The sequence below is a fragment of the Altericroceibacterium xinjiangense genome, assembly GCF_003958635.1.
Classification (GTDB): Bacteria; Pseudomonadota; Alphaproteobacteria; order Sphingomonadales; family Sphingomonadaceae; genus Altericroceibacterium_A; species Altericroceibacterium_A xinjiangense.
In genome coordinates, this window is the sequence record NZ_RSEK01000004.1 from 111,237 (window position 1) to 166,282 (window position 55,046).

Here is a 55,046-nt window from a genome sequence, read left to right on the forward strand (position 1 = left end):
ACCATTCCGGGATGGAGCACGGGGCGATGCAGGGGATGGAGCTGGAAATCCCCGAAGGGCCGCCCCCGCCCGAAGCGTTCCAGGGTCCCCTTTATGCCGCAGACGCCCGGTGGGGCGCGGACATCATGGATTCCGAGCGTATCCAGGTGATGCGCGACGTGAGCGGGATGGCCTTCTTCTGGTTTCGGGGAGACCGCATCGAATATCTCGCGCGCGAAGGCGCCGACGGGTACTTGTGGGACATCCAGGGCTTCTACGGCGGGGACTACGACAAGTTCTGGTTCAAGAGCGAAGGCGAGGGAAGTTTCGGCGAAAGCCCGGAATCGGCCGACGTGCAGGCGCTCTGGAGTCATGCGATCGGCCCGTGGTTCGATTTCCAGGCGGGGATCAAGCAGGATCTCTTCGGCCCCGAGCGGACCCATGCAGTCGTCGGCGTGCAGGGGCTTGCGCCCTATCTGTTCGAAGTCGACGCGGCCGCTTTCCTTTCGACAAAAGGCGATCTCACCGCGCAGATCGAGGCCGAGCTGGACCAGCGGATCACCCAGCGGCTGATCCTGCAACCGCGCGCCGAAGTCGTGCTCGCGGCGCAGGACGTGCCGGAGCTTGGCATCGGCGCAGGCGTTGACCGGATCGAGACGGGCGTGCGCCTGCGCTACGAAATCAAGCGGGAGTTCGCGCCCTACATCGGCGTGGCGCAGGAGTGGAGGACGGGCAAGAGTGCCGACTTCGCGCGCGCCGAAGGGGAGGATCCCAGCGTCACCAGCTTCATCGCAGGTATTCGTTTCTGGTTCTAGAGCGGTAGGGAAGCGGGTGAAACCGCCGTCCGCGCGAGGATCGCGGCAAGAGCGTGGACTGGAGCGTTCGATCGGACGCAAACCGACCGAGAACCGCTTCAGGCTGCAACAGTGTTCTAGATGGAGAATGTGAATGAAGTCGTTGTCTTACAGTCTGCTCGCTCTGGTTGGCAGCGCCTCGCTCCTCGCGGCCGGGCCCGCTTTCGCTCACGCCAAGCTGATCCAGTCGAACCCGTCGAACAACGCGGTCGTGTCCGCTGCGCCCAGGACGCTGGTGCTCAGCTTCAACGAAAAGCTCGTGCCGGCCTTCTCGAAAGTGGAACTGACCATGCCCGAACATGGGATGAAGGTGCCGGTGACCAGCAAGGTTTCGGCCGACGGCAAGACCATTGTCGCGGTGCCGGCCAGCAGCTTGCACAAAGGCGCCTACAAGATGGTCTGGAGCGCAGCGGGTGCAGACGGGCACAAGATGACGGGCGAAGTCAGCTTCAAGATCGGCTGACGTGACAGACCCCGCAATAATCGTTGCGAGGTTTGCCCAGTATCTCGGGGCGGTGATCCTGCTGGGGGCGCCGCTCTTTTTTCTATACGCAAGGGCCGAGGCGGGATCCGTTCGCCTCGAAGCATCGCGCCGGCGGCTGCTTCTTGCAGCCGCTGCCCTGCTTGCCCTTTCGTCCTTGATGGCCATCGTTCTGCAGTCCGCCCTGTTCACGGGCTCCCTTGCAGAGGGGCTGAAGATGGAGAACCTCGGCGCGGTGGCGACCGGGATGGCACTTGGCAAGGCGGCCCTCGTCCGAGCCGGAGCGGCGGGCGCAGCCTTCGTGCTGCTTCTGCTCCTGTCGCCCGGTCCGCTGAGCTGGATCGGTACCGCCGCCCTCGGCCTTGTCGCCACCGTTGGCCTTGCCTGGATGGGGCACGGCGCGGCCGGGGAGGGGCCCACTGGCTGGATTCAGCTGACGGCGGACATCCTCCACCTGATTGCAGCGGCTGTATGGATTGGCGCTCTCCTCGGCCTGTTGAAGCTGCTCGTGGTTCGGCCTCAAACGGAAGCAGCGGCCGACACGGCGCGCAGCGCGCTGGAAAGGTTTTCCGGCATCGGGTCTGCGATCGTCGCGGTGCTGCTGCTTACAGGCGTGATCAACGGGTGGGTGCTCATCGGGCCTGACCGACTGGATTCGCTGTGGACATCACCGTACGGTCGGTTGCTCCTCCTCAAGGTTCTGTTGTTCGGCGGAATGCTGGTTCTTGCGGCCAGCAACCGGTTTCGCCTGACTCCCGGACTCGGCAAGGCGCTGCACAGCGGCGAGGAGACCGGGGCCGCGCTGGGTGCGCTCCGCCGCAGCATTGCTCTGGAGTTGGCTCTCGGCATCGCCATCCTGGCGCTCGTCGCGTGGCTTGGGGTGCTGGCCCCTCCGGCATCCGCCTAGGCGGGAGCCCGGAGCCATCGACCGCAGGGCGAATCCGGAGCGCCGTGCAGGCACCGCATCAGGAATTTTCGCTGGCGGGGCGTGGGGCGGCAGATCGCATGGTCCGCCGGAAGCGCGTTCCGCCCAAAGCCGGTTCATCGCGGAACGGGCGCGGGGAAAAGTTGCCATCGTCCCGCCCCCGATGCGTCAACCGGGTTCGTCAGAAGAACTCCGGCGGATCATGAAACCCGACTGTCAGGAGTTTCATGGTGGGCGCGGCAAGGATTGAACTTGCGACCCCACCCGTGTGAAGGGTGTGCTCTACCACTGAGCTACGCGCCCGCGCGTCCAGGGGACGGCAGGGCGCCGCCTTTGCCACGCCCCGCCGCCGATGACAAGCACCTAGTCGAACAGCATCCGCAGGAATAACCGCTCCAGCGCCATCCCGCCTGCGCCGTCGGATCGTGCGGTGCTATGCGACTGAGGGCATTCGAGGCAGCGCGCCTGCGCCCCGCGCACCCGCAGCAGCCCGGAAAGGTCCTCGGCAATGCGGGTGGACAGCTGCTGCTGGCTCTGCGCGAACTGGCCGAACAAGTCGCGCGGCCCTTCGGGGGCGCGGGTGTCTTCGCCCAGCGCGCTCGCCAGCCACTGCTCATATGGATCGACTTCCTGCCCCAGGAACTTCGGATGCCACTGGCCTGCGGGCAAGTCGGCCCGGGCCGCCGCCCATTCAAGTGCGGCGTCGAGATCGCCGAACTGGTCGACAAGGCCAAGCTGACGCGCGCTGCCGCCATCCCAGACCCGTCCTTGCGCAAGCTGATCCACTTGCGCCTTGCTCATCCCGCGGGACTGCGCGACCAGCGTCAGGAACCGGTCATAGGCAAACTCGACGCTTTTCTGCAGCACTGCCTCGGTTTCGGGCGTGAACCCCGCGAACAAGTCCGGCTGACCGGAAAGCGGCGTGGTTCGCACCCCGTCCGACTGCACGTTCCATTCGGCGAGCGCGTTCTCGAACGTCGGGACGACCCCGAACACACCGATCGAGCCGGTGATCGTCTCCGGTTCCGCGAAGATCCGGTCTGCGGGCGTGGCCACCCAGTATCCGCCACTCGCCGCGACATTGCCCATCGAGACGGCGATCGGAATGCCCTTTTCCTTGTGGCGCAGGATCGCGCGGCGAATCGCCTCGCCGCCCGTCACCGTGCCGCCGGGCGAATCGACCCGCACCACCAGAGCCTTCAGATTGTCTTCGAGCGCATCGTCCAGCGCCTGCGCAATGCGTTCCGCCCCGGCTTCGCCCGGTCCGGCGTGCCCGTCGCTGATGGGTCCGGCGATGGTGATCACGCCGATCTCGCCGCCGATGTCCTCCGGCCCGACTTCCTCGAGCCAGGGATCGAACTCGGTCCGGGCAAAGGAGCCGGGGGACTTGTCCCACTCGTCTTCCCCGGCAAACTGCGCCACCCGCTTGCCCCATTCGACATGGTCGCCGATCTTGTCGGCCAGCCCGGCGGAAATCGCCGCCTGGGCAAGGTTGCCGCCGTTCTGGTCGATCCAGGTCGCGATATCGGTCGTCACCCGGTCAAGATCGGCTTGCGGGCGCGCCTGTTTCACGTTGGCGAGCCATTCCTGCCACAAGGAGCCGTAAAGCTGCGTGGCGTTCTCCCGCGCCTCGGGCGACATGTCGGTGCGGATATAGGGTTCGACCGCGCTCTTGTAGGTGCCGACGCGGAACACGTGCGCGTTGATGTTCAGCCGCTCAAGCAAGGCGCCGTAATAAAGGCGATGTCCGCCGGGACCGGAAATCGCCACGCCGCCCATGGGATCGACCCACACTTCCGAGGAATGGGCCGCCAGCATCATCGCATCGTCGGTATAGCCGACCGCATAGGCGATGACTGGCTTGCCGGCCGCGCGGAACCGGTCGAGCGCTTCGGCGATGCTGGCCATGTGGACCTGCCCCCCGCCGAGGAACTGCGTCATGTCGAGCGCGATCACCTTGATCCGCTCGTCCCGCGCGCCTTCGTCGATCGCCCGCACCAGATCGCGCGCGACGTATTCCTTCGTCGGTACGGCGGATGTCAGCAACGGCACGGGAGAGGAAATCAGCGCCGCCAGCGGATCGGCGGGGGCTTTTTCCTCCACCACGCTGCCGTCCAGATCAAGCAGCAGGGCCCCATCGCGCACCGCGGCCGCGTTGGGCCGCGCGCTCAGCAGCATGAACAGCGCAGAGAAGAACAGCAGCAGCAAAATAAGGGTGAGCGCGTCCTTGATGCCGACCAGCAGCCGCCAGACCTTGCCTGCGAAACTCATCCGAAAAGCCTTTGAAACCATGTCATAAAATAGACAATCCCGTCCATGTTGGGATGTAGGGCGAGCAAGGGCGATGTGCCAGTCGCAAACCCATCGGCGGTCGATATTGTCCGACCGGCGTAATGCCGGAAAGGCTCATGCATGATCGCCCCTTACCCCCGTGCTGTCCGATTGCGCTTCCGTTCGATCACGCACCCCATTGCGGAGGCGCGCGCCCGGCCTTAGGGACCTTGCTTCAGTGATGCCGCCGATCCAACCTCCAGCCGCGGGCCGCTATCCGGCCGGCGGGCTCGCCTTCCCGCATCGCGATCTGCTTGGCATTGGCCAGTTGCAGACGCACGAGATCCTTTATCTGCTGGATGAGGCGGAACAATGGGTCCGGCTCAACCGCATGCCGTCCAAGCACACCGATGTGCTGTCCGGGTTGACGATCATCAACGCCTTCTTCGAAAATTCGACTCGCACCCTCCTGTCGTTTGAAATCGCCGGGAAACGGCTGGGCGCCGACGTGGTCAACATGCACGCTGCGCAATCCAGCGTGAAGAAAGGGGAAACCCTGATCGACACGGCGATGACGCTGAACGCGATGCGCGCCGATGCGATCGTGATTCGCCATTCGTCCAGCGGAGCGGTCGCGCTGATCGCGGGGCGCGTCGATTGCCCGGTGCTCAACGCCGGGGACGGCCAGCACGAACACCCCACCCAGGCGCTGCTCGACGCTCTGGCCTTGCGGCACAAGCTGCGGGAAGGCGGGCGGGAGGAATTCAACGGCCTGCGCGTCACGATCTGCGGGGATATCCTGCACAGCCGGGTTGCCCGATCCAACATCCTGTCCCTGCAGGCGCTGGGCGCGGTGGTGCGGGTCTGCGCGCCGCCCGCGCTGATGCCCATGGGAATAGAGGCGATGGGGGTGGAGCCGTTCCATTCGTTCGACGCCGCGCTGGACGGGGCCGAGGTGGTCATGATGCTGCGCTTGCAGAATGAACGGATGCAGGGCCAGTTCGTCCCTTCCCCCCGCGAATTCCGCCACCTCTACGGCCTCACGCCGCAGCGGCTCGCGCTGGCGGAACCGGACGCGATCGTGATGCACCCGGGACCGATGAACCGCGGAGTCGAGATCGACAGCGAAGTAGCCGATCTTGCGGGCCGCTCGATCATTACCGACCAGGTGGAAATGGGTGTCGCCATCCGCATGGCCTGCCTCGACGTGCTGACTCGCCGCGCGCGGGGCGTGCCCGGGTGGGCGCCGGTGAACCGGGCGCAGTGGGTATGAAACAGCCGCGCCCCCTCGCGATCGTCGGCGGCCGGCTGGTGACGCCGGACGGCGTGCGTCCCGGCACGCTTCGGTGCGAAGACGGCCGTATCGCCGCGCTTGGCGATGTCGCCCCGCAGGATGGGGATGACGTGGTGGATGCCGGCGGGGCGCTGGTCGCCCCGGGGCTGGTCGATTGCGGCGTGTTCGCGATCGACAAGGCCGCGTTTCATTTCGGCGGGATCACCCGGGCGGCGCTGATGCCGGACCAGAGCCCGCCGCTCGATCACCCGGCGCGCGTGCGTTTCGCCGCACAAAGCGGCAAGCCCGACATGTGGGTCCACCCGCTGGCGGCTGCGACGGTGGCGCTGGAAGGCGGCCACCTGGCCGAAATCGCGCTGATGTGCGATGCCGGGGCCAAAGGCATCGCCACCGGGCGAACGTGGATTGCCGACAGCGGGATCATGCTGCGCCTGCTGCAATACGCCGCGATGCTCGATCTGGTAGTCGTGTCCCACGCGGAAGATTCCGGGCTGGCCGGAAGCGCCGTCGCCACTGCCGGCGAAATGGCGACTCGCCTCGGGCTGCCGAGCGCCCCGGCCGAAGCCGAAGCGCTGGCCATCGCCCGCGACGTCGCGCTGGCGGAAATGACCGGCGCGCGCCTCCACGTCCGGCAAGTGACGACTCGCGCCGGGCTGAACCTCGTGCGGGCGGCAAAGCAACGCGGCGTTTCGGTAACGGCGGGCGTCACGCCGGCCCACTTCATGCTGTCCGATCTCGCGCTGGCGGAATTCCGCACGTTTTCGCGGCTCTCCCCGCCCTTGCGCTCCGAAAGCGACCGGCAGGCCGTGATCGAAGGCATCGGGGACGGAACCATCGATGTCATCGCCTCGGGCCACGATCCGCGCTGGCCGGAAGACAAGCGCCTGCCATTCGCGGATGCGGAGCCGGGCATGGCGGGGGCCGAGACCCTGCTGGCGATGACGCTGACCCTGGTGCGGGACGGGGTAATCGACACGGCCCGCGCGTTCGATCTGCTCGCTCGCAATCCGGCCCGCCTGCTGGGCGTCGATGCGGGGGAATTTCGGGAAGGGGCGGAAGCGGACCTCGCGCTGATCGACCCGGAACGGCCGTGGGTGATCGATTCGGCGAAGATGGACACCAGCGCCGGGAATACCCCGTTCGACCGCCAGCCGACGCAAGGCCGCGTGCTCGCCTTGTGGAAGGGCGGAGTGCAGGTGGGCACCAAGCCCCGGCGATGACCGCGCCGTCCCGGACTGGCAGCGCGGTCGAGGCCACGCCCGATCAGCCGGTTTCCGGGGCCGAGCGGCTGGTTTCGCTCGATTTCATCCGCGGAATCGCGGTGCTCGGGATCCTGTTCGCCAATATCACCGCATACGGCCACCCGCTGACCGCCTATTTCTGGCCTCCTGCGCTGCCCCAGCCGCTGAGCATGGGCGACCGGGCAATCTGGCTGTTCCAGTTCGTGGTGATCGACGGCAAGCTGCGCGGGCTGTTCACTCTCCTGTTCGGTGCCGGGCTTTACTTGTTCATGGAACGGACCTGGGCGCGGGGCGGCGACGCGTGGCTGCAGGCGCGACGGCTGTCGGTGCTGCTGGTGTTCGGCCTTGCCCATTATTTCCTGATCTGGCGCGGCGACATCCTGACGCTTTACGCCTTTTGCGGGCTGGCCGTGCTGCCGCTGCTCAAGATGACGGCCGAACGGCAGCTTTCGCTCGGCCTCACGCTGGCAGTGGTCGGCGCGCTGATGAACACCGCGATGATGTCGGGCGATTACCTTGCCGCCAACGGGGCGGACGCCGCCCGGCGCGCGCAAGCCGCGCAAGTCCCCGCACTGGTGCTCAAGGTGGCTGAGCGGGAGACGCGCTTGTACCGCGACGGCAGCTATCCCGACATCGTCGCCCACGCCATCGAAGAGGAAGGCGACCGGCTGCTGCAGGAACTGATCGTGGTCGGGATCACCGAAACCTTCGGCGTGATCCTGGTGGGCATCGGCTTGTACCGCTTCGGCTTGTTCGGCTCAGCGGCGCGAAATCCGGTCCTGCGGCGCTGGGCCTGGGGCGGATGGCTGGGCGGAATGGCGGTGACCCTGCTGATCGGGCTGTGGCCGCTGCGCGAAGGCTTCCCGCTGTTCACCACCAGCTTCGCGTTCAACGGGCTTTCGTCGTTGCCGCATATCGTGACTGTCCTCGGCCTCGTGGTCCTGCTGGCGGGGTGGGCGCCCACGGCTGCGCAGGGCTGGCTGGGACAAAGGCTGGCCGCGGCCGGGCGCATGGCGTTCAGCAATTACCTCGGCACGTCGATCCTGATGATGTTCGTGTTCCACGGTTGGGCGCTGGGTCTGTTCGGACAACTAGGCCGAATCGGTCTGCTGGGGATCGTGCTGGCAGCCTGGGCGCTGATGCTCGGCTGGTCGCAGCCGTGGCTGGCGCGGTTTCGCTATGGCCCGCTGGAATGGGTCTGGCGCTGCCTGACCTACGGCGAACGGTTTCCTTTTCGCCGTTGAGTCACTTGCTACTGCAACCCATTCGCATTATTAAGGGCGGGTGCAAGGGAGCAGCGATTCATGTACATCTGCATCTGCAACGCGATCCGGGAAAACGAACTGCGCACCGCCGCGCGGCGCTGTCCGCGCGATGTGGACGGGGTCTACGCCTCGCTCGGCAAGCGCCCGCAGTGCGGGCAGTGCCTTGATGACGCGGCCGAAATCCTGATCGAGGAACGCGAGATGGCGCAGGAAACCGCCTACGCCGCCTGACAAAGGCCGATCGGGGCCCGACTTCGGCTCGCCCCACTCTCCTGATTTGCATTCGCAAAACCGCAGAATTCTGCCAGTTTTGTCACAAATAGCGCCCCGCATCGCTTGCGCTTGCCCGCGGCGGAAGGCATGGACGGCTCATCTTTTTCTCACAAGCGGAGCTCGACCATGAAGGGTAACCCCGAGGTCATCGAATACCTCAACAAGGCGCTCACGAACGAGCTGACCGCGATCAACCAGTACTGGCTGCACTACCGCACGCTCGATCACTGGGGCGTCAAGAAGCTGGCCGAGTACGAACGGCACGAATCCATCGACGAGATGAAGCACGCCGACATCCTGGCCGAACGGATCCTGTTCTTCGACGCGCTGCCGAACTTCCAGGCGATTCATCGGCTGAAGGTTGGGGAGACGGTGGAGGAAATCCTCAAGGCCGATCTTGCGCTGGAGATGGAAGCGATTCCCCTGCTGCGCGATGCCATCGCCCACTGCGAAACGGTGCGCGACTACGTCAGCCGCGAAATTTTCGAGCGCATCCTCGAAAGCGAGGAAGAGCATGTCGACTTCATCGAAACCCAGCTCGACCTGATTGAGCGGATGGGGCTGCCGAACTACATCCAGCTGAATTCGAAAGCGCCGGGGGAAGACAGCTAACCCGCTTTCGAAGCAGGCGGGTGCCTGCTTCCTCGCAAAACCCGCGACAAAACCACGGGCCTGGAGCGGCCGATCCGACGCCGTCGGATCGCAGCGCCGCTCCAGCGCTTGTCCGGCGCGCACCGCCGGGCTAACCGCCGTGCATGTCCGCTCCGATCACCGCTCGCTTCGCCCCGTCCCCCACGGGGCTGCTCCACGTCGGCAACATCCGCACCGCGCTGCACAACTGGATGCTGGCCAAGCGGCACGGCGGCCGGTTCCTGCTGCGGATCGACGACACCGACAAGGAACGCAGCCGGGAAGAATATGTCGAGGCGGCTCGTCTCGATCTCGCCTGGCTGGGGCTCGAACCGGACGGGGAAGAACGGCAGTCCCTCCGCCTGCCGGTTTATGAAGCGGCGTTCGATCGCCTGCGCGCCGCCGGGCGAGTCTATCCGGCGTACGAAACCGCGCAGGAGCTGGAGCTCAAGCGCAAGATCCAGCTGGGACGCGGCCTGCCGCCGATCTATGACCGCGCCGCGCTCCACCTGACCGATGCGGAACGTGCGGAAAAGGAAGCGCAAGGCATTGCCCCGCACTGGCGCTTCCGGCTCGATCACGATCAGCCGATCGAATGGATCGACGGCATTCGCGGGCCGCAGCACTTCGACCCGGCGCAGTTGTCCGATCCGGTGGTCCGCCGCGCCGATGGATCGTGGCTGTACATGCTGCCCAGCGCAGTGGACGATATCGACATGGGGGTGACGGACGTGCTGCGCGGGGAAGACCACGTGTCCAACACCGCGCTGCAGATCCAGATGTTCACCGCAATGGGCGCCGCGCCGCCGCGCTTCGCCCACGAAGCACTGCTGGTCGGTACCGAGGGCAAGCTGTCGAAGCGCCTCGGTTCCCTGAGCGTGGGGGCGCTGCGCGAACAGGGGATCGAACCGCAGGCGCTCGTCGCCCTGCTGGCAAGGCTCGGCACCTCGCAGCCGGTCGAGCCGATCGCCAACCCTGCCGCGCTGGTCGAAAGCTTCGATCTTGCGACCTTCGGCCGCGCCCCGGCCCGGTTCGACGAAGCGGACCTTGACCGGCTGAACGCCGCGATCCTCCACCAGCTGCCCTACGCCGATGTCGTCGGCCGGGTGCCGGAAGGCATGGACGAAGCGGCATGGGAAGCGATCCGCCCCAACCTCACGCGCTTGTCCGACGCCGCCGAGTGGTGGCGCGTGGTTACCGGCCCAGTCGACCAGCCGGAATTCGACGCGGAAACGAAAGCCTTTCTCGCCCAGGCCGCCACCCTTCTGAGCTGGAGCGAGGACCCGTGGCATTCGCTGACCGGGACGCTGAAGCAGGCGTCCGGCCGCAAGGGCAAGGCGCTGTTCCTGCCGCTGCGGCAGGCGCTGATCGGGCGCGATTCCGGCCCCGACATGGCCGCCCTGCTGCCCCTGATCGGCGAACGCGAAGCGCGGGCGCGGCTGGAACGCGCCGCCGGGTAGGGGGCGGCAGCGCGAACACCCCGCGCGAAGCCAGCCAGACGGAGACTCCCGCGCATGCGGCGGAACGTGTCTGCGCGCCCGCCGTTGGCACCTCATCGGACGGGAACGCCAACAGGCTAGGTCCGCCCATCCGTCGGGCCCCAGCACTCCCGACCGTCCAGGGGATGCGCCATGAAATCTGCCAACTCCGGCACCAAGCCCGCCTCCCGGCAGGGCAGGGCCGCCAAAGTCATCGCCAGCATCGAAGACGCCGAACACCTGGATGGTCCGGCCTTTGCCCTGGCCAATGCAGTGGCGCTGCCCCAGCGGATCGGAGGCACGCCCGGCCAGCGCGTGCAGAACGCACTCCACGGCACCTGGTTCGGCCACCCCATCCACCCCTCGCTGGTCGCGATCCCGATCGGCACCTGGACCCTGGCCGTCGTGCTCGACACCCTCGCCAGCGTGGGCGCGATAAAGGGAACGGCCATCGACAGGACGTCCGACATTCTGGTCAAGGCCGGAGCCGTCGGTGCGGTCGGCGCCGCTCTTACAGGCTTGTCGGACTGGCATCAGACCCATGGCCGTTCCCGCCGCGTCGGCCTGGTCCACGCCGCCGTGAACAGCACCGCCCTCGGCATTCAGGTTGCTTCCATCGTCCTCAGGAGCGGAGGACACCGGATCGCGGGCCGGCTCGCCAGCGCCGCAAGCTGGGGATTCATGTTCGCCGGCTCCTACCTCGGCGGCCATCTGGTCTACCGCTTGCGCCAAGGCGTCGATCAGGCCGACCGCAGCGTCGTCCCGCGCGGGTACCACCCGGTCCTGCCGGAAACCGACTTGCAGGAAGACCAGCCGTGCCGGGTCGAAGTCTGGGATGAGGTCGAGCGCGCCCAGATTCCCGTCGTCCTCGTGCGCCACCGCGGCCGCATCAGCGCCATGGGCGCGCGCTGTTCCCACATGGGCGGGCCGCTGGATGAAGGCTGGGTCCTGAACGGCGGCCTGATCTGCCCGTGGCACGGCTCCCGCTACGATCTTGAGAGCGGGCAGCCGCTGGATGGGCCGTCCACGTGCCCGCAGCCCCGCTACCACGTGCGCGTGCAGGACGGGATGGTGGAGATCCAGCGGGAACAGGACCCCGGCTCCACCGCCGTGACGCCGCAGGAGGCGGACGCCGCCCGGCGCGCCGAAGCAATTCCCGACAAGACCGCTTCTGCCCCGCAAGGACGCAAGGCGGACGAAGTCCTGTTCGAACATCACCAGCTCCTGCGCGGCTTGTTCCGCCGCATAGAGGCCATGCCGGCGGACGACCCCGAACGGCGCGACATCCTACGCACGCTCGCGTCCGAACTGGAGATCCACGAACATATCGAGGACCGGATCTTCTACCCCGCCGTGCAACCGGTCAGCGAGGATGTGTCGATCGCTTATGCGGAGCACCAGGCGCTGGCCGACCTGCTCGCCGCCACCCTGAAGCTGTCCACCGCCAGCCCCGCTTTCGAGGAGCACATCCGGGCCCTGCACACCGCCGTCGATCACCATGCCTCGTCGGAGGAAACCTCCATGTTCCTGGAAGCCCAGCGGCTCGGCGACCGCCGCTTGCGGGAACTTGGCCACGAACTGGAAACGACGATGGAGGAGGAGCGAACCTCCCGCTTCCAGAGCGCGTTCCGCCACCTGAAGATCAGCCTGCTGGAATCGGTCGGAAAGGCCGGATAACCCTTCGGCCCGGCGGTAGTGTTACCGCTCGCCCGCTACCTTTTTCAGGTCGGCCGCCAGATGCGCCTGCCGGAGACGGCGGCGCCGGAGCAGCCGCTTGAAATCGGGCAGGTGGTCGAAGTTCTGCAACTGGACGTGGTAGTAGTTGACGTACTCCAGCACCGCGAGCGCGGAAAAACCCAAAGCGGCCAATGCAGCGGAAGACGGGTCCAGAAAGCACAGGAAAACCGCCCAGACCAGGGATGCGATGGCCAACGCCAGCAGCGGGCGCTTCAGCCTTCTGGCGATCCGCAAGGCATGGCGCATCGGCTCCGGATTTCCGCGAACGCGGCACAGCGCCGCGTGCCAGTACAGGGCCCCCACCGCGAGCAGACAGCACGAGGCCGTAACCGCCAGCACGACCCCCGCGATCTCCCGCCCCCCGTCCGGCTCCACCATCCAGGCGGCCAGCAGCGGGAAGGAGACCGCGCAAGCGGCTTCCATTTTCCAGTAGGAGCGGAGACGGCGTTCAACCGGGCCAGCCTGCACAACCCAAACTCCCGTTTCGCGACACCCCAAGCTGGCATGATCACCCCGCGCCCGCAATGGGCCGGATTCAGACCCTCGCCTTCGAGGTCGCAAATGGGTGGAGCGGAAAGGAACGCGCTCCACCGCACTCACTTAGCCCGGCGACGCGGCGGATCCGGCAAGCAGCCCCCCGTCGATGTTGATCTCGGTGCCGGTGACATAGGTCGCTTCATCCGATGCAAGCATGACCGCAATCGCCGCAACCTCCTCCGGCATCCCGAACCGCTTCAGCGGGGTGTCGGCCACCAGCGCCTGCATCCGGACCTCCCGATCGGCCCCCGTGCCCAGCATCGGCTCCCAGATCGATGTCAGAATGGCGGCCGGGTGGATCGAGTTGCAGCGAATCTTCCACCCTTGCTGCGCGCAGTAGAGCGCAACCGTCTTGCTGTGGTTGCGGATCGCCGCCTTGGAGGAAGCATAGGCACCCGCGAGGGGAATGCCGACCAGTCCGGATCGCGACGAGATGTTGATGATCGAGCCTGTGCCGCTCTCCTTCATCGCCCGGATGGCGTAGCGACAGCCGAGGAAGGTCCCGTCAAGGTTGACCCGGTGGACTTCCCGCCAATCCGCAAGGCTGGCGTGTTCCGGATCGTGGGGCACCATGCTCTGCTCGAACCCCGTTACGCCCGCGTTGTTGACCACCACGTCCGCGGTCGGAACGCTATCGCTCAGCCGCATCCAATCGGCTTCTTTCCGCACGTCGAGCTTTTCGAAGCGGCACCCGATCGCGTCGGCGGCTGCCGCCCCCGCGCCTGCGTCCAGATCGGTGACGACCACGGTGGCGCCTTCTTCATGGAAGCGCGCGGCGATGGCGCGGCCGATGCCGCGGGCCGCGCCGGTGACGACGCACGTCTTGTTATTCAATCGCTGCATGATGTTCTCGAAACAGAGTCCTGTCGGCGGATCGCTCCGCTGGCGAGTGTCGTGCCGCCTTAGCGGTAACGCTGGATCATTTCGAAAACTCCGGGAACCCCTGCTTGTTTAGGCGAAGGCCGCAGGTTGAGCAACGCTGCACCGCCATGACCAGTAGAACTGGGTCCTCGTCATCTACCTGTCGGCAAGTACGGCTTCCCAGCAGCAGATCTCGGCTGCTTTATAAGCTGAGGAACTTCGTCCTTTCTGCAATTGCGTTGGGCGCAGCCTGCCAGAATTTTCGCCCGACTTCCCCGCGCGCGAATCACCACACCTACAATGCTTGTGATGGCGCCCTCGTTTCGCTGGGCGCACCGCCGGCGTTGGCCGCCGGGCTGCGTTTCTTGTGGAGACCACGATGAACTTGTCGCGCTACACTATCCGCACCAAACTTCTGTCGTGTCTCGGCTTGTTCGCTGTCGCCTTCCTGGCGCTCGTTGCCACCCTCAACATCACCGCGCACGCGAATGGAACGGCCTATCAGACGCTTCTGGTCGACCGGGTGCAGCCGCTCCGCGATCTCAAGACCGTGGCGGACGCCTACGCCGTCAGCATCGTCGATGCCGCGCACAAGGCGCGCAACGGTAACTTCACGATGGAGGAAGCGGCGCAGGCCGTGGCCGAAGGCAAGCAGCTGATTGCCCAGCGGTGGGGTGCCTACCGCGAAACCTCCATCACCGGACGTGAAGAGGAACTCGCCCGCACCGCCGAGGCGCGCATGGACAAAGCCGATGCCGAAGTGGAAGTGCTGCAGGACATCCTGCGCCGCGGCGACCGGGACGCTCTCGACCAGTTCGTCGTCCAGCGCCTTTATCCGGCGATCGATCCGATTTCCGAAACGATGAGCCTGCTCGTGGAAGAGCAGATCACGATTGCCGAGCAAGTCACCGGCGATGCCAGCGCCAGCAACAGCCTTGCCGGAACGATCGCCATTCTGATCGGGCTGGCGGTGCTCGCCGTGTGGGTCTTCGCGCTCAACGTTTCGCGCAAGAGCATCATCCAGCCCATCGCGTCGCTTGCGGATACGATGGAAGCTCTGGCGGCCCGGAAAGACGCTTCGATCCCCTACACCGAGCAAAGCGACGAAATCGGCCGGATGGCCCGCTCCTGCGACGTGTTCCGGAAGGCGGCCGTGGACCGGGCGCTGGCCGAAGAGGAAAACGCGCGCACCCAGCAGCACGTCACAAGCGCGCTGCGCTCTGCGATAGCCGCCATCTCCGCGGGCGATCTGACGCAGGATCTCAAGGAAGATTTCCCCGCGGAATACGAGGAAGTCCGTCACGATTTCAACGAAGCGCTCACCAACCTTCGCGCGCTGATCGGCACGGTCATGGCCAGCGCCGCGACGATCCGCACCGGTTCCGACGAAATCGCCCACGCGTCCGAGGATCTGGCGCGCCGGACCGAGGCGAATGCGGCGAGCCTGGAGGAAACCTCCGCCGCCATCGCGCAAATGGACGAGCGGCTCGGCGCAAGCGCGAAGGCAGCGGGACGGACCGTCGAACGCGCCGATGGAGCGATCGCCACCGTCAGCGGCGGACGCACGATCGCCGACGAAGCCGTGCTGGCGATGACTCGCGTTTCCGAGAGTGCAAAAGGCATCGACGACGTGATCGAGGGCCTCGACAAGATCGCCTTCCAGACGCGCGTGCTGGCCATGAACGCGGCGGTCGAGGCAGGGCGCGCAGGCGAAGCGGGCCGCGGCTTCGCGGTCGTCGCCGACCTCGTCTCCGCCCTTGCGATACGGGCCGAGGAAGAAGCCGGCCGGGCTCGCGACCAGCTGACGGCGACGCAGGCGGAGGTCGGAACCGCTGTCGAGAGGGTACAGAAGGTCGACGCGGCGCTGGCCGACATCGCCAGCGACGTGGGCGAGGTGCACGCGCTGCTTGGCCAGATGGCTGCCGACAATCAGGCGCAGGCTACCGCCATCACGCAGATTTCCGCCGCGGTCGGCAGCATGGATCGGTCCACGCAGCAGAACGCCGCCATGGTCGAGGAGACGTCGGCCGCCGCGCGCAACTTGTCGGGCGAGGTGGAGGCGCTGAGCGACCATGCCTCGCAATTCAAGGTCGGCGATGCCGATCGCTTCGGGAACGCAAAAGGTATCCGGCTTGCACCGGTGTCCTCGGCCAAACCGGCGCTGGTCGGCAGGTCGGCAGCGTAATTCGCCGCGGTCCTAGGCGGAAGGAGCGCTGAACGCGCGGCAGGCTCGGCTGGCAGCGGCGGATCGTGGATTGCCCCTTCGGGAGTGCCGGGGTGGGCAATGCCCACCCCGCGCGTCTCACAAACCGTCGAGACCCTTGCTGACCAGGATGTTCACCGCCACGCGGCGGTTCTGTGCCTTGCCCTCGGGGGTGCTGTTGTCCGCCAGCGGGTCGGCTTCGGCCATCCCGGTGGGAGTCAGCATGCGATAGGGCTTCCAGCCGCAAGCCTGCTGGAGATGATTGACCACGCGGCCGGCCCGCTTCTCGCTCAGCTCCTGGTTGTACTCCAGGCTTCCGGTGGAATCGGTGTACCCGACGACCAGCAGCAGCGCGTTATCCATCGCCTCGGCCTGGCTTGCAGCGGTGCAGAGTTCGTTTCGTGCCTGCGGGGACAGCACCGCCTTGCCAACGTCGAAGTTCACGTTCGTGGTGCTCTTCACGTTGTACTTGTCGATATCGCCCATGCGGCCGCGCAGCGCCTCTGTGGCCGCGGCGTTCTGATCGATGGCGGCACCGTGTTCGGCAAAGCGCTGGTCGGTGCCGTTGTGGATCATCGAGGCGGTCTTGAGATCCTTGTTCTTGAGCTCGATCTCGCTCGCCACCAGGCCGCCGCTCCACTGCATCGTCTCGACGTCGACCGGCAGGCCGTTGAGCAGCGAAGTCGCCGCAAGCCTGCTGCTGTTGAGGCCCAGGAACCCTCCGCTGGCCTTGATCTTCGTGTCATCGGTGATCGTGATGATCGAGCGGGTGCCGTCGGCGCTCGTGACCTGCATCCTGCTTCCGCTGCGCGCGGAGATGATGCCTTCGATTTCCGGCCCTTCGGTCATCTCGGCCGGGTCGGGCGCGGTCGGTCCATAGACGGTCGTCAGGATTTCGCCTTCGGACCCGTTCTGCGCCTGGGCAGCCACGCTGCCCGATGCCGGCACCGCCAGCATGGCAAGCAGGAACAGGGTGCCCGGTTTCTTGGAAACGATACTCATTGCGCTACTCCCTTAAATTGCGCCAGCCGACCCTGTGTTCGCGGCCTTCGGCCGCCCCCTGTGTGCGTGTCGGCTGTCGGGACTTTCTTCGTCCCGCCTTGTGAAAAACCTGCGGCAGGTACTCTGCACCTGCACGCAACGCTGGGTGTTCACGCCGCCCTTGCTGCCACGTGAACACCGGGAGCAGGACCATCGCCTGTGCCGATGGCTGGAGCGCCTTGTGCGATGAGCCGATGCAGGTTTCGCCGCGAGACCGTGCCGCCTACGTTGGAAGACTCGGCGGGAGGGAAGGGGAAGAGTGCCTCGCCGGGCAGCCTGTATTTCGAACGGCGCGGAGCAGCCGGCAAGGTCGGACCTCTGTCTCCATTTGGGAAACGATCGCACAGCCACGGCTTCACGCGTGCCTTCGGCGAGGTCCTATTGACTGTGGCTCGCCGGGAGGGGCGCGAAAAACGGACATCGCCGTTTCCTACACCCCCACCCGTCTGTCACGCCGACGCGGTTCTTTCCCATCGTCGTGCATCCGCCGCACAGGAAGGCCCCGCGCAGGCCTCTCACGAGCGCAACAATCTGTCCCGGCAGGGAAAGAACATTTTATTTTCTCGCGGGCGCCCGCGGTGTCGCTCTCGTCTGTGAAACCCGCAGGAATCTGCCGCAAAGCACCCCGAAAAACGGGTGACACCCGGTTGTAGGACGTGTCAGGTGTGTCAACCTGACGGCTGGCGCCTACGACTTGGCGTGCTGCTCCAGCTCGTTGCCGGACAGGGTCACCACGTGCAGCAGGTTGGTCGCGCCGGGCGCGCCGAACGGAACGCCTGCCACCATCACCAGCTTGCTCCCCGGACCGCCATAGCCGTGGCGCAGCGCCATGCGCTTGCCCTTCGCGATCATCTCCTCGAAGCTGCCGATGTCGCGGGTCGGCACCGGGTGCGCGCCCCACAACAGCGCCACGCGCCGGGCGGTGCTGATCGTCGGGGTCAGGACCATCACGGGCACGGCAGGCCGTTCCCGCGTCACCCGCCGCGCGGTCGATCCGCTGGAGGTGAAGACCACGATCGCCTCGATCGGGACCGTGTCGGCAATCGTCATGCAGGAATGGGCCAGCGCATCGGCGGTGGTCGCATCGGGCTTGGTGCCCACCAGCCGCACGCGCATGCGGTACGCCTCGTCCCGCTCGATCTGGCGGGCGATGCGGGCCATCATGTCCACCGCTTCTTCCGGCCACTGACCGGCGGCGGTCTCGGCCGAAAGCATCACCGCGTCGCACCCGTCGTACACCGCGTTGGCGACGTCGGACACTTCGGCCCGGGTCGGGGCAGGGCTCTCGATCATCGATTCGAGCATCTGCGTCGCCACGATCACCGGCTTGCCGGCCAGCCGCGCCGCGTTGACGATCTTCTTCTGCAGCGGCGGCACTTCTTCCGGGTTCAGCTCGACGCCCAGATCGCCGCGGGCAACCATCACCCCGTCGGACAAGTCGATGATCTCATCCAGCCGGTTGACGGCCTGCGGTTTCTCGATCTTGGCGCACAGCGCCCCGCGCCCGCCCATCAGGCGCCGTGCCTCGATCAGGTCTTCCGGACGCTGGACGAAGGACAAGCCGATCCAGTCGGCCCCGTGCTGGATCGCGAAGGCGAGATCCCGCCGGTCCTTCTCGGTCAGGGCCGGGATCGGCACTTCGGTATCGGGCACGTTCACGCCCTTGCGGTCGGAGATCACGCCGCCGACTTCGGCGATGGTCTCGATCCTTTCGGAAGTGGCCTTGCGCACCCGAAGGCGGATCTTGCCGTCGTTGATCAGCAGGAGCCGGCCTTTTTCCAGCACCTCGAACAATTCGGGATGCGGCAGCTCCACTCGCTCGCCGTTGCCCGGGGTGGGATCGCGGTCGAAGGCGAAAGGCTGTCCGTGGGCGATCACGGCCTTGCCCTCGGCGAAGGAGCCGACGCGCAGCTTCGGGCCCTGCAAGTCGGCCAGAATCGCGATCGGCCGGTTGAACTCCTTCTCCAGCGCCCGAATCGCGTGGATCGAGCCCAGATGATCGGCGTGTTCCCCATGGCTCAGGTTGAGCCGGAACGCGTCGGCCCCCGCCTTCAGCAGGCGGCGGAGCATTTCGGGATCCCGGCTTGCCGGACCCAGGGTGGCGAGAATCTTGACCTTGCGGCCGCGCGGTTGAAGTTTTGCCATGGCGGCAGGCCTATGGCAGAGCGGGGCGACAGGCAAGATCACAGGGAAAGGAACCTATATGTCCGACCAGACCGATCCGCTCGACCAGCTGCCCGACGACGTCGCCGCCGCGGCGTTTCGCCGCCTCGTCCGCCACTTGCGCCACCGGCACGATGCGCAGAACATCGACCTGATGGGACTTTCCGGGTTCTGCCGCAATTGCCTCGCCGACTGGATCCGGGAAGGCGGCTACTCCGGCGACAAGGCCGAAGCGCGCGAGCTGATCCACGGAATGCCGATGGATGAATGGAAGGCCAGGCACCAGAGCGAGGCGACGGCCGAACAGCTCGCGCTGATGGAAGCGAGCGTCAAGCGGAACCAGGGTATCTAGGGAAAAATCCTGCCCTCGCTTCACCCGACTCGTTCGGGGCGCTATCAGCCCGCCCGAATCTGAAAAACCCCGAACCTGAACCCCCGAACCTAAACCGGAGTGAATGACGATGGCCGAAGCCACCGATGACCGCCTGCGCCTTCTGATCGAGCGGGTCGAGCGCCTTGAAGAAGAGAAGAAGGGCATCGCCGACGATATCCGCGATGTCTACGCCGAGGCGAAGGCGGTCGGCTACGACGTCAAGATCATGCGCCAGATTGTACGCCTGCGGAAGATGAAGCCCGACGACCGGCGCGAAATGGAAACCATTCTCGACACGTACAAGGCAGCGCTCGGCCTCGGCTGACGCCTGCGACCGCTGGCAGGGCAGCGCTCGGCCTCGGCTGAGGCACGCTTTCGCCGGAATGAGCAGCACGGGCGGCAGAACGCGGAACGCCCGTGCCTTCCGGTCCATTGGAACTCGCAAACCCTGTTCACGCGAGGATCCCTGCCATGCCCGATGCCACCCGCACGCCCGATGTCGATGCCGCCCACATAGAGCCGATCCACCAGGACGGCCTGCCGGGGCACGAATCGCAGCTTGAGCCGAAGCCCGACTGGCAGCCCCGCTATCCCGGGTCCGGCCGCTTGAAGGGCAAGGTCGCCCTGATCACCGGCGGTGACAGCGGCATTGGCCGCGCCACCGCCGTGCTGTTCGCCCGCGAAGGCGCCAAGGTCGCGATCGCCTATCTTTGCGAACACGACGACGCGAAGAAGACGGAACGGATCTGCCGGGAAGAAGGGGCCGAAACGCTCGCCATCCCTGGCGATCTCGGCGATCCGGACCACGCAAGGGAGGTGGTCCGGCAGGTGATCGACGAGTGGGGGCAACTGGACGTGCTGGTCAACAACGCGGGTGAGCAGCACGCGGCCAGGGACGTGACGGACATTGCCCCGGAACAGCTGCAGCGCACCTTCCAGACCAACATCTTCGCGATGTTCTACCTCGTCCAGGCCGCTCGCCCGCACCTGAAGAAGGGTGCGGCGATCATCAACACCACCAGCATCACGATGTATCAGGGCTCGCCCGAATTGCTCGACTACAGCGCGACCAAGGGCGCGATCACGGCGTTCACACGGTCGCTCAACGACAACCTGATCGGGGACGGGATTCGCGTAAATGCAGTCGCGCCGGGACCGATCTGGACGCCGCTGAACCCGATGGGCGGCGCTCCGAAGGAAAAGATTGCGAAGTTCGGGGAAAGCACCCCAATGGGCCGGCCGGGCCAGCCGAACGAAGTTGCCCCGTGCTACCTCTTTCTTGCCTGCGAGGATTCGTCCTATATGTCGGGCCAGGTGCTGCATCCGAATGGAGGAACGGTCGTCGGTGGCTAGTCCATGGGGAAAACCGGAAGCGGGGATGATCGTCTCCACCACTTCGTCGATCGAGGGACGCCCGGCGCGCGAATATCTCGGCGTCGTCACCGGGGAGGTGATCGTTGGGGCGAACGTGTTTCGGGACTTGTTCGCCTCGATCACGGATCTCGTCGGCGGCCGCTCCGGCAAGTACGAGGAAGTTCTCGCCCGGGCGCGCAAGGAAGCCCTGGCAGAAATGCAGGAACAGGCACGGCAGCTTGGCGGCAACGCCGTGATCGGCGTGGATATCGACTACGAAGTGCTGGGCAGCAACGGATCCATGCTGATGGTCAGCGTGTCCGGAACGGCCGTGGTGATCTAGCCGGAGCCATCCAGCCGGGGTCATCTAGCGGGTCGGGCTGGATTGCCCCTGGCGCCGTGCTTCGCTAGAGGCGCGAGGGTAAGGGATTTCCGCTTCCGGAATCCACTGAAAAGCACCACTTTCTGGGGTTGAAATGGCCGGCCATTCCAAATTCAAGAATATCATGCATCGCAAGGGCGCGCAGGACAAGAAGCGCTCGGCGATGTTCTCCAAGCTGTCTCGTGAGATCACTGTCGCCGCGAAGATGGGTACGCCCGATCCGGACATGAACCCGCGCCTGCGGCTCGCCGTGAACGCGGCCAAGGCGCAGTCGATGCCGAAGGACAACATCCAGCGCGCGATCGACAAGGCGAGCGGCGGGGACGCCGAGGATTACGAGGAAATCCGCTACGAAGGCTACGGCCCCGGCGGCGTGGCCCTGATCGTCGAGGCGCTGACCGACAACCGCAACCGCACCGCGACCAATGTGCGCACGGCGTTTTCCAAGAACGGCGGCAATCTCGGCGCGAGCGGCGCGGTGAGCCACGGGTTCGAGCGCAAGGGACTGATCGAATACCCGGCCAGCGCCGGCAGCGAGGAGAAAGTCCTCGAAGCCGCGATCGAGGCCGGGGCCGACGACGTCGAGTCGACTTCGGACGGACACACGATCTGGACGGAGATGGACAGCTTGCACGAAGTCGCTTCAGCGCTGGAAAAGGCGCTGGGCGAAGCGGAAAGCGTCAAGCTCGCGTGGAAGCCCAACCTCACGGTCGACGTTGCGGAAGGCGATGTGGAAACGCTGTTCAAGCTGATCGACGCGCTTGACGATGACGATGACGTCCAGACCGTCTGGGGCAATTACGAAGTGTCGGATGCGGTGATGGAGAAGCTGGGGTGAGGAACTGGAAAGGATGGGCGGCGGCCGGGCTGGCGCTCATCCTGCTCTGGTGGCTGCTTTCTGGCGGATTCTTCATCCATGGCCGCTGAGTGCTGATCCTCGGGCTTGATCCTTCGCTGACCTGTACCGGATGGGGCGTGGTCCGCAGCGAAGGGCCGCGCCTCTCGCATGTGGCGAATGGGCAGATCAAAACGGACGGCAAGGCTCCGCTGCCTGACCGGCTGCACCATCTGCACGATGCGATCTTCGCGGTAATCCAGGCGTACCAGCCGGACAGGGCCGCGGTCGAGGAAGTGTTCGTCAACAAGAACCCGCAATCGACCTTGAAGCTCGCCCATGCCCGTGGCGCGGTCCTGGCCGCGTGCGGGCGGGCAAGCGTGCCGGTGGCCGAACATGCCACCCGGCTGGTGAAAAAGGCTGTTGTCGGCACCGGCGCTGCCGAAAAGCAGCAGGTTCAGGCCATGCTGAAGGTGCTGCTTCCAATGGCCAAGGTCGACGGAGCCGATGCCGCCGACGCACTCGCCGTCGCGATTGCCGATGCGCATCTCGGCTTCCTGCGCTGATGTTCCTCGCCGTGTTCCGCAACCGGAAGCGCGCAGACATCGACCAATGCGCCTATGAGGTCGAGGCTGCGCGGATGGAGGAACTCGCGCGTGACCAGCCGGGCTACCTCTCCTTCAAGAGCTACACCGCCGACGATGGCGAGGTGATCGCCGTGTCGGAGTGGGAGGATGAAGACGCCGCACTCGCGTGGCGCCGCATTGCCGAACACCGGGCCGCCCAGCAGCGCGGACGGGATGCCTACTACGAATCCTACACTGTCTTCGCCTGCAAGGACCCTCGCATCCATCGCTTTGAGCGGGGGAAGGAATAGCCGCTTTCGCTAGTCGCGCGCGTCTTCGCAGGCTTCCGCCGCGTCGAGGATCGGAATGGCGATTTGCGCGACCGGCCCGACCGATCCCTCCATCGTGTATCCGCTCTTATCGGCTCGAAGGTGGATCGTGTAGGAAGAATGGGTGACGTGCGGGCGGGGTGCTGGCAAGTCCCCGTCGGTGCCCACTGTGGCCAGGTCTATCGTGGCATCGAGAGACTGTCCTTCCAGCGCCTAAATGGCTTCTTCCATCTGCGGGCATTCGGTGGAATCGACCCGCACGATGACCGCGTTCTCGGCCAGCATGGCTTGCGGGGATGGTGCCGCGGCAAACATGCTTTCCAGGTCCGCTCCCCACCACTCCGTGTCAGGACCAAGGCCGATTGCGCGAAAATGACGGGTGAGCGCGGGGGCATCGAAATGGGTCCGCGTCCACTCCGCGACCGGATTGGGCGGACGTCCGCCCGACGCGGGCGACGGCACATGGGCATAGCGAAGGACGTGACGGCAGCTCCCGGGAACAGGCGTGTATCCGTTCGGCGTGGAGGGCTTGCAGTAACCCCGAAGATCCCCTGTCAGGAAGTGGCCGAAGTCGCTGTGCCGGGTGAAGCGCATCAGCAGGTCGAAGCGCTTCAAGCCTTCGAGTTGGTCCGGTTGCCGGAGCAGGGCCTCAGTCACCGGCCCTTTCTGCCGTTCAACCCAGTATCGCCAGAGCTGGTAGGGCGTGCGCATGTCGTACCCGTCCACCGGCTGGCTCAATTCAGCAGGTGGTATCGCCGGAGGCGGTAGGGTAGCCAAGGCGGCTGCCGACCATGATACCACGATGACGGCGGCAAAGGCGGCCCGCTTTCTGGAAGATCCGAGTGCCATCCCTGCAAGTCTGCCCCAGTTCCCGGTAGTCGGCAAGCGGCCAGGCCTACGCCCCTGCCGGACGCACCGCCGCAGGAGAGCGGGTTGACGATGAGCATCATTCCGCACGGTATTTCCAACTGTGACCGAGTCCGGAGGGTCCTAAACTGAAAAAGGAGAACTTTCAGGTCAGAGAGGCAGCTTTCAGGCAGCGCTGCCGGATTGAGGAATGTCACGGAATGGGTGGGAAGCGGACAGGCAGCTTCCGGAAGGGCAGGTCTCGATAGCTGCCGTCCCAAAACGATTGTATTCGGGAAACTGCGGGGTTCGTGCCAGCGCTGCCGAAAATCTTAGCTTCATCAGCGCTGCGCCGGGAGTTCATGCAGCCTTGTGGATCTATTCCGGTGCACCGCGCATCGTCTACGCTTCCCTGCGAACGGAAATCTGAAGCGGACCAGCTGCCTCGGCAGGACGCATCATCCTTGACAGTATGTTACAACGTATCATTAATGGCCTGGATTGAGGAGAGCGAAGACGTTGACCCTGACTTACATCAAGCGGGACAGCGCACGTTTATCGCCGGGTTTCATCACGGGTCTGCCGAGTGCAACCCGCATCGCAAACCCGATTGGTCCTGCATCCGCCCGGCTTGAAAGGTGAGGCCTGTGTCCAACAGCAACCAGATGTTCCTTGAGATGTTCTCTGATCGCGAGCGCATCGCGCACTACGCCAACGGCCCTCGGCGCTTCACACCCGGGATCGACGCGGTGCACCGCATGACCGGGATCCTGCTGGCCGAGCATGCGCCCGCCGATGCCCATGTTCTGGTGCTTGGTGCCGGTGGCGGGCTCGAGCTGAAGGCCTTGGCTCACGCGCAGGCCGGGTGGCATTTTACGGGCATCGATCCGGCCGGCCCGATGCTCGACCTGGCGCGCACGATAATGGGCAAGGATGCCGATCGTGCTGACCTGATCGAGGGCTATATCGACGCTGCGCCCGCTGGTCCATTTGACGCGGCGACCTGCCTCCTCACGCTTCATTTTCTCGATCGCGATGAACGCTTGCGCACATTGAGCGAGATGCATCGGCGCATGAAGTCGGGTGCCCCGCTGGTCGTGGTACATTCGAGCTTTCCGCAGGACGAGCCATCCCGCGCGCGCTGGCTCTCACGCTATGCCGCGTACGCTGTCGCGTCCGGAGCCGATCCGGCCCAGACCGAACAGGCACGCGCTGCTGTGGCGGCAAGCTTGGCGCTGCTCACGCCGGAGGAAGACGAGGCTTGCTTGCGCAATGCCGGCTTCCACGGCGTGGAGCTATTCTATGCTGCCTTCACTTGGCGAGGCTGGGTGGCCTGCGCTTAACGCATCGGCTTGGGCAAATTACGCCGGTCGCTTTTCTCCTGGATCTCGGAAGTCGCGAATGTCCCAGCTTCCTGCGACAGCCAAATAGCGCCAATGGGCAATTAGCGGCTCGTCCGCTGGCGAACGAATGACGGAGAGATCTACCGCCCGCAGGAGAAGGTTCAACGAGACACTTTTAAGCGAGACCGCCTCATCGATGCCTGCGGAGAGGTCGCCGTCCCGCCAGCAGATGGGACGCAAGCCGGGAGGCAGCTTTAGTGACGATAACGCGAAAAGTTGTCATTCGGCGCTTCTACGGCACACCGAAATGCACTTGGGTGCCCCTTATCAAGAAGAAGTGTAGCAAACTCAATGACTAAGATCGCGCTCTATGGGATTTCACAGTGTGACACGGTTCGCAAGGCGCGGCAGTGGCTCGACCAGCGGGGTGTCGCGTACATGTTCCACGACTACAAGAAGGAAGGCGCCGACCCGGTAAGGCTGCGTGCGTGGGTGGAGGCAGAAAGCTGGGAGGCGATCCTCAACCGACGTGGTACGACGTACAGGAAGCTGCCGGAAAGCCTGAAGGCGGACCTCGACGCGGAGAAGGCGATCCTGCTGATGGAAGCGCATCCCTCGGCGATCAAGCGCCCAGTGGTTGAGTATCCCGAAGGCCTGCTGGTCGGCTTCAACCCGGACGAGTGGAAAGCCGCGCTGGATTAATCGCGCTTCACCGTAACGATGTAGTTCAGCGACAGATCGCCCGTCAGGCGCAGGCCGTGGACCGGCGAAAAGCCGATCCCGCGAGGCGCGCCCATCGTCAGTCCCGCGGCGGAAAGCAGCTGGCGCAGTTCTTCCGGTGTGACGAAATCGTCCCAGTCGTGGGTTCCATGCGGAACCGCCCCTATTGCCTCGGCTGCGCCCACCAGCAGCAAGCGGGAGGCGGCGGTGCGATTCGGCGTCGACAGCACCATCAGTCCGTCCGGGGCCAACCGCAGGGCCAGTTCGTGGACGAAAGCGCCCTTGTCCGCCACGTGCTCGATCACTTCCATCGCGGTGACAAGGTCGAACCGGCCAGCGTCCATCGTCCCAAGCTCGCCGGCGCGATAGGCGATATCCAGCCCCATGCCTTGCGCGTGCAGGGCGGCTGCCTCGATGTTCGCCGGGGCGGCATCCACGCCGGTGACTTCCGCGCCGAGTCGGGCGAGCGGCTCGCACAAGAGGCCGGCGCCGCAGCCGACATCCAGCGCACGCTTCCCGGCGAGCGGCTTCATGGTGCGGATATCCTGCGCCCAATGCGCGTCGATCGCATGGCGAATGAATTCCAGCCGAACCGGGTTCAGGCGGTGGAGCATGGCCGATCGGCCCTTGGGATCCCACCAGTCGCTCGCGAGCTTGCCGAAATGTGCGGCTTCTTCCGGGCGGATGGTTACAGATGTGACGGTTGCATCGGGCATGCCCCATCCCTAACAGCGCGCGGGACCTGATTCCAGCAGCGGAGCACGCCTTGGCCCGTATCGTAATGAAATTCGGCGGCACATCGATGGCCGGGACCGAGCGTATTCGCCGGGTGGCCAATCTTGTCCGCAAGCAGCAGGCTCGCGGCCACGAAGTCGCCGTGGTCGTCAGCGCCATGGCGGGCGAAACCGATCGCCTGGTCAACTTCTGCCGCGAGGCCAACCCGCTCTACGACCCTGCGGAATACGACGTCGTGGTGGCGAGCGGGGAGCAGGTCACCAGCGGGCTGCTGGCGCTCACTCTTCAGGCGATGGGCTGCAAGGCTCGCAGCTGGCTTGGCTGGCAGCTTCCGATTCGTACCGCAGAGGCCCATTCCAAGGCGCGAGTCGAGACGATCGACGCCGAGGCGCTGATCGCTGCGATGCAGGGTGGAGAGGTTGCCGTTCTTCCCGGATTCCAGGGCCTGAGCGCCGAGGGCCGGGTGACCACGCTCGGTCGCGGAGGGTCGGATACGTCGGCAGTTGCTGTTGCGGCGGCGGTCCATGCGGATCGGTGCGACATCTACACCGATGTCGACGGCGTCTACACGACCGACCCGCGGATCGTCGCGCGCGCGCGCAAGCTGAAGTACGTGACGTACGAGGAAATGCTCGAACTCGCGTCGGTTGGGGCGAAGGTTCTGCAAACCCGCTCGGTCAGCCTGGCGATGAAGGAACACGTCAGGGTGCAGGTGCTGTCATCGTTCCTGGGGGACGATGCCCCCCCGGCCGACGACCTGCCCGGAACGATGATCGTCTCCGATGAGGAGATGGACAAGATAACAGAGGATCAGGATATGGAACGCCAGCTGGTCACCGGCATTGCGCACGACAAGAACGAGGCGCGGATCGTGCTTACCCGCGTACCAGACAGGCCGGGCGCGGTCAGCCACATCTTCTCGCCGCTTGCCGATGCCTCGATCAATGTCGACATGATCATCCAGAACGTGGGGCGCGACAAGGGAGAGACCGACGTCACCTTCACCGTGCCGCAGGCGGACCTCGCTCGTGCGCAGGCGCTGCTGGAAGCCAAGCGGGGCGAAATCGGGTTCAACCGGATCATCACCGACGCCAAGGTCGCCAAAATCAGCGTCGTCGGCGTCGGGATGAAGAGCCATGCAGGCGTTGCCGCCACGATGTTCAAGGCGATGGCCGACCGTGGGATCAACGTCCAGGCGATCTCGACATCCGAGATCAAGGTATCCGTGCTGATCGACGAGGATGAGACCGAACTGGCCGTTCGGGTGCTGCACACCGCCTACGGGCTTGATGCGGAAGACGAAGCCGCCTGAGGCGAGGGGGCCTGGAATAGGGGCGGCTGCGGGCCTTCCTCTCAACAAAGCGTGAAACAACAGGGCGGACCGGTGGAAACCGGCCCGCCCTGTTTCATGTGTAGGAGACAGAGCCTGAATTAAGCCCGGCCCGGTGATCGCGAAGAATCGCGATCACCATGACCAATTGCGCCGGCAAGACCCAGAACCCGGCCACGAGCCCGTAGATGCTCGGGATGTAATGAGGGAATATCTGCTGTGCCGCCATCGTGCAGACCGCGATCGTCACGAACCCGGCGTACCAGATGGGCCAGTAGGAATTGGACCGCGCCACTATCCAGAGTGCTGTCCCCAACACGCAAGCATCGATCAAAAGCCCGCAAACCGCGAAAGCCGGCCTGTCGAGGGTAAAGGTCGCGACAAGCGTCAGAAGCGCTGATGCCAGCATGACGTGGACGAATACACGCGCGTCGCGATCCCCATACACCAAGACGAGGGCATACGTGGCCAGCATGAAAAGCCAGAAGATTGCAGCTGAAAGCACGTAGTCACCCCCCGACCAGTTAACCCGCGTGAACCCGCGTTTGCTTCTTGGTCATGTTCTCGACCCCGGCGGGGCAGCCGTAGGACACCGTCTTCAGGTTGCTCTGCGACTGGATGCGGGACAGTTCGCGCAGGGCAGCGATCATGTCGGAGCGCGTGGCGACAAGACCGTTCATGCCGCTGGCCAGCTTTTCCAGCAGGCCCTGCGTCGCGCCCATCGGCAAGCGCGCTTCCATCGCCGCCTCCATGATGTTTGAGCACATGCGCGACTGCAGCGTGACTGCGGTATCCAGCGCCTTGACGGATGCTTGGGTGTCGCCTGCAATCACCGCGCCGATCGTTTCCTTGATCTCATGCATCATGTGACTTCCTCCGTTCAGCGGGCTGTTGAGCTACAAGCCCGCCTGATGAAGCCTGTATGCGATTCTTTTGGTGTGTAGGAAAGCGAAAAAACACCATAACGGTTAATTAACCAAAATGGACTGGTGATGGCGGTTACCGATCTGCCGTTCGCGAGTCGTGCCCATCCCCGCTCTGGCTCGGCCATTGCTTAGGGCGCGACAAGCTGGATGATCCCGGCAATCGTCAGGGCCAGCATGGCCATGACCATCACGCCGAGAATCGCGATCTGAAAGACCTGCACGTAACGGTGTGTAACGGGCGTCCGGTTGAGCTTTCCGCCCAGGGGGGGGCAGTGCCCAGTTTCGGCGTTCCGGAACCGACTCGTCCTTCTGGGGTTGGACTCGAACGGACCTAGCCGCTTCGGCGCGGGAGGTCGCCCCGAGCCGCTCCATCGCCGCGGCGATGTGGTTGTCGACCGTCGACGGGCTGAGGCCAAGCGCCCGGCCAATCTCCTTGGACGTGTGGTTCTGCGCGACAAGTTCAAGGCATTGCCGCTGGCGCTCGCTCAGTTTCGCGGCGCGGGTATCTGCGTCAGAGCCAATGGTCATGATGGATCGAGATTGTCCGATTCGACAGCAGCTTAGCCCGCTCACCAGGCCATCTCCAGTTTCCTAGGTAGTTACCTAGCCGTGTCAATGGTACGCACCAGGCGATAGACTAGGGCCTCATCCCCAGTGTCATTCCGGCGCCGGACCAGCCAGTCCTGTTTTTGCGAACAAGGCGGATTGGCCCTAGCTCCGGAGGGTTCGCGGCGGCGGGGGCGTCGCTGCGAACTGCTATCAGTCGGGTTTCACGACCCCACCCGCCGTAACCCATCGCAAGAAGTCGACGTAGTGACACGCATCGTTTAGCCCGGACGGGCGGCCGCCAAGGGGCGGTCGCCCTTCGCGGCCCCAACGGGAGCAGCCGTTACCTCTTTAATCGTATTATCAGCTGCTCCGCAGCATCGCGGGCCAGAACAGAGGCTCGCGCAGAATTGCTCGTTCGATCCAGACCGCGGCTGGCAGGGCTCGGTTCGGCCGCCAGTGCCGGCGTCTCCACTTGCTCAAGGCGGCCCGCTGTCGCGCGCCCGAGTGGCTACTCAAGCGGGAGCCGACTGGCCGGCGATCAGCCGAAACAGGCTGTCCAGCCGCCCTGCTCGTCCTCCACAGTACTTAGCACTGCCGTTTTCCGGTGAGAGAGCGTGGGAGGAGTGCCGGCCCTCCGTATCTGCGGCGTCCGGTGTCTAGTTGCGTCCGAGGCCCTCTCACCAGTGGAACCTCTCCCTCGGCCTCACCGCCACCCGGTTCGTGCCGACTCGCGAGCCGAATGATGTAAACCGATATGGTACATGAAGAGGTGCACCGGTGCGCATCAATGGTGCCAATGTGGTGATATCGGCTCAACCGACCGTTCCAGAAGGGGTGACGGTTTCCTCCATCGCACCTGGGGATCGAACTTCTCGGAGCGACAACTGTCCTGCGGAGCATCCTCCAGCGCTTTGGCACGACATCTCGTTGTAAGTCACCCGTGTCGAGCAACTCAAGCGTCCGATCTGGGGCATAATGGACCGTGCGGATGTCCTGCCGGTTGGCCATGACGCCAGGAAAGGCCATGGACCCAAGGCTACTGCGGATATTCTCGGGCTGGTTTCGCCCGGCTTGCGCCGTTCCACTCAATCCGCGCCTTGCCGCTCCGCTCGGGCTTTCCTAAAGCCCCGGCGCCGTAGGCGTTCCGCAACAGAAAGAAACTCATGTCAAAATACCCCAAGACCAAGGGCCTGATGGGCCGCGGCAGCGAATTCCTTGGCAGCGAATACGCGATCCTGGGCGGCGCGATGAGCTGGGTTTCGGAACGCAATCTCGTTTCGGCGATCAGCAACGCGGGTGGATTTGGCGTGATCGCCTGCGGTGCAATGACGCCCGATCTGCTCGACGCGGAGATCGCCGGCACCAAGGCGCTGACGGACAAGCCCTTTGGCGTCAACCTCATCACCATGCACCCGCAGCTGGTGGATCTGATCGCCGTATGCGGGAAACACGGCGTCGGCCATGTCGTACTGGCGGGAGGAATTCCTCCCAAGGGCAGCGTGGAAGCGATCAAGGCCTTCGGTGCCAAGGTCATCGTGTTCGCCCCGACCCTGGCACTGGCGAAGAAGCTGCTTCGCTCGGGCGGGGATGCGCTGGTGATCGAGGGGATGGAAGCGGGTGGTCACATCGGTCCCGTTTCCACCAGCGTGCTTGCGCAGGAGTTTTTGCCGGTTCTGTCCGAAGACCACCTGGTGTTCGTCGCCGGCGGGATTGGCCGGGGCGAGGCCATGGCCGGCTACCTGGAGATGGGCGCGGTCGGAGTGCAGCTTGGCACTCGGTTCGTCTGCGCGAGCGAGAGCATCGCTCATCCCAATTTCAAGAAAGCGTTCTTCCGGGCCGGCGCCCGGGATGCGGTGGCAAGCGTTCAGGTCGATGCCCGCCTGCCGGTAATCCCGGTTCGCGCCCTGAAGAACAAGGGCACCGAAGCCTTCACCGCCAAGCAACGCGAGGTTGCGCAACTGCTCGACGAGGGGGCCGTGGAAATGGCTGAGGCGCAGCTGCAGATCGAACACTACTGGGCCGGCGCCCTGCGCCGCGCCGCGATCGACGGCGATATCGAGAACGGATCCCTGATGGCTGGCCAGTCGGTCGGCATGGTGACGAAGGAAGAGCCGATAGCCGAGATCGTCGATCATCTGATGGCGGAAAGCGAAGCCGCGCTGGGACGGCGGTAACCCGCCTCCGCACGATCCGATCGCACGCGTCCCAAGCGCCTCCGAAATCGGGGCAGCGGGACCGTGCCCGTGAGGTCGGCCCGCTGCCCTGCCGCCGGCCTGGGCCTATGCCGCCAGGCTGAGCATGATCTGCAGGGTTTGCTCGGGCTGGTCACCCATCACGAAGTGACTCGCCTTCGACTCGTGGTATTCCCAGGCGGAATGATTGCGCACCTGATCGCGGAAACGCGCGAACGGGGTGGGCTGCCAGTCGGTAGCGAAGACATAGACGTGGCGATTGATCTTCGCTTCTTCCCCGGTGAACCGGACCGCCTCGGTAAGCGTCAGCAGCGGATGGCGCCCGATCTCACCCGCCACTGGCTGAAAATCGACTGAGCCGATCGGGGCAACAAGCCCGGGGGTGAACTTCTGGCTGTCGATGTACCAGGCGTGCTCGAAGTCGCCGGTCACGTCCCACAGGGACTGGCCATCGCCGGGCAGGAACGCATCGATGTAGACGATCGTGTCGATCCGGGCTCCCAGACGAGTGGCAACGCCGGTGATCACCATTCCGCCGTAGGAATGGCCGGCAAGGATGAAGCGGTCGTACCCGGCTTCTTCGATCTGCCGACAAACATCGTCGACGTGATCGGTCAGCGTGATTCCCGGGGCGAGTTCTCCCGATCGCGTGCCCAATCCGGTCAATTCCGGCACCAGCACGACGTGACCCGCTTCGCGCAGATCGGCCGCAAGACGATCGTAGCTTCGTCCGCCGCCCCAGGCGCCGTGGACCAGAACATAGTTCGCCATTCCATCTCTCCTGTTTTTGTTGGTTCCTAAAGCAAATGGCCCATGAACCCGCCTTGGGTCCATGGGCCATTTCGCGTTGCTGTCCGGGACCTGCGTGGCAGGCCCCGGTGCTATCCGGCTTTAGCGACCGGTGCGCCAGCCCGACTGATAGGTGTTGCGCACGACCTGGGCATAGGGGACCGGCGAGACGACCGCCCGAACCTCGATCTGCTTGTGCGGCTCGACCGTGGTCTTTTCGGTGCCGCCGTCCGGCTCACCCCAGACTACGCGGAGTTCGGTGCCTTCGGGGATCTCGTGGTCAACGGTGGCAAGGCTCAGCGCCTTCTTCTCGTTGTACGAATAACCGGTGAACAGCGACAGGCCGACCGTGGTGCCGCCAGCGTCCACGACCTTGTCGTAGTTGCTGTTGGCGTAGTTGGCGAGCGGCAGGTCGAAGAACTTGTACTGCTCACCTTCCGGATCGAACAGCGAGCCCATGATCTTCTTCATGTCGTCCGCGTTCCACTCGAGCGTCACCTTCTTGCGCTGCTCTTCCGGGTTGATCTCCTTCAGCGCGTCGGCGCCGATGAAGTCATGGTCGAACTTCACGAAGGGACCGTAGCCGAGCTCCCACGGGTTGAGGTAGTAATCCTCGATCGTGTCGCCGACGAACGAGCCGCCGATCGCGCCGGTCGCTTCGTAGCTGTCCGCACCGAGCCACTTGCGGTAATCTTCCAGCTTGTCGCCGGTGTAGATCGCCGGCAGCGGGGAAGGGATCCAGCCGGATTCAAGCGTGTTGGACGGATAAGCGCGCGAACCGACCGGGACCAGGCCGAACTCTTCGCCTGCCTTCAGGATCTCGTCGCGGATGTAGTCCTGCTCTTCGTACGGACCCCAGATCTCGAGACCCGGCGAACCGGCCATGCCGTGGCGCAGGGTGCGCACGGTCTTGTTGCCGATCTTCATGGTGCCCATGTTGAAGAAGCGCATCTTGTCGAGCTTCTCGCCGTTGAGCTTTTCGATCACGTCCCACGCGCGCGGGCCCTGGATCTGGAAGCGCCAGCTGATGCGCTCCACCGGCTTGCCCATCGGGCGGCTGGGCGAACGCGGATCGTTGACGATCTCGACGTCGTACTTGCCCTTTTCCGCCTGGAAGCGGAGCCAGTTGGCGGCCGGCGCGCGGCCGACGTAAACGAATTCCTGCTCTTCCTGCCAGAAGATGATGCCGTCGCCGATCACGTGGCCATACGGGGTGGTCGGGACGTACTGCTTCGCCTTGCCGACTTCCCAGCCCTTGGGCGAGTTGATCATCGTGTCGGTCAGGAGCTTGAGCGCATCCTTGCCGCGGATGTAGAGGTCGAACATGTGGTGCGACTGATCGAACAGGACGGCGCTGTGCTGCCAGGCCCACTGTTCGGAACGCCAGTTGGAGAATTCCGGCGCGACGACCGGGTACACGTAGGCCCCGATCTGCGAGTTGCGAAGCATCTTGACGATGTCAGGATGCTGCTCGAGCTTTTGTTCAAGATTCTGTGCAGCCATGAAGCATTCCTCTCGGTTGTGAAAGAATCATATACGCGAAAAAAATTTGGTATGTGAGACATACAATATCGCGGGCTAGCCGCAAGGGCTAAGGCGCAACGGGTAAGGAGTGGAGCTATGCAAGTCGAGTCCCTGGACCACGTGAACATCATCACCGATCGGCTGGATGAGACAGCCCGGTTCTATTCCACGCTGCTCGGCCTCGAACGCCGCGACGCACCGCCGCCCCTGACCCCGCAGAACGCCACCTGGATGTTCGATTCCCACGGCCGGGCGATTATTCACATCAACTCGCTGGATTGCCCGCGCGCCTATGATCGGGACATCACGCCGGGCGCGCTGACCGGCGCGCTGCACCATGTCGCGCTGAAGTGCGAAGGGTACGAGGACACGATCGCCAGGCTCGACGAGATGGGCGCCGACTACCAGACCAATCTGGTGGAGGCGATCAACCTGCGGCAGATATTCACTGCCGATCCCAACAACGTGCTGCTGGAACTGAACTTCTTCGCGGGGTGAAAACCGCTACGGGGAGTGCCCGCCGCCGCCTGCGCGGGCACTCCCCGGTGCAAACAGCGGCTGGACCGGGCTCTCAGAGCGCGAGAAGCTGCCCTGAAGAGGCATCGTAGCGCACGGCAGTCGCTTGCCCGTTTTCATCGATCGAAACCAGCGGAGCGCTGTGAACCTGGGCGTGCCCCGAACGGATGTTGGCCTCGATGGTCCGGATGGCGGACGGCAGGTCCGTGAAGTCCGCTCCATCGACGGCGGAGAGGCCATACTTCCACCATTCAAGCGCCAGCAGGGCCTCCACGATATCGGGCGCGAAGCGATACCGGATGATCTTTGCAGGAGTGCCGCCGACGATGGCATAAGGCGGCACATCGCGCGTGACCACTGCCCGGGCGGCTATCACTGCACCATCCCCGATGGTCACCCCCCGGCGGATGAATGCGCCTTCGCCGATCCAGACATCGCTTCCGATGCGGATCTTGTCGATGCGGCCGGCCATGGATGAGGTGAGCGCCCGTGCCGCCTTGTGCATCATCGCGCGATTTGCCTGGTGGAACTCCGAGTTTTCCCCCGAGCGGCTTCCGGGGATGGCCGAGCCGGTGAACAAGGGTGCGGCCGAAAGAAAGTCGGTCGGGTGCTCGACTTGTCCGCTTACCACGTTGCTGGCGATCGCACAGAACCGGCCAATGGAAGCGACGTGCCGGATCAGTGTCTCGCGACCGCCGAGATAGGAGAAGGCGCCGATGAAATCGATGTCGTAGACGCCCTTTCTGACGCTGACGTTCGCTTCCACCAGCATGGCCTTGGGACTGGCGAAACCGATTCCGGCCTCAGGATCGATATCGACCTGATGCGCGCGGCAACTCGCAATCGTATCGGGAGAAAGGGTATAGCGCACCATCGGCCTTGTTCCGTCTGCCTCTGCGCCTCATTATAGAACTCGCTCCTGCACCGGGCGAACGCCCGCGCGGGAAACGTCGGGTTCCCGCAGGGAAGTGGGTCTGCTTGTCCTCAAACAGGGGCGCTAGACCGGGGCGGTGCCCGCCGTCGTGGTGCGGTACATCTCGCGCCGGAAGCCGTCGTAGTCGTTCGGACCCAGGTGCAGGGTCGCGCGGTTGTCCCACATCGCGACCATGCCGGCTTCCCAGCGGAGCCGGAACGTGAAGGCGTGCTGGGTGATATGGCGGCGGAGGAAGTCGATGATCGGCCAGCTTTCCTCCTGCGTCATTCCCCCGATCCCGATGGCGTAGACTTCATCGAGGTAAAGCGCTTCCTCCTCCGTTTCCGGATGCCTGCGCACCAGCGGATGAAGGCGGCCTTCCAGCGCCTCGTCCTTCTGCTGGTCGCTGGAAAACGGCAGCGCCTTTCCGGCCAGCTTCGCTTGCGTCGCGTAGTTCGCCGCCGCCGACATGTGCACCTTCAGCGGACGCAGCATGTCCTGGTAAACCGGACTGAGGAAGCGGAACGCCAGCGCAGTGTTCGCCCACACCGTGTCCCCGCCGTAGGGCGGGATGTCCACCGCGCGCAGCATGGTCACGGAAGGCGGCTCCGCCAGAAACGGGGAGTCGGTGTGCCAGCCGCTGCCGAACACCGCCTTGGACGTGTGATTCGCTTCCTTGATGATGGGATGCACGTTGCGGTGCCCGCCCGTCCCTTGGGTGTAGGCATCGATCGCGAAGGGGCCAAGCCGGGCGGCGAACGCCTCGTGCTCCGCATGGGTCAGGTTCTGGTGCCGCAGGAACAGCACCTTGTGCCGCCACAAGGCATCCTGGAACTCGGCAAAGGCCTCATCCGACAAGTCGGGCAGGCGCACCCCGGCGACTTCCGCACCCAGCGCGGCCGCTGCGGGCTGCACCTCGATATGCCGGTAGTCCCGAGCGGAATTGTCGAATGTGCCGGACGGGCTGACTCGCGCTTCCATCAGCATCAGCGTTCTCCTTCAAAGGCGACTATACACACAGCCGCTCCGGGAGGAACACGCTGCCCGGCAGAAGGCGGACGTACTCGCCTCACCTTCTGCCGGTCACGCTCTTCGCCCGTCAGGCGGAAACCACCTCGATCACCGTCTTGGCGAAGCTCTCCGGTCCCCACGCATGGGCATAGGCGTCCTTCGCTTGTTCGAAGCCGAAGCGCTTGCCGATCAGCGGCTCGATGCCGTTGGCGTCGATCGCTGCATTGAGCCGATCCGCCATCGCGGCCGAGCCGACGAAGATTCCGCGCATGATCCCCCCGGTCATCATCAGCCCGCGCGGGTTCGGCCCGCCTTCCGGGGCGAGCACGCCGATCAGCGCGACTTCGCCCGAAGTGCGCAGTGCGGCCATCGATTGTTCCGCCGTGCCCGCACCGCCGACTTCAACCACCTTGTCCACTCCGCCGAGGTGCTGGGCAATGAACGGGCCCCATTCGGCCGTGGTCTTGTAGTTGACCGTGTGCGCAGCGCCGAGCGCCTTGATCCGTTCCAGCTTTTCATCGGAAGACGATGTCGCGATCACCTCGCATCCGCTGGCGCGGGCGATCTGGAGCGCCAGCATCGACACCCCGCCGGACCCGAGCACCAGCACCCGTTCCCCGGCCTTTACCGGGCGCGGCCCTTCGTGCAGCGCGTTCCAGGCGGTAACTCCGGCACACGGCAGGCAGGCAGCCTGCGCGTAATCGAGCGACTTCGCCATGTGGACCACGCCCGTTTCCGGCAGGACGACGAATTCGGCCAGCATTCCGGGGGAAGTGCCGTCGCCCAGCGCCGGCCCCATCTTCATCGGCCCGTCCTGCCATTGGAGGAAGAACGATCCCTGCACCCGGTCACCCGCGGCGAACCGCGTGACGCCGGGGCCCACGGCCACGACTTGCCCGGCGCCATCCGACAGCGGGATCGCCGATGCCTTGAGCGCGCCGCCGAAGTACTTGCCCGCGGCCACCGCGAAATCGCGGTAATTGATCGAACAGGCGTGGACCCGGATCAGCACTTCGCCTGGGCCGGGCTGCGGATCGGGCAGCTCCTTCAGCTCCAGCCGGTCAAACCCGTCGGAACCGGGGGGCAGCATCCATGCACGCATCGTTGTCTCTCCAAAAATCAGGTCAAAAAACTTAGGTGAGGTCCGTGAACGGATTGTACGCCACTTCCCACAAGTGGCCGTCGGGATCGGCGAAGTAGCCGGAATAACCGCCCCAGAACACGTCTTCCGGCGGTTTTACCGGACGCGCTCCGGCGGCAAGCGCTTCGGCGAAAGCCGCGTCGACGCCTTCCTTCGACGGTTCGTTGTGCGCCAGCGTAATACCGGAAAATCCGCTGCCGACCGGATCGATCCCGGCATCTTTCGCCAACTCCTCACGCGGGAACAGGGAAAGCCAGGCTCCTTCCAGCCGGAAGAACGCCACACCGGCATCTGGATCGTAATTCTCGGCCGGGAATCCCAGTCCATCCCGGTAAAACGCGACCGAACGGGCAAGGTCGGCCACGCCCAGAGTCACGAGGCCGATCTTCGGTTTCATCGCATGTGCCTCAGCTGTGCTCGCGGCCGTCGCCGCTCCAGGTCCGCAGACCCGGCTGGGTGCGGTCCTCGCCGGCAAGGGCTTGCTGCACCGCCGGGCGATCGCTGACCGCCTCACGCCAGCGGACGAGGTTGGGGAAGCGTTCATCCACCGAAAGGTTCGGGAACATCCGGTTCACCGACAAGCCGCAGTGGGCGTAGAAGTTGATGTCCGCCAGCGTGTAGGTCTCGCCCGCAAGATACGCCGTCTGTCCAAGCTGCGCCTCGATCTTGTTCAGCGCGTACTCGATCTTCTCCATCGCGTGGTCGAGATCCTTCTGCGCGAAGCCGGAACGCGCGGTCATCCACTTCTTGCGCTGGTCGGGCAGGGGGACGTGGCTCATCAATTCCTCGAACTTCCCGTCCTCGATGCTGCCGGCGATCACCCGGATCAGCCGGTGCCAGCCGTGCATGGAGACGTAGTTCATCACGTGCTCGTCAACGAATTTGTTCCAGTACCGCATCCGGGCGGCGCCAGCGGGATCGCGCGGGCGCAGCGGGCCGGAAGTGGGCTGAGCATCGGGGAAGACGTCTTCCAGGTATTCGTTGATCACCGTGGTGTGAGTGATGATCGTCCCGTCGTGGTCCAGCACGGGAACCTGCCCTTCCGGGTTGATTGCGACGAACCAGTCCTGGTGCTGTTCGAACTTGTGCAGGTCGACATAGACGGATTTGTAGTCCAGCCCCTTTTCCTTCAGGGGCAGCATCGACTTCAGCGAGTTCGCCATTGGTTCGGCGTGGTAGTATTTCAGGGCCATTTTCGCTCTCCCAAGCGGTGTTCTATCAGACTTCCAGCGTCTCCAGGACGCCGCCGTCCACCGCCCAATCCTGTCCGGTGACATGGCTCGCTGCATCGGACAGCAGGAAGGCGGCGACTTCTGCCAGTTCCTCAGGCGTTCCCATGTGCCGCATCGGGATGCGCTGCTCGATCTTGCCTTGCTGATCGGGCGGAATGCGATCGAGCGCTTCGGTCCGGATGAAACCGGGGATGATGCAGTTCGCCCGGATGCCCTGCGGCGCCATTTCGACCGCGATCGCACGAGTCAGCCCGAGCACGCCGTGCTTGGATGCGACATAGGCCGGGTTCATCGCCATGCCCCGCTTGCTGGCCATCGAGCCGGTGACGAGGATCGCGCCTTTCTTCGCCTCGATCATCGAGGGCAGGACCTTCTGGATCGCCCAGAACACAGATGTCAGGTTTACCCGGATCGTCTGCTCGAACACGTCGGCGGGAAATTCCACCGCCGGAGTGAAGCCGCCGGTCAGGCCTGCGTTGGCAAACAGGCCGGTGACGGGGCCGAACCGGGACGCAGCCTGATCCAGTGCATGCTCAAGCTCCGCCTTGTCGCCGACGTCGGCGACGAATCCCGCAGCCCTGTCCCCGATTTCACCCGCGACTTCGTCCAGTCTGTCCTTGCGGCGGGCGAGCAGCGAGATGTTCGCGCCGCGGCTGGCGAGGAGCTTTGCGGTGACAAGCCCGATCCCGCTGGAGGCCCCAGTGACGGCGATGTGTTGCCCGGTGAAATCCATCAGCTCTCCCTTTTCGTGACGAAATCCCGCCATGGCTTCACGGTCGGGTGGTCGGCAGCGTGCGGCGACCAGACGCGTTCCAGCAGCATTCGTGCCTGCGGCTCCGCCATATCGCAAGCCTGCGTGTGATAGCGGTAGAAGAAGGCCGAGACGCGAAAGTTCATGATGCAGTGGACATGCAGCGGCTCATCGTCCGCTTTCAGCGCCGCGACAAACGCGCGGTAGTGCTCCTCCCGCGGCGCATCATGCAGGACCGGAATATGCGTGTAGCGGATGCCGTAGGCGGCGAGTTTTCCGCCTTCATCGTCCAGCGCTTCGGGGTGGTTGGCGAGCGCGAGATTGATTACATGCCGCACCCCGGTGGCGGCAAGGCGCGCCAGGTCCTTGTCCTCCAGCCGGCCGGAGGTCGTGATCCGCGGGGACAGGCGCAGCCAGTTGCGGATGTCCTCGGGATCGGGCGGCACGTCGTCAGCTCAGTCCCAGCACCCGCGCCGCGTTGTCCTTCATGATCAGCGGCATGACTTCGTCCTTGAAGCCGACATCCTTGGCCGCGGCGATCCACTTGTCCGGGTGGATCAGCGGGAAGTCGCTGCCGAACAGCATCTTGTGCTTCAGCTGCGTGTTCGCATAGCGGATGATCTGCGGCTGGAAGTACTTCGGGCTCCAGCCGGACAAGTCCATGAAGACGTTGTCCTTGTGCAGCGCCATCGACAAGCTCTCGTCCACCCACGGCCAGCTGGGGTGAGCCAGGATGATCTTCATGTCGGGAAAATCCACCGCGACGTCGTCGATCAGCATCGGCTGGCCGTACTTCAGCCGCATGCCGCCGCCGCCGCGCATTCCCGTGCCCATGCCGGAATGGCCTGTGTGGAAGATCGCCGGCAGCTTGTACTCGTTGATGACCTCGTAGATCGGGTAGGCCATCTTGTCCGCAGGGTGGGCGTTCTGGGCAATGCCGTGGAACTTGAAGCCGCGGACGCCGTGGTTCTCGATCAGGTCGCGCGCCTCGCGCGCGCCATACTTGCCCTTGTGCGGATCGATGCTGGCAAACGCGAGGCAGATATCGTCGTTCTTCTGCGCGAAATCCGCGATTTCGTAGTTGGAGACGCGCTTGGCGCCCATGCCGCTTTCGGCATCGACCGTGAACAGGCACAGCGCGATGTTCGTCTCGCGGTAAAGCTCGATGATCTCGGGGATCTTGGGCCGTTCGCGCGGGGCCTTGAAGTAGGCGCTGGCGGCATCGAAGTACTGGCCCATGACCGGGTCTTCCGGATCGTGGCACGAGACTTCCGCGTGGACGTGGACGTCGATGGCACGGATCTTGTTCAGGTCGATGGGCATGGGCGCTCCGATAGATAGGCAGTGGCCCCTCCCGCATGCGGGAGGGGCCACTGGTCAGCCGCTTACAGCTGGATGATGACCGTCTTGGTTTCCTGATAGGCGTCAAGGCCGTGCAGACCCTGTTCGCGCCCGAGGCCGGATTCCTTGAAGCCGCCGAACGGCAGCGCCACGTCGATCATCGCGTGGCAGTTGCCCCACACGGTCCCGGCCTTCAGCTTGGCGGCAAGCTTGTGCATCGCCGCCACGTCGCGCGTCCAGATGCCGGCGGCAAGGCCGAAGCACGTGTCGTTCGCCGACTTGGCGACTTCGTCCAGATCGTCAAAGCGCTGGGCCACCACGACCGGGCCGAAGATTTCCTCGCGCACGACGCTCATCTGCGGGTTCACGTCGGCGAGGATCGTCGGGCTGACGTAATAGCCGCCATCGCTGGTCGGCGCGTCGCCGCCCATTACCACGCTGGCGCCGTCGCGCTTGCCCGCTTCGATGTAGCCCATGACGCGGTCATGCTGTTCCTTGGAAACGAGCGGCCCCATGTGGCCTTCCGGGTCCAGGCTGGCGCGCGGAGCCCAGAAGCTCGCGGTCTTGCTCATGCCTTCCAGCACGTCGTCGAAAACGTCCCTGTGGGCGTAGAGGCGCGATCCAGCGACACAGACCTGGCCCGAGTTGAAGAAGATCCCGCTCGCGACGCCGGGGGCAACTTCCTCTACATTCACGTCCGGCATCACCACGACCGGGCTCTTGCCGCCCAGTTCCAGCGTAACGCGCTTCATCGTATCGGTGGCGTTCTTGTTGATGATCTTGCCGATCTCGGTCGATCCGGTGAAGGCGATCTTGTCGACGTCCGGGTGCTTGACCATCCGGTCCCCGGCGGTGTGGCCGTTGCCGGTGATGATGTTGACGACGCCGGCCGGAACCCCGGCCTCGGCAATCAGGTCAGCCAGCTTCAGCGTGGTCAGGCTGGTCTGTTCCGCCGGCTTCAGCACGGTGGTGCATCCAGCTGCAATCGCGGGCGCGATCTTGAGGCAGGCCATCAGCAGCGGGAAGTTCCACGGCACGATCTGCGCGCAGACGCCGACCGGCTCCTTGGAGGTGTAGCCGAAGATCGAGCCTGTCGGCCGGGTGTAGGGATGCAGCGTCTGGCCGCCCGTCTTGCCGGCCCAACCCGCCATGAAGCGCAAGTGGCTGATCGCGCCGGGGATGTCGGCAACCATCGCCATGCCCTTGGGCTTGCCGTTGTCGATCGCTTCCAGTTCGGCCAGCAAGTCGGCGTTCTGTTCGACCAGGTCGGCAATGCGGAGGATGATCCGCTCCCGCTCCATGGGGGCCAGGCCGTACCAGCGGTTGTCGTCAAACGCAGCGCGCGCGGCGGCAACGGCGCGGTCCACGTCCTTGTCCGACGCATCGACGATCTGGCCGATGACCTTGCCGTTCGACGGGTCTTCGACGTCGATCGTCTGTCCGTGGGAGCTGTCTACCCACTCGTTGTTGATGAACAGCTGCGGCTTGCGCGCGAGGAAATCCTTCGCGGCCTGCGAATATTCCCGCTGGGTGCGGTCGATGGTGGTCATTTCATTCATGCCTAAGGCTCCTTTCCCGAGCGAATCCCTGTTTTGCCCCTGATTAGCAGATTGCGCCGGACGAACCACGGCGCCCGTTGATCGAGGCATCACTAACGATCGTTACAAACACCGTCCGCCGCTGTCGACTCCCATGCGAGGGAGCGCCCTTTACGGAAGACTGTCGTCAGCCAAGCCCTCTTTCCAGTTGTACCAGTTGTACCGATCAGCCCCAGCGGTTGATTTCCGGCCCCGGGGCGAACGCCTGCAGCGGATCGTCGGTTCGTGCCTGATCCAGTGCTGCGCGGACACTCGGGCGCGCCTCCGTGCGGGCGAGCCAGGCGCTGAGACCTTCCTTTGCGGCGAAGGAAGCAGCTTCGGTTTCCGCCAGCGGCCGCAACCACGCGAACGTCACCAGGTCGGCGATGGAAAATCCGCCGAACAGCCACGTGCGCCCATCGGCCAGCTGGTCCTCCACGCGCTCGCAGAACTGCGCCACCTTGCTCTTGCTATCGGCGAACTGGGCGGAATCGACGCGGTTCTCCCGCAGGTCCCGCCACCGCTCCCGCAGGTCGGCGCTCTCGATCTGGGCCGCGATCCTCTCGAACTCTGCCGCCTCCATTGCCGCCAGCCGGTCCTGTGCGTGAGTGAAGGTGCCTAGGCACGCCGACGCCGGGGCAAGCCGCTCGCTCGTCTGCCGACACCACATCGTCATCTGCCAGTGAACGTAAGGATCGGACGGCTGCAGCCCCGCGCCGCCCGCTTGCTCATCGAAGTACTGGGCCAGGAACACGGCGTCCGTGATCGCCTCGCCCTCGATCAGCAGCACCGGGCCTTCGCCCTCGACCGAGTGATCGAGCGCGAGCGGTTCCGAAACGTCCGGGATCGCGTAGCGCTCGCCGGCGAGCAGGTCGATCGATCGGGTCTCCAGCTGCAACCCGCTCTCGAACAAGGCGGCAAGGGCGATCAGCGAAGGCCCGGTCGGCTCCCCATGGTAGAGGATCGGAAGGGAAGGTCCGGGCATCAGTCGATCTCCTCGATCACCAGCCGGTAGCGCTTGGCCAGGTCGCCGCGGCCCATCGTCCACGTCTGCTGCACCGCAGGGCGGTGATAGACCCGCTTCAGCCACCGCATGATGTTCGGCGTCTTGTCCTTGCTGGCAAGGTCGGGGTGGGACACGGGCAAGGAATAGGTGGAGTTGAAGATGTTGATGTCGCCAAGCGAGTACGAGTCCGACCCGACGTAAGGGCGCTTGCCCAGTTCCTCCTCCAGCAAGTCGATCCCCAGCGCGACGCGGCGGCGGCTTTCGCCCAGTTCCTCTTCCGAAAATTCGCCAAACATGGCCTTGCGCCAGGCGCGGCGCCGCTCCGGCAAGGGGATGCGCGCGATCAGCGCCTCCAGTTCCTCGCGCGGGCGGTCGCGAACCATCGGGCCGACGAACGCACTCCATCCGAGCATGGAGAAACTGGGGCCGAGCCACTGGTCCATGAACTTCATCCACCAGCGGATGCGCCAGCGATCCCGCGCATCCTCCGGCATCAAGGCCGGGCCGTCGAATGCCTGGTCCACGTATTCCATGATCGCGGTACTTTCGGTCAGCACCCGCTCCCCGTGGATCATCGCCGGGATCGTCCCTTGCGGGTTGACCGCAAGGTATTCCGGCTTGTGCTGATCGAACTCCAGCATGTTGGTGTAGCGGCTGTCGAACGGGACGCCCTTTTCCATCAACGCCAGCATCGGCTTGCCGGAATTGGCGTTCGGCTCCCAGTGATAGAGTGTGACGTCGGCCATGATCTCTCCACCTCGGGCCGCTCTATCGGCGCCCTTTGCACAAGGCTTACGGGCGCGGCGTCAACCCGGTCAAGCGCCTTACAGGACGTACGCATAATTGCACGTTGCGGGTCGCGATTCTTTCGGCATAGTTGTCGGTCAGTCGAGCGCGAGCCCGCGTTAGGACCTTGTTTTGCTTCATCGCTGCCAAGACAGGATAATCATGAGCACCAAGCTACCTTCGCGCGCAGACCACGTTGGCTCCTTCCTCCGGCCCCGCAAAGTCCTCGATGGGCGGCAGGCCCTCGCCGACGGGCGGATCAGCGCGGAAGCCTTGCGCGAAATTGAAGACGAAGCCATCGCCGAACTGGCGCAATGGCAGGAAAGCCTGGGCCTGAAGGCGATCACCGACGGCGAGTTCCGCCGCTACTTCTTTCATACCGACTTCCTGCTCCAGCTGAACGGCGTGGAAGAGCACGGGGGGATCGAGAAGGCGTTCAAGAACGACACGGGGAAGGATGTCCACTTCGCGCCCCCGAAAATGGTGGTCAGCGGCGAGGTCGAGCACACGAACCCGATCCAGGTCCGTGACTTCGAATACCTCAAGTCCGTCGCCACGAAGATGCCGAAGGTGACGATCCCGTCACCCACCATGCTTCATTTCCGCGCAGGGCGGTCCGGCATTCCGGCAGAGGTCTATCCCGAAATGCAAGACTTCTACGCCGATGTTGCCGCCGCTTACCGGGCGGAAATCAAGGCGCTGACCGATGCCGGGTGCCGTTACGTGCAGATGGACGATACCAACCTTGCCTACTTGTGCGACGAAACGCATCGCGCCGATGCGCAGGCGCGCGGGGTCGATCCCGATGAAACGCCGCGCCAGTACGCAAAGCTGATCAACGACAGCTTCCGCGATGCACCGTCCGACATGCTGAAGGCGATCCACTTGTGCCGCGGCAACTTCCGGTCCAGCTGGGCGGCCGAAGGCGGATATGAGCCGGTGGCCGAGATCATGTTCAGCGAACTGGACGTGGACGCCTTCTTCCTGGAATACGACGATCCCCGCTCGGGTGATTTTGCCCCCTTGCGGTTCCTGCCCAAGGGCAAGACGGTCGTGCTCGGGCTCGTGACAACCAAGCTCGGCAAACTGGAAAGCAAGGACGATTTGAAGCGCCGGATCGATGCGGCGGCAAAGTACGCCGATCTGGACCAGCTGGCGCTGTCCCCGCAGTGCGGCTTTGCCTCCACCGTCCATGGTAACGACCTGACCACCGAGCAGCAGGCGAGCAAGATCCGCCTGGTGGTGGACGTGGCCCGCGAAGTCTGGGGCTGATCCACCGTACCGAAACGGAAGGGCGGCCCCGAAGGGCCGCCCTTTTTCCTATCAGAAGAACTTCTTCTTCATGGTAACCGCCCATTCGCGCGGCCGTCCCGGCAGGCCGGTCACGAAGCCGGCTCCCGCAAGGGTCAGGTCGAACAGCGTCTGGAAGTAGTACGTGTCGAACAGGTTGGTGACGGCCAGCCCGATCTCCAGGTCCTCATCGTAGTTGCGCCAGGTCAGCCGGGCGTTGGACACGATGTAATCCTCGATCAGGTTGGTCGGCTGGTTGACCGGGTTGGTGTAGACATCGTCCTGGAAGGCAATGTCGAAGCGCGGCGTGATCGATCCCGCTTCGTTCAGCGGCACTTCGTATTGCGCGCCGAGCGCCCACTTCCACTCAGGCGTGTAGGTGGACACCATGCCCGGCCGGATGCCGCTTGCCGGATCGAGCGAACCTTCGATGTAGTCGAAATCGATATAGCTCAGAGAGCCGTCGATCAGCATGCCGAGCATCGGGCGGATCGAGGTTTCGACCTCGAACCCCTTCACCCGTGCGTCGCCCGCGTTCGCCGGCAGCGCACAGGGCCGCGAAAACGCCGCTCCGGCTTGGGGGCAGACACTGAGCGCCAGCTGGATATCGTTGTAGTTGCTGTAGAACCCGGCGACGTTCAGGCGGACAGTCCGGTCGAACAGATCGCTCTTCAAGCCGACTTCATAGGATTCCAGCGTTTCCGGCCCGAACGGCAGGACTTGCTGCGCGTAGAACGGGCGGGGGTTCACGCCGCCGCCTTTGAACCCGGTTGACCATTGTCCATAAACCGAGAGGTCCGGAGTAATCTCGTACATCGCGTTCAGGCGGTAATCGAGCCGATCGTGGTCATAATTGCCGGTCACGCCGTTGAGCGCGCCGAGTTGGGGATGAACTGCCCCGTCCGGCGTCACGCGAACGTACGTGTAGTCCTTGTGCTCATCGGTGTAGCGGATGCCGGCCGTCAGCGTCAGCGGATCGATCGGCCGCCAAGCGACGTGGGCGAAGGCCGCTTTCGTGTCGGCGTTCACCGGATCGTCGCCGACGAACGGCAGCAATCCGGCGTAGCGCAGGACCTGCGTGGTGGCATAGACCGAGCGCTGGTCCATGAAGAACCCGCCCACCGTGTATTCGAGCGCATCGTCCAGCAGGCTGCCGTTGAGGCGGACTTCCTGGCTGAAGGACCAGAACGTCAGGTCGCCGCGCCCAAGGCTGTGCGCCAGCGGGGAAAGATCGTCATCGTTGCTGAACACGGTGCGGTAGGCGCGGTAGGCGCTGATCGAGACCAGCTGCATCGTGTCGTTCAGGTCCCAGTCGACTTGTCCGGAAACACCCCAGCCCTTGAAACTGGTCCTTCCATCCACCGTCTGCAGCGCCTGGCCATTGTCAGCCAGCGACGTGTAGGTCGCGAAGTTGCAGTACTCCCCGCAGACGAAGCGGGAATCGTATGGGATCGCCGCTTCGTAGGGATTGATGTCGAACACGCGCGCCGCCGGGTTGGGCGGGGAGGGATAGTTCGGGCTGGCAATGTTGCCGTTGGCATCGCGCCGCAGCAGCAGGACCGAACCGCCGGTCGTCCGGTCATCGTCCGTGTAGTCGGCGATGATGTTCACGTCGAGCCGGCTGCTCGGCTGCCAGCGGAGCTGCCCGCGCACGGCCTGGAAGTTGACCTCACCTTCCCGGGCAAGGACGCAATCGGTGTTGGCGGGCAGGATGCGCGGCACGCCCCCTTCCGGATTGATCTCGCTGCTGCCCGCCGGATAGACACACCCGAAATCGAGCCGGTCGATGTACCCGTCCTGCGACTTGGAGACGCCGGCAAGCCTGACCGCGAGATCGTCGGTCAGGCGGAAATCGGCGCCGCCGCGCAAGTCGAGCCGGTCGCGGCTGCCGTAGGCGGCGGCAAAGTACCCGCTGTTGTCGCCTTCGGGGCGCTTGGAATAAAGCTTCACCGCGCCGCCGATCGAGTTGCGGCCAGCCAGCGTGCCTTGCGGACCGCGCAGGATTTCCACCCGGTCGAGGTCGAGCAGGTCGAACAACGATCCGGTGAGCGTCGCGTAGTAGACATCGTCGATGTAGAGGCCGACGCCCGGTTCCAGCGCGGGGTTGAAGTCGTACTGGCCGATGCCGCGGATGTTCGCCGCCATCGACGGGCCATATGCGGTGCCCTGTTGCCTCAGGGTAACAGACGGAGCCTGCTGCGCCACTTCCGCGATGTTGGTCTGGCTGCGCGCTTCGAGCATTGCAGCGGAGACCGCGGTGATCGCCAGCGGCGTATCCTGCAGGTTCTGCTGGCGGAACTGCGCGGTGACGATGATCTCCTCAACCTGGTTGAGGTCTTCGACCTGGTTGCCGAGCGGGGAGTTGCCCGGTCCGGGGGTGTTCGCCTCCGCCGCGTCTTCCCGCGCATCTTCCTGCGCGGGCACCGGGTTGGTCGGGCTCTGGTCCTCCGGCGCGACTTGCGCGAGGGCCGGGCTGGCCGAAAGAGCGAGCGTGGAGACGCCCAGGGTCAGGAATATGCGCGCGAGGGCGCCGGGACGGGCAATCATGAAACCTCTCCTGTTTCGTCCGGCGCTTGCGGCCGGCTTTTATGTAGATTTCTCAATTATCGGGATTTGCGCAACGCTTGCTTCAGTCGTTGCGCAAATCGCGGTGGCTATGGTGCCGAATTGTCACAAGATGCTTGCGAGGCAGCCGAATTCCATCGAGTCGCCGCTTCAGGCTCCAGGTGCCGGATCTTTTCCGTGCGGGAGATCTCGCGACGCCGGATCGCTCTAGCGAATACGGAACACCCGCTCCGCATTCGTCTGCATCAGCATCTTCTTGTGCTCGGGCGAAAGCTGCATCCGGTCATAGGCGGCGACCTCATCGCTCGACTGCTGGTACGGATAATCCATCGCGTAGAGCACTCGGTCGGAGCCGAGCTGTTCCATGCAGAACTTCACCGCCGGCTCCCATGCCACGCCGCTGGTAGTGATCCAGATGTTGTTCTGGAAATAGTAGCTGACCGGGTGCTGCAGCTTGACCGGTGGCCGGCCGCCGCGCAGCCCCGCGCGGTTGTCGGCGTTGCCTTGCATCCAGTCGAAGCGGTAAAGCTGCAGCGGCATCGCCTCCCCCATGTGGCCGATCACCAGGCGCAGCTTCGGGAAGCGGTCGAAGGCGCCTGAAAAGATCAGCCCCATCGTGTGCAGCCAGACATCGTGCGGGAAGCCAGCCAGCGCGCCGTAGAAGCCGCGATCCTCATAGTGGGGGGCGTTGAACGGCGCGGTCGGGTGAATGTAGAGCGCCGCGTCGTGGGCCTCGAGCGCTTCGAGAATGGGGAAGAATTCCGGCTCGTCGATGTAGCGGCCCTGAAAGTGGGAGTTGAGCACCGCGCCGTTGAGCTTCAGCTGGCTCATCGCCCGGTCGATCTCCTTGACCGATCCTGCGACATCGCGCGGGTCGAACGCGGCGCAGGCGGAAAAGCGGTCCGGATGCTTGCGGCACGCTTCGGCCGCGATGTCGTTGGCCTGGCGCGCCAGCGGGGTGCCTTCGCCGGGGCGGACGACCTGTACGCCCGGCGCCGTCAGCAGCAGAAGCTGCCGGTCGATCCCGTATTCGTCCATGTGGGCCAGCCGCAGGTCGCCAAGATCCTGCAGCATTTCCTGCAAGGAAGGCATGCGGGAGAACATCCCGGCCATCTTCAGGGAATCGTCGTTCGGCGCCTCGCCGCTGTTCAGGTATTCGACCTGCGCCTTGACCAGGTCCGGGAAGGTCCAGGCTTCCTCCGTCGCGATCCGCTTGTAGGGCGGGTTACGCTCAATGTGTCCGGCGCGCGGGGCAAGCCCGGTGCGGGTACGCACGCTGTAGTCTTCCTTGAAATGGCCTTTCAGCCCCTTTTCGCTGCCGTCCTCAAGTTTCGTCACCGTGCTTCTCCCCCTTTTGCGCGGCTTCTTCAGACCATGGAAGTGCCGCCTACCGTGTGTTCCGGGATCGGCTGGATCACATCCCAGTGCTCGACCAGATAGCCATTCTCGATCCGGAAAATGTCGACTACGGCGCTACCCCGATCGGCGGGTGCGGCGCGGAAATGGTAATGCACGGCCACCAGGCCATCCTCACCATGGATCACGCGCTTGACGTCGTGCGTCATGTCCGGGTTCCGGGCCATGTGCGCATCCAGCACCGCGATGGTTCCATCGCGCCCGTCCGGTGCGTTGGGATCGTGCTGGACGTAATCGGGGTGCACCCAGGCACGAAAGGCGTCGGTCAGCCGATTCTGGTTGTAGAACACCTCGATAAACCGTTCGGCCACCTCGCGAACCGAGAGCGCGTCCCGGCCCGAGGTGTCCATCGGATCGAAATCCGCCACCGGATCAGCCCTTTTCCCGTCCGGCCAGGATCGCGCCGAACTTCGGGTGGGCGAAGTGCATCGGCACATCCTGGCGATAGGGCCAGGTTTCCCGATGCTCGCTTTCCGGCAGCAGCACGTCGGGCCCGATCGGATCTTCCGGATAGGTCTTGGCCGCCGGCTGCAAGTGGGCCGTGGTGTGCGCCCAGCCGGATTCGTAATCGGCCTGCCACTGCATCATGTAGTTGAGGCGCTGGATCTTCCACACGCCGTCTTCACGGACGTAGTCGTTTTCATAGATGCCGGCTTCCATGAACTGCTGCGGCATCATCTCTTCCTTGGTTTCCTGGAAGTCGTCGTGCCAGCCGCCCAAAAGGATGCCATGGAAGCGTCCTTTCGCGCTCTGCCGGTCAGGGGCGACGGTGATGATGTCCTGCATCTGGAAATGATCGAGCAGCAGGCCATGGACCGGTCCCGGCCGGCCACCGGTGAAACGCTGCTGAATCCAGTCGCCGTAAAGCCGCTTTACGCCTTCCTTGCCGACGTATTCGCCGGACAGGAACACGACCGAGCCTTTCTCCGCGAACAAGTCCGCGACTTCGTCGGGGCGGTTGAAGTCGATGTAGTAGCCATAGGCCCAGTGCAGGCGGCGGATGGCCTGGATGTCTTCCAGTTCGCCCACGCGATGCTCGAGTTCGGCCAGCCTGGTTTCCAGGTCGCTCATTGCTCTCTCCCTAGTCTGTTTCTATGCATTCGTAACGAACGACAGTGTTTTGGCGAGAGGAAATTGCGACAATGAGCAATCAGGATCGAGTTTGGGAAGGCCGGGTTGCGTTCGTGACGGGCGCGGTCACCGGCATCGGGCTGGGCGTGGCACAGGCGTTTTCCGACGCTGGGATGCGGCTTGCGCTGTCTTACCGCAATGAGGAAGACCGCGCCCATACCGAAAGCTGGTTTGCCGAACGCGGTAGGGAGATCCCGCTGTTCGTGAAGCTGGACGTGACCGACCGCGCGCGCTTTGCCGAAGTGGCCGAGCAAGTGATGGACCATTTCGGGGAAGTCCACGTGCTGGTCAACAACGCCGGGGTTTCGGTGTTCGGCCCGACGGACGAAGCAAGCTACGACGATTTCGACTGGATCATGGGGGTCAACTTCGGCGGCGTGGTAAACGGCCTCGTCAGCTTCCTGCCGAAGATCAAGGCGAGCGCGGGCCGCCGCCATGTGGTCAATGTCGCCTCGATGGCCGCCTTTCTTCCCGGTCCGCAAGCGGGGATCTACACCGCCAGCAAGTTCGCGGTGCGCGGGCTGACGGAATCCCTGCGCTACAACCTCGCCCCGCACGGGATCGGCTGTTCGCTCTGCTGTCCGGCGCTGACCAGGACCAACGCCTGGACCAGCGCGCTGAAGCGACCGGACAGTTTCGGGCAAAGCGGCTTCTCCCCGGTCGAAAAGAGCGAACTGGAGCAATTCGGCACCGCGTTCGAGGAAGGGATGGAGCCTTACGAAGTCGGCTCAAAGATCCTGCGCGGCATGACCGAGCAGCGCGGGCTGATCCTCACCCACCCGGAACACGGGCCCGACTTCGAGGAAATCCACCAGACGGTGATGGCCGCCCTGCCGGACGAGGAAGCACCCGCTGGACGGCTGAAGATCGAGCAGCTGCGCCGCGAGGCGATGAGGAAGGCCGAAGAAGGGATCTCCGTCCGGTTGCAGGACCTGACCTGACGGATTGCCAGCGCCGCCTCCCGCGCTATCCTCCGCGCCTGACGGGACATGAGGAGGTGCGCGATGTGTGATGAAACCGATCTGGCCGAATGGAACCGGCCCAAAGGCGGAATGGGCCTGAACCGGCGGCAGTTCGCGGCGCTGGGCACGGTGGCGGGCCTTGGCGCGACGCTTTCCGGCTGCGCCACGGCGATGGATGCCGAAGCGCCGGGGGGACTGACCGAGCACATGGTCAGCATTCAGACGGGGGCGGGAACGATGGACGCGTTCTTCGTCCACCCCGCCAGCGGCCGCCATCCTGCCGTCATTGTCTGGCCGGACATCGCGGGCCTGCGTCCTGCGTTCCAGAACATGGCCCGGCGGCTGGCAGCGCAAGGGTACTCGGTGCTGGTCACCAATCCCTACTACCGCGACCTGCCCGCACCGCAATTTGCCGACTTCAGCGATTTTCGCGACAAGGACGGCTTCCAAGCCGTCGGGCCGTGGCGCGGGAAGCTGACGGCCGACACCATCACGCAGGATGCCCGGGCGCTCGTCTCCTGGCTGGACGCCCAAGGCCCGGTGGACACGAGCAAGGGCATCGGCACCCAAGGGTACTGCATGGGCGGTCCGTTCACCGTCTGGACCGCGGCGGCAGCGCCGAACCGGGTGCGGGCGGCCGCCTCATTCCACGGCGGCGGGCTGGTGGGAGACGAACCCACGGCTCCGGTCCATCTGTTCGCTGAAACACCCAACACCCGCTACCTGTTCGCCATTGCGCAGAACGACGACGGCCGCGCGCCGAACGACAAGGAACGGCTGCGCGAAGCGGCCGCGCAAGCGAACGTGCCCGTGGTAATAGAAGTCTTCCCTGCCGACCACGGCTGGACCGTACCGGATTCCCCGGTTTATGCCCCCGAACAGGCCGAGCGCGCCTGGGCCATGCTGCTGGACTTGTACCGAACCGCGCTGTGAGGCAGCTCCCCTCCCGCTCGCGGGAGGGGAGAGCTTACGCGGCGGCGAAATCCTCGGTATCGATCGTGTTGCGCATCACCTCGGGGTAGCGATGGCCGGAAACGGTCTGCTGGTTGATCAGCTTGCCCGCTTCCTCCAGCACCGCGTCCGAAACGTCGAGCTCCGTCACGTGGAAGTTGTCGTCCAGGTGCTGCGGACTGGTCGTCCCCGGGATGACGTGGATGCAGTCGCTGCGGCTCAGCACCCACTTCAGGGCGAGCTGCGCCGGGGTTACGCCCGCTTGCTCCGCCAGGACGACGAACTGGTCCACCAGCATCCGGTTCTTCGGCCAGTTCTCATCCGAAAAGCGTGGATGGCTGCGCCGCAGGTCCTTTTCTGGCAGGGTCTTCGGGTCCTTCAGCGTCCCGCTCAGCACACCGCGGGCAGTGGGGGAGAAGCAGACCAGCGCGATGCCGAGTTCCTCGCAGGTCTTGAGTACGCCCAGTTCCGGATTGCGGGTCCAGAGCGAATATTCCGTCTGCACCGCCGCCATCGGGTGAACGGTGTGGGCCTCACGGATATGAGCGCTGTTCCATTCGGATACCCCGTAGGAACCGATCTTGCCCGCCTCGATCGCCCGCGCCATCGCGCCGACCGAGTCCGCCACCGGCACCTTCGGATCGAACCGGTGCATGTAGAACAAGTCGATGTGGTCGGTCTTGAGCCGCTTCAGGCTTTCATCGAGCGACTGCGTGATCGCATCCGGGCTGCAATCGATGCCCCGGCGCGGCCCATCGACGATGATCCCGGTCTTGGAGGCAAGAAAGTACTCGCTGCGCCGGCCGCTCAAGGCCTCGCCGATCACTTCCTCGTTATGACCCTTGCCATAGATGTTGGCGGTGTCGAGATGATCGTAACCGAGGTCCAGCGCCTGGTTCAGCAGCCGGATCGCGTCGTCCCGCTCCGGCGGGGTGCCATAAGCCCACGAAAGGCTCATGCACCCCAGACCGACGGAGTGCAGCTGCTTGCCCGCGATCGTCCGCCGCATCAGGACCAGCCGTCCTGCTGGTCAAGATCGGCGGCCAGTTCGCCCAGCACGCGGTAGCAGTCGAACACGGCCTGGACCGACGAATTGGGTTCACGCCCTTCCTTGATCGCGGCGATGAATTCGCGGTCCTGCAGTTCGATCCCGTTGTCGGATTCGGCCACGCCTGACAAGTCGATCGGCTTTTCGTACCCGTCCACCAGATCGTCGTAACGAGCGATGTAGGTCCCGTTGTCGCCGATGTAGCGGAAGAAGGTGCCCAGCGGTCCGTTGTTGTTGAACGACAGGGCCAGGGTAAGGATCTGTCCGGCCTCGGTCTTGAGCTGGATCGACATGTCCATCGCGATGCCGAGTTCCGGGTGCTTCGGGCCTTGCAGCGCGTTGGCGCGGATCACCTTCGACCCGGTCATGTACTGGAAGATGTCGATCGTGTGCGCGGCGTGGTGCCACAGCAGGTGGTCGGTCCAGCTGCGCGGCTCGCCCTTCGCGTTGATGTTCTTGCGGCGGAAGAAGAACGTCTCGACGTCCATCGCCTGCAGCGTCAGTTCGCCGGATTCGATCCGCTGCTTCACCCACTGGTGCGACGGGTTGAAGCGGCGGGTGTGGCCGACCATGCAGACAAGCCCGGTTTCCTTCTGCTTCGCCAGCACCGCTTGCGCATCGTCCCAGCTGTCGGCGACCGGAATTTCGACCTCGACGTGCTTGCCGGCATCCATCGCCTGGATCGCCTGGCGCGCGTGCATCGGGGTGGGGGTGGTCAGGATCACCGCGTCGATATCGTCCCGCCGCAGCGTCTTTTCGTAGCTGTCGCTGACGTCATCGATCCCGAACTGCGAGGCGAGCTTGCGGGATTCGTCTTCCGAGGCGCTGACGACGGTCACCACTTCGGCATCGGAAACGTTCTTCAGGCCGTTGAGGTGCTTTTCGCCGAAAGCGCCGGCACCGACGAGGGCAATGCGCATGGATGAGGTTTCCTCTCTCAGGTCCCCTCCCGCTTGCGGGAGCGACAGGGGTGGGTTGCTGGAGGCCAGAAGGGCCGGGGGCGCTGGCTCGCGCCCCATGTCCCCTCCCCGTTAAGGGGAGGGGGAGCAAGGTTCAGGCCGCAGCCTTGTTTTCGGCCGAATCCCTGGGTTCAAGGATTACGGAGCCGAGCGCGGTGTTCGAGGCGGGGATGTGGTAGAAGCGGTAGATCTCCTCCACGTCCTTGCCCAGCGCGCCGCGCATGATCAGCCACATGACCAGTTCGATGCCTTCCGAACCGGCTTCGCGCAGGTATTCGATGTGCGGCATGTGGCGCAGCCGTTCCGGGTTCTTGACCAGGTCCTCGATGAACGCGGTGTCGAATTCCTTGTTGATTAGCCCCGCGCGCGGACCCTGCAACTGGTGGCTCATGCCGCCGGTGCCCCAGACCTGGACCTTCAGGTCT

At 64.7% G+C, this 55,046-nt stretch carries 56 protein-coding genes, 1 tRNA gene and 1 pseudogene (2 of these 58 cut by a window edge); 26 read left to right on the forward strand and 32 right to left on the reverse strand.

The features are described 5' to 3' along the window. The 3 genes from ELY13_RS06065 to copD all read left to right on the forward strand — a co-directional run. A protein-coding gene (locus ELY13_RS06065; RefSeq protein ID WP_241233566.1) for a copper resistance protein B crosses the window boundary here: on the forward strand, positions 1-794 show its 3' portion. 445 nt of this gene lie to the left of the window's left edge; the window shows 794 of its 1,239 coding nt (coding positions 446-1,239); the start codon falls outside the window, past its left edge; the stop codon is at positions 792-794. Between the two features lie 133 nt (positions 795-927). Next, positions 928-1,296, forward strand: coding sequence for a copper homeostasis periplasmic binding protein CopC (gene copC, locus ELY13_RS06070; protein WP_126172997.1), 369 nt, complete (start codon positions 928-930; stop codon positions 1,294-1,296). A gap of 1 nt (position 1,297) precedes the next feature. Continuing rightward, positions 1,298-2,221, forward strand: a complete 924-nt coding sequence (gene copD, locus ELY13_RS06075; protein ID WP_126172998.1) for a copper homeostasis membrane protein CopD — start codon at positions 1,298-1,300, stop codon at positions 2,219-2,221. 246 nt (positions 2,222-2,467) lie between these two features. On the opposite strand, the gene ELY13_RS06080 is transcribed toward copD, so the two are convergent. Next, positions 2,468-2,542 (reverse strand) — tRNA-Val (locus ELY13_RS06080). A gap of 60 nt (positions 2,543-2,602) precedes the next feature. After that, complete coding sequence (sppA, locus tag ELY13_RS06085) at positions 2,603-4,510, reverse strand: signal peptide peptidase SppA (RefSeq protein ID WP_126172999.1); 1,908 nt, start codon at positions 4,508-4,510, stop codon at positions 2,603-2,605. A gap of 241 nt (positions 4,511-4,751) precedes the next feature. On the opposite strand from sppA, the gene ELY13_RS06090 reads away from it, so the two are divergent. The 7 genes from ELY13_RS06090 (at position 4,752) to ELY13_RS06120 (ending at position 12,368) form a co-directional block, all read left to right on the forward strand. Further along, a complete protein-coding gene (locus tag ELY13_RS06090; protein ID WP_126173000.1) occupies positions 4,752-5,783 on the forward strand; it encodes an aspartate carbamoyltransferase catalytic subunit in 1,032 nt (343 codons plus the stop codon). Next, positions 5,780-7,024: a dihydroorotase gene (locus ELY13_RS06095; RefSeq protein ID WP_126173001.1), complete on the forward strand. Its 1,245-nt coding sequence runs from the start codon at positions 5,780-5,782 to the stop codon at positions 7,022-7,024. The genes ELY13_RS06090 and ELY13_RS06095 overlap by 4 nt, the downstream gene beginning before the upstream one ends. Further along, positions 7,021-8,289 carry a DUF418 domain-containing protein gene (locus ELY13_RS06100; RefSeq protein WP_126173002.1) on the forward strand — a complete coding sequence of 423 codons (1,269 nt, stop codon included), beginning with the start codon at positions 7,021-7,023 and terminating at the stop codon, positions 8,287-8,289. The genes ELY13_RS06095 and ELY13_RS06100 overlap by 4 nt, the downstream gene beginning before the upstream one ends. Positions 8,290-8,349: 60 nt before the next feature. Further along, positions 8,350-8,541 carry a (2Fe-2S)-binding protein gene (locus tag ELY13_RS06105; RefSeq protein ID WP_126173003.1) on the forward strand — a complete coding sequence of 64 codons (192 nt, stop codon included), beginning with the start codon at positions 8,350-8,352 and terminating at the stop codon, positions 8,539-8,541. A gap of 168 nt (positions 8,542-8,709) precedes the next feature. Then, complete coding sequence (gene bfr / locus ELY13_RS06110) at positions 8,710-9,195, forward strand: bacterioferritin (RefSeq protein ID WP_126173004.1); 486 nt, start codon at positions 8,710-8,712, stop codon at positions 9,193-9,195. A 143-nt stretch (positions 9,196-9,338) separates the two neighbouring features. Continuing rightward, entirely contained in the window at positions 9,339-10,673 is a 1,335-nt protein-coding gene (gene gltX / locus ELY13_RS06115) for a glutamate--tRNA ligase (protein ID WP_126173005.1), read from the forward strand. Between the two features lie 171 nt (positions 10,674-10,844). Beyond that, positions 10,845-12,368, forward strand: a complete 1,524-nt coding sequence (locus tag ELY13_RS06120; protein WP_126173006.1) for a Rieske 2Fe-2S domain-containing protein — start codon at positions 10,845-10,847, stop codon at positions 12,366-12,368. A 21-nt stretch (positions 12,369-12,389) separates the two neighbouring features. On the opposite strand, the gene ELY13_RS06125 is transcribed toward ELY13_RS06120, so the two are convergent. Beyond that, on the reverse strand, positions 12,390-12,851 hold the full coding sequence (locus ELY13_RS06125; protein ID WP_126173007.1) for a multidrug transporter: 462 nt from the start codon (positions 12,849-12,851) through the stop codon (positions 12,390-12,392). A gap of 177 nt (positions 12,852-13,028) precedes the next feature. Further along, entirely contained in the window at positions 13,029-13,808 is a 780-nt protein-coding gene (locus ELY13_RS06130) for an SDR family oxidoreductase (protein WP_126173008.1), read from the reverse strand. Between the two features lie 397 nt (positions 13,809-14,205). On the opposite strand from ELY13_RS06130, the gene ELY13_RS06135 reads away from it, so the two are divergent. After that, positions 14,206-16,011 carry a methyl-accepting chemotaxis protein gene (locus ELY13_RS06135; RefSeq protein WP_126173009.1) on the forward strand — a complete coding sequence of 602 codons (1,806 nt, stop codon included), beginning with the start codon at positions 14,206-14,208 and terminating at the stop codon, positions 16,009-16,011. A 117-nt stretch (positions 16,012-16,128) separates the two neighbouring features. Here ELY13_RS06135 and ELY13_RS06140 read toward each other — a convergent pair whose 3' ends face one another. Next, on the reverse strand, positions 16,129-17,031 hold the full coding sequence (locus tag ELY13_RS06140; RefSeq protein WP_126173010.1) for an OmpA family protein: 903 nt from the start codon (positions 17,029-17,031) through the stop codon (positions 16,129-16,131). 726 nt (positions 17,032-17,757) lie between these two features. Next, positions 17,758-19,215, reverse strand: coding sequence for a pyruvate kinase (gene pyk, locus ELY13_RS06145; RefSeq protein ID WP_126173011.1), 1,458 nt, complete (start codon positions 19,213-19,215; stop codon positions 17,758-17,760). A 58-nt stretch (positions 19,216-19,273) separates the two neighbouring features. On the opposite strand from pyk, the gene ELY13_RS06150 reads away from it, so the two are divergent. The 7 genes from ELY13_RS06150 (at position 19,274) to ELY13_RS06180 (ending at position 23,053) form a co-directional block, all read left to right on the forward strand. Next, the gene (locus tag ELY13_RS06150) at positions 19,274-19,585 is read left to right on the forward strand and encodes a DUF1244 domain-containing protein (RefSeq protein WP_126173012.1); all 312 of its coding nucleotides are present in this window, start codon (positions 19,274-19,276) and stop codon (positions 19,583-19,585) included. A 109-nt stretch (positions 19,586-19,694) separates the two neighbouring features. Next, positions 19,695-19,931 carry a DUF2312 domain-containing protein gene (locus ELY13_RS06155; RefSeq protein WP_126173013.1) on the forward strand — a complete coding sequence of 79 codons (237 nt, stop codon included), beginning with the start codon at positions 19,695-19,697 and terminating at the stop codon, positions 19,929-19,931. A 146-nt stretch (positions 19,932-20,077) separates the two neighbouring features. Continuing rightward, complete coding sequence (locus ELY13_RS06160; protein WP_126173014.1) at positions 20,078-20,959, forward strand: SDR family oxidoreductase; 882 nt, start codon at positions 20,078-20,080, stop codon at positions 20,957-20,959. Positions 20,960-20,984: 25 nt separating this feature from the next. Continuing rightward, entirely contained in the window at positions 20,985-21,302 is a 318-nt protein-coding gene (locus ELY13_RS06165; protein WP_126173185.1) for a heavy metal-binding domain-containing protein, read from the forward strand. Between the two features lie 133 nt (positions 21,303-21,435). Then, positions 21,436-22,179 carry a YebC/PmpR family DNA-binding transcriptional regulator gene (locus ELY13_RS06170; protein WP_126173015.1) on the forward strand — a complete coding sequence of 248 codons (744 nt, stop codon included), beginning with the start codon at positions 21,436-21,438 and terminating at the stop codon, positions 22,177-22,179. An 89-nt stretch (positions 22,180-22,268) separates the two neighbouring features. Continuing rightward, on the forward strand, positions 22,269-22,742 hold the full coding sequence (gene ruvC, locus ELY13_RS06175) for a crossover junction endodeoxyribonuclease RuvC (RefSeq protein ID WP_126173016.1): 474 nt from the start codon (positions 22,269-22,271) through the stop codon (positions 22,740-22,742). Then, positions 22,742-23,053 (forward strand): antibiotic biosynthesis monooxygenase family protein, encoded by a 312-nt coding sequence (locus tag ELY13_RS06180; RefSeq protein ID WP_126173017.1) that lies wholly within the window; start codon positions 22,742-22,744, stop codon positions 23,051-23,053. The genes ruvC and ELY13_RS06180 overlap by 1 nt, the downstream gene beginning before the upstream one ends. A gap of 9 nt (positions 23,054-23,062) precedes the next feature. Here the strand turns inward: ELY13_RS06180 and ELY13_RS14970 are convergent, their stop codons facing one another. Both ELY13_RS14970 and ELY13_RS06185 read right to left on the reverse strand, forming a co-directional pair. Beyond that, a complete protein-coding gene (locus ELY13_RS14970) occupies positions 23,063-23,221 on the reverse strand; it encodes a hypothetical protein (RefSeq protein ID WP_164549711.1) in 159 nt (52 codons plus the stop codon). A gap of 63 nt (positions 23,222-23,284) precedes the next feature. Continuing rightward, positions 23,285-23,920, reverse strand: coding sequence for a hypothetical protein (locus tag ELY13_RS06185; RefSeq protein ID WP_126173018.1), 636 nt, complete (start codon positions 23,918-23,920; stop codon positions 23,285-23,287). A 644-nt stretch (positions 23,921-24,564) separates the two neighbouring features. Here ELY13_RS06185 and ELY13_RS06190 point away from each other — a divergent pair. Both ELY13_RS06190 and ELY13_RS06195 read left to right on the forward strand, forming a co-directional pair. Then, positions 24,565-25,260, forward strand: coding sequence for a class I SAM-dependent methyltransferase (locus tag ELY13_RS06190; protein ID WP_241233567.1), 696 nt, complete (start codon positions 24,565-24,567; stop codon positions 25,258-25,260). Positions 25,261-25,611: 351 nt separating this feature from the next. Next, on the forward strand, positions 25,612-25,962 hold the full coding sequence (locus ELY13_RS06195) for an arsenate reductase (protein ID WP_126173019.1): 351 nt from the start codon (positions 25,612-25,614) through the stop codon (positions 25,960-25,962). Here ELY13_RS06195 and ubiG read toward each other — a convergent pair. After that, positions 25,959-26,696, reverse strand: a complete 738-nt coding sequence (gene ubiG / locus ELY13_RS06200; RefSeq protein ID WP_126173020.1) for a bifunctional 2-polyprenyl-6-hydroxyphenol methylase/3-demethylubiquinol 3-O-methyltransferase UbiG — start codon at positions 26,694-26,696, stop codon at positions 25,959-25,961. The two genes, ELY13_RS06195 and ubiG, sit on opposite strands and share 4 nt — an antisense overlap. Positions 26,697-26,746: 50 nt before the next feature. On the opposite strand from ubiG, the gene ELY13_RS06205 reads away from it, so the two are divergent. After that, complete coding sequence (locus ELY13_RS06205; protein ID WP_126173021.1) at positions 26,747-28,027, forward strand: aspartate kinase; 1,281 nt, start codon at positions 26,747-26,749, stop codon at positions 28,025-28,027. A 94-nt stretch (positions 28,028-28,121) separates the two neighbouring features. Here the strand turns inward: ELY13_RS06205 and ELY13_RS06210 are convergent, their stop codons facing one another. From ELY13_RS06210 to ELY13_RS15645, 3 genes and pseudogenes are all read right to left on the reverse strand, one after another. Next, positions 28,122-28,550 carry a hypothetical protein gene (locus tag ELY13_RS06210; RefSeq protein ID WP_164549712.1) on the reverse strand — a complete coding sequence of 143 codons (429 nt, stop codon included), beginning with the start codon at positions 28,548-28,550 and terminating at the stop codon, positions 28,122-28,124. A 19-nt stretch (positions 28,551-28,569) separates the two neighbouring features. Continuing rightward, entirely contained in the window at positions 28,570-28,911 is a 342-nt protein-coding gene (locus ELY13_RS06215) for a hypothetical protein (RefSeq protein WP_126173023.1), read from the reverse strand. 399 nt (positions 28,912-29,310) lie between these two features. Next, positions 29,311-29,499: pseudogene (locus ELY13_RS15645) on the reverse strand (LuxR C-terminal-related transcriptional regulator); the annotation flags it as partial. 1,184 nt (positions 29,500-30,683) lie between these two features. Between ELY13_RS15645 and ELY13_RS06225 the strand changes: the two are divergent. After that, positions 30,684-31,694 (forward strand): NAD(P)H-dependent flavin oxidoreductase, encoded by a 1,011-nt coding sequence (locus ELY13_RS06225; protein WP_126173025.1) that lies wholly within the window; start codon positions 30,684-30,686, stop codon positions 31,692-31,694. 105 nt (positions 31,695-31,799) lie between these two features. Here ELY13_RS06225 and ELY13_RS06230 read toward each other — a convergent pair whose 3' ends face one another. Further along, entirely contained in the window at positions 31,800-32,483 is a 684-nt protein-coding gene (locus ELY13_RS06230) for an alpha/beta fold hydrolase (RefSeq protein WP_164549713.1), read from the reverse strand. A 120-nt stretch (positions 32,484-32,603) separates the two neighbouring features. Next, on the reverse strand, positions 32,604-34,004 hold the full coding sequence (gene ligM / locus ELY13_RS06235; protein ID WP_126173027.1) for a vanillate/3-O-methylgallate O-demethylase: 1,401 nt from the start codon (positions 34,002-34,004) through the stop codon (positions 32,604-32,606). A gap of 117 nt (positions 34,005-34,121) precedes the next feature. On the opposite strand from ligM, the gene ELY13_RS06240 reads away from it, so the two are divergent. Then, the gene (locus ELY13_RS06240) at positions 34,122-34,523 is read left to right on the forward strand and encodes a VOC family protein (RefSeq protein WP_126173028.1); all 402 of its coding nucleotides are present in this window, start codon (positions 34,122-34,124) and stop codon (positions 34,521-34,523) included. Positions 34,524-34,596: 73 nt separating this feature from the next. Here ELY13_RS06240 and ELY13_RS15555 read toward each other — a convergent pair whose 3' ends face one another. From ELY13_RS15555 to ELY13_RS06295, 11 genes are all read right to left on the reverse strand, one after another. Continuing rightward, positions 34,597-35,415: a CatB-related O-acetyltransferase gene (locus ELY13_RS15555; RefSeq protein ID WP_277600637.1), complete on the reverse strand. Its 819-nt coding sequence runs from the start codon at positions 35,413-35,415 to the stop codon at positions 34,597-34,599. A gap of 123 nt (positions 35,416-35,538) precedes the next feature. Beyond that, entirely contained in the window at positions 35,539-36,441 is a 903-nt protein-coding gene (locus tag ELY13_RS06250; protein WP_126173029.1) for a TauD/TfdA dioxygenase family protein, read from the reverse strand. Between the two features lie 112 nt (positions 36,442-36,553). Next, entirely contained in the window at positions 36,554-37,567 is a 1,014-nt protein-coding gene (locus ELY13_RS06255; protein WP_126173030.1) for a zinc-dependent alcohol dehydrogenase family protein, read from the reverse strand. Positions 37,568-37,598: 31 nt separating this feature from the next. Next, positions 37,599-38,003: a VOC family protein gene (locus ELY13_RS06260; RefSeq protein WP_126173031.1), complete on the reverse strand. Its 405-nt coding sequence runs from the start codon at positions 38,001-38,003 to the stop codon at positions 37,599-37,601. Positions 38,004-38,013: 10 nt separating this feature from the next. Further along, positions 38,014-38,799 carry a glutathione S-transferase family protein gene (locus ELY13_RS06265; protein ID WP_164549714.1) on the reverse strand — a complete coding sequence of 262 codons (786 nt, stop codon included), beginning with the start codon at positions 38,797-38,799 and terminating at the stop codon, positions 38,014-38,016. A 25-nt stretch (positions 38,800-38,824) separates the two neighbouring features. Next, positions 38,825-39,604 carry an SDR family NAD(P)-dependent oxidoreductase gene (locus tag ELY13_RS06270; protein ID WP_241233568.1) on the reverse strand — a complete coding sequence of 260 codons (780 nt, stop codon included), beginning with the start codon at positions 39,602-39,604 and terminating at the stop codon, positions 38,825-38,827. Then, a complete protein-coding gene (locus tag ELY13_RS06275; protein WP_126173033.1) occupies positions 39,571-40,035 on the reverse strand; it encodes a protein tyrosine phosphatase family protein in 465 nt (154 codons plus the stop codon). The genes ELY13_RS06270 and ELY13_RS06275 overlap by 34 nt, the downstream gene beginning before the upstream one ends. Before the next feature lie 4 nt (positions 40,036-40,039). Next, the gene (locus ELY13_RS06280; RefSeq protein WP_126173034.1) at positions 40,040-40,912 is read right to left on the reverse strand and encodes an amidohydrolase family protein; all 873 of its coding nucleotides are present in this window, start codon (positions 40,910-40,912) and stop codon (positions 40,040-40,042) included. A 62-nt stretch (positions 40,913-40,974) separates the two neighbouring features. Beyond that, the gene (locus ELY13_RS06285) at positions 40,975-42,489 is read right to left on the reverse strand and encodes an aldehyde dehydrogenase family protein (protein ID WP_126173035.1); all 1,515 of its coding nucleotides are present in this window, start codon (positions 42,487-42,489) and stop codon (positions 40,975-40,977) included. A 205-nt stretch (positions 42,490-42,694) separates the two neighbouring features. Continuing rightward, positions 42,695-43,492 (reverse strand): glutathione S-transferase family protein, encoded by a 798-nt coding sequence (locus ELY13_RS06290; RefSeq protein ID WP_126173036.1) that lies wholly within the window; start codon positions 43,490-43,492, stop codon positions 42,695-42,697. Then, entirely contained in the window at positions 43,492-44,259 is a 768-nt protein-coding gene (locus ELY13_RS06295) for a glutathione S-transferase family protein (RefSeq protein ID WP_126173037.1), read from the reverse strand. The genes ELY13_RS06290 and ELY13_RS06295 overlap by 1 nt, the downstream gene beginning before the upstream one ends. Positions 44,260-44,461: 202 nt before the next feature. On the opposite strand from ELY13_RS06295, the gene ELY13_RS06300 reads away from it, so the two are divergent. Then, positions 44,462-45,571 carry a 5-methyltetrahydropteroyltriglutamate--homocysteine S-methyltransferase gene (locus ELY13_RS06300; RefSeq protein ID WP_126173038.1) on the forward strand — a complete coding sequence of 370 codons (1,110 nt, stop codon included), beginning with the start codon at positions 44,462-44,464 and terminating at the stop codon, positions 45,569-45,571. Positions 45,572-45,622: 51 nt separating this feature from the next. Here ELY13_RS06300 and ELY13_RS06305 read toward each other — a convergent pair whose 3' ends face one another. The 4 genes from ELY13_RS06305 to ELY13_RS06320 form a co-directional block, all read right to left on the reverse strand. After that, positions 45,623-48,136, reverse strand: a complete 2,514-nt coding sequence (locus ELY13_RS06305) for a TonB-dependent receptor (protein ID WP_126173039.1) — start codon at positions 48,134-48,136, stop codon at positions 45,623-45,625. A gap of 225 nt (positions 48,137-48,361) precedes the next feature. Next, complete coding sequence (locus tag ELY13_RS06310; protein ID WP_126173040.1) at positions 48,362-49,492, reverse strand: amidohydrolase family protein; 1,131 nt, start codon at positions 49,490-49,492, stop codon at positions 48,362-48,364. 29 nt (positions 49,493-49,521) lie between these two features. Next, positions 49,522-49,938 carry a nuclear transport factor 2 family protein gene (locus ELY13_RS06315; protein WP_164549715.1) on the reverse strand — a complete coding sequence of 139 codons (417 nt, stop codon included), beginning with the start codon at positions 49,936-49,938 and terminating at the stop codon, positions 49,522-49,524. 4 nt (positions 49,939-49,942) lie between these two features. Next, positions 49,943-50,641, reverse strand: coding sequence for a nuclear transport factor 2 family protein (locus ELY13_RS06320; RefSeq protein WP_126173042.1), 699 nt, complete (start codon positions 50,639-50,641; stop codon positions 49,943-49,945). A 71-nt stretch (positions 50,642-50,712) separates the two neighbouring features. Between ELY13_RS06320 and ELY13_RS06325 the strand changes: the two genes are divergently transcribed. Together ELY13_RS06325 and ELY13_RS06330 are read left to right on the forward strand one after the other, a co-directional pair. Next, on the forward strand, positions 50,713-51,642 hold the full coding sequence (locus ELY13_RS06325) for an SDR family NAD(P)-dependent oxidoreductase (protein WP_126173043.1): 930 nt from the start codon (positions 50,713-50,715) through the stop codon (positions 51,640-51,642). A gap of 63 nt (positions 51,643-51,705) precedes the next feature. Then, the gene (locus tag ELY13_RS06330) at positions 51,706-52,596 is read left to right on the forward strand and encodes a dienelactone hydrolase family protein (protein ID WP_126173044.1); all 891 of its coding nucleotides are present in this window, start codon (positions 51,706-51,708) and stop codon (positions 52,594-52,596) included. A gap of 34 nt (positions 52,597-52,630) precedes the next feature. Here the strand turns inward: ELY13_RS06330 and ELY13_RS06335 are convergent, their stop codons facing one another. From ELY13_RS06335 to ELY13_RS06345, 3 genes are all read right to left on the reverse strand, one after another. Beyond that, complete coding sequence (locus ELY13_RS06335) at positions 52,631-53,623, reverse strand: aldo/keto reductase (protein WP_126173045.1); 993 nt, start codon at positions 53,621-53,623, stop codon at positions 52,631-52,633. Further along, positions 53,623-54,582 (reverse strand): Gfo/Idh/MocA family oxidoreductase, encoded by a 960-nt coding sequence (locus ELY13_RS06340; protein ID WP_126173046.1) that lies wholly within the window; start codon positions 54,580-54,582, stop codon positions 53,623-53,625. The genes ELY13_RS06335 and ELY13_RS06340 overlap by 1 nt, the downstream gene beginning before the upstream one ends. Positions 54,583-54,715: 133 nt before the next feature. Beyond that, positions 54,716-55,046: the 3' portion of a class III extradiol dioxygenase subunit beta gene (locus ELY13_RS06345; protein WP_126173047.1), read on the reverse strand. Its footprint extends 542 nt past the window's final position; 331 of the gene's 873 nt are visible here — the last part of the coding sequence; its start codon lies off the right edge, out of view — the gene reads right to left on this strand; its stop codon occupies positions 54,716-54,718.

Bases quoted from the DNA above. Each gene is read 5' to 3' on its own strand.
- ELY13_RS06140 (WP_126173010.1), bottom strand. From the start codon at position 17,031: ATGAGTATCGTTTCCAAGAAACCGGGCACCCTGTTCCTGCTTGCCATG.
- ELY13_RS06295 (WP_126173037.1), bottom strand. From the start codon at position 44,259: ATGGCCGACGTCACACTCTATCACTGGGAGCCGAACGCCAATTCCGGC.
- ELY13_RS06300 (WP_126173038.1), top strand. From the start codon at position 44,462: ATGAGCACCAAGCTACCTTCGCGCGCAGACCACGTTGGCTCCTTCCTC.
- ELY13_RS06195 (WP_126173019.1), top strand. From the start codon at position 25,612: ATGACTAAGATCGCGCTCTATGGGATTTCACAGTGTGACACGGTTCGC.
- ELY13_RS06240 (WP_126173028.1), top strand. From the start codon at position 34,122: ATGCAAGTCGAGTCCCTGGACCACGTGAACATCATCACCGATCGGCTG.
- ELY13_RS06305 (WP_126173039.1), bottom strand. From the start codon at position 48,136: ATGATTGCCCGTCCCGGCGCCCTCGCGCGCATATTCCTGACCCTGGGC.
- ligM (WP_126173027.1), bottom strand. From the start codon at position 34,004: ATGGCTGCACAGAATCTTGAACAAAAGCTCGAGCAGCATCCTGACATC.
- ELY13_RS15555 (WP_277600637.1), bottom strand. From the start codon at position 35,415: ATGGTGCGCTATACCCTTTCTCCCGATACGATTGCGAGTTGCCGCGCG.
- bfr (WP_126173004.1), top strand. From the start codon at position 8,710: ATGAAGGGTAACCCCGAGGTCATCGAATACCTCAACAAGGCGCTCACG.
- ELY13_RS06320 (WP_126173042.1), bottom strand. From the start codon at position 50,641: ATGAGCGACCTGGAAACCAGGCTGGCCGAACTCGAGCATCGCGTGGGC.
- ELY13_RS06230 (WP_164549713.1), bottom strand. From the start codon at position 32,483: ATGGCGAACTATGTTCTGGTCCACGGCGCCTGGGGCGGCGGACGAAGC.
- ELY13_RS06335 (WP_126173045.1), bottom strand. From the start codon at position 53,623: ATGCGGCGGACGATCGCGGGCAAGCAGCTGCACTCCGTCGGTCTGGGG.
- ELY13_RS06250 (WP_126173029.1), bottom strand. From the start codon at position 36,441: ATGCTGATGGAAGCGCGAGTCAGCCCGTCCGGCACATTCGACAATTCC.
- ELY13_RS06225 (WP_126173025.1), top strand. From the start codon at position 30,684: ATGTCAAAATACCCCAAGACCAAGGGCCTGATGGGCCGCGGCAGCGAA.
- ELY13_RS06165 (WP_126173185.1), top strand. From the start codon at position 20,985: ATGATCGTCTCCACCACTTCGTCGATCGAGGGACGCCCGGCGCGCGAA.
- ubiG (WP_126173020.1), bottom strand. From the start codon at position 26,696: ATGCCCGATGCAACCGTCACATCTGTAACCATCCGCCCGGAAGAAGCC.
- ELY13_RS06100 (WP_126173002.1), top strand. From the start codon at position 7,021: ATGACCGCGCCGTCCCGGACTGGCAGCGCGGTCGAGGCCACGCCCGAT.
- ELY13_RS06170 (WP_126173015.1), top strand. From the start codon at position 21,436: ATGGCCGGCCATTCCAAATTCAAGAATATCATGCATCGCAAGGGCGCG.
- ELY13_RS06150 (WP_126173012.1), top strand. From the start codon at position 19,274: ATGTCCGACCAGACCGATCCGCTCGACCAGCTGCCCGACGACGTCGCC.
- gltX (WP_126173005.1), top strand. From the start codon at position 9,339: ATGTCCGCTCCGATCACCGCTCGCTTCGCCCCGTCCCCCACGGGGCTG.
- ELY13_RS06260 (WP_126173031.1), bottom strand. From the start codon at position 38,003: ATGAAACCGAAGATCGGCCTCGTGACTCTGGGCGTGGCCGACCTTGCC.
- ELY13_RS06160 (WP_126173014.1), top strand. From the start codon at position 20,078: ATGCCCGATGCCACCCGCACGCCCGATGTCGATGCCGCCCACATAGAG.
- ELY13_RS06090 (WP_126173000.1), top strand. From the start codon at position 4,752: ATGCCGCCGATCCAACCTCCAGCCGCGGGCCGCTATCCGGCCGGCGGG.
- ELY13_RS06135 (WP_126173009.1), top strand. From the start codon at position 14,206: ATGAACTTGTCGCGCTACACTATCCGCACCAAACTTCTGTCGTGTCTC.
- ELY13_RS06130 (WP_126173008.1), bottom strand. From the start codon at position 13,808: ATGCAGCGATTGAATAACAAGACGTGCGTCGTCACCGGCGCGGCCCGC.
- ELY13_RS06185 (WP_126173018.1), bottom strand. From the start codon at position 23,920: ATGGCACTCGGATCTTCCAGAAAGCGGGCCGCCTTTGCCGCCGTCATC.
- ELY13_RS06340 (WP_126173046.1), bottom strand. From the start codon at position 54,582: ATGCGCATTGCCCTCGTCGGTGCCGGCGCTTTCGGCGAAAAGCACCTC.
- ELY13_RS06120 (WP_126173006.1), top strand. From the start codon at position 10,845: ATGAAATCTGCCAACTCCGGCACCAAGCCCGCCTCCCGGCAGGGCAGG.
- ELY13_RS06285 (WP_126173035.1), bottom strand. From the start codon at position 42,489: ATGAATGAAATGACCACCATCGACCGCACCCAGCGGGAATATTCGCAG.
- ELY13_RS06155 (WP_126173013.1), top strand. From the start codon at position 19,695: ATGGCCGAAGCCACCGATGACCGCCTGCGCCTTCTGATCGAGCGGGTC.
- ELY13_RS06280 (WP_126173034.1), bottom strand. From the start codon at position 40,912: ATGCCCATCGACCTGAACAAGATCCGTGCCATCGACGTCCACGTCCAC.
- ELY13_RS06265 (WP_164549714.1), bottom strand. From the start codon at position 38,799: ATGGCCCTGAAATACTACCACGCCGAACCAATGGCGAACTCGCTGAAG.
- ELY13_RS06095 (WP_126173001.1), top strand. From the start codon at position 5,780: ATGAAACAGCCGCGCCCCCTCGCGATCGTCGGCGGCCGGCTGGTGACG.
- ELY13_RS06125 (WP_126173007.1), bottom strand. From the start codon at position 12,851: ATGGAAGCCGCTTGCGCGGTCTCCTTCCCGCTGCTGGCCGCCTGGATG.
- ELY13_RS06330 (WP_126173044.1), top strand. From the start codon at position 51,706: ATGTGTGATGAAACCGATCTGGCCGAATGGAACCGGCCCAAAGGCGGA.
- ELY13_RS06105 (WP_126173003.1), top strand. From the start codon at position 8,350: ATGTACATCTGCATCTGCAACGCGATCCGGGAAAACGAACTGCGCACC.
- ELY13_RS06325 (WP_126173043.1), top strand. From the start codon at position 50,713: ATGAGCAATCAGGATCGAGTTTGGGAAGGCCGGGTTGCGTTCGTGACG.
- ELY13_RS06215 (WP_126173023.1), bottom strand. From the start codon at position 28,911: ATGATGCATGAGATCAAGGAAACGATCGGCGCGGTGATTGCAGGCGAC.
- ELY13_RS06180 (WP_126173017.1), top strand. From the start codon at position 22,742: ATGTTCCTCGCCGTGTTCCGCAACCGGAAGCGCGCAGACATCGACCAA.
- sppA (WP_126172999.1), bottom strand. From the start codon at position 4,510: ATGAGTTTCGCAGGCAAGGTCTGGCGGCTGCTGGTCGGCATCAAGGAC.
- ELY13_RS06270 (WP_241233568.1), bottom strand. From the start codon at position 39,604: ATGGCGGGATTTCGTCACGAAAAGGGAGAGCTGATGGATTTCACCGGG.
- pyk (WP_126173011.1), bottom strand. From the start codon at position 19,215: ATGGCAAAACTTCAACCGCGCGGCCGCAAGGTCAAGATTCTCGCCACC.
- copC (WP_126172997.1), top strand. From the start codon at position 928: ATGAAGTCGTTGTCTTACAGTCTGCTCGCTCTGGTTGGCAGCGCCTCG.
- ELY13_RS06255 (WP_126173030.1), bottom strand. From the start codon at position 37,567: ATGCGTGCATGGATGCTGCCCCCCGGTTCCGACGGGTTTGACCGGCTG.
- ELY13_RS06290 (WP_126173036.1), bottom strand. From the start codon at position 43,492: ATGCCCGGACCTTCCCTTCCGATCCTCTACCATGGGGAGCCGACCGGG.